The sequence below is a fragment of the Corallococcus sp. bb12-1 genome (assembly GCF_026626765.1).
In the GTDB taxonomy this organism is placed as follows: domain Bacteria; phylum Myxococcota; class Myxococcia; order Myxococcales; family Myxococcaceae; genus Corallococcus; species Corallococcus terminator.
Genome location: NZ_JAPNJZ010000030.1, coordinates 171,259 through 228,929, shown reverse-complemented (window position 1 = coordinate 228,929; position 57,671 = coordinate 171,259). Strand labels below are relative to the sequence as shown.

At 68.5% G+C, this 57,671-nt stretch carries 37 protein-coding genes, 2 tRNA genes and 1 pseudogene (2 of these 40 only partly in view); 12 read left to right on the top strand and 28 right to left on the bottom strand.

The window, feature by feature from the left end:
* From OV208_RS37420 to OV208_RS37410, 3 genes are all read left to right on the top strand, one after another.
* Window positions 1–2,776 carry part of the coding region annotated (locus tag OV208_RS37420) for an amino acid adenylation domain-containing protein (RefSeq protein ID WP_420715084.1) on the top strand (this coding region is incomplete at its 5' end). The annotated region extends 1,955 nt beyond the left edge of the window, so 2,776 of the 4,731 annotated nt are shown.
* 113 nt (window positions 2,777–2,889) lie between these two features.
* Entirely contained in the window at window positions 2,890–5,328 is a 2,439-nt protein-coding gene (locus OV208_RS37415) for a penicillin acylase family protein (RefSeq protein ID WP_267578738.1), read from the top strand.
* 222 nt (window positions 5,329–5,550) lie between these two features.
* Entirely contained in the window at window positions 5,551–6,807 is a 1,257-nt protein-coding gene (locus OV208_RS37410; protein ID WP_267578737.1) for a polysaccharide deacetylase family protein, read from the top strand.
* Between the two features lie 275 nt (window positions 6,808–7,082).
* Here OV208_RS37410 and OV208_RS37405 read toward each other — a convergent pair whose 3' ends face one another.
* The 16 genes and pseudogenes from OV208_RS37405 to OV208_RS37330 all read right to left on the bottom strand — a co-directional run bounded on the left by OV208_RS37405 (window position 7,083) and on the right by OV208_RS37330 (window position 26,060).
* Window positions 7,083–12,215, bottom strand: a complete 5,133-nt coding sequence (locus tag OV208_RS37405; protein WP_267578736.1) for a hypothetical protein — start codon at window positions 12,213–12,215, stop codon at window positions 7,083–7,085.
* Window positions 12,216–12,978: 763 nt separating this feature from the next.
* Window positions 12,979–13,899: a hypothetical protein gene (locus OV208_RS37400; protein ID WP_267578735.1), complete on the bottom strand. Its 921-nt coding sequence runs from the start codon at window positions 13,897–13,899 to the stop codon at window positions 12,979–12,981.
* A gap of 5 nt (window positions 13,900–13,904) precedes the next feature.
* Window positions 13,905–14,426, bottom strand: coding sequence for a hypothetical protein (locus OV208_RS37395; protein WP_267578734.1), 522 nt, complete (start codon window positions 14,424–14,426; stop codon window positions 13,905–13,907).
* A gap of 399 nt (window positions 14,427–14,825) precedes the next feature.
* Window positions 14,826–14,902 (bottom strand) — tRNA-Pro (locus tag OV208_RS37390).
* Window positions 14,903–15,095: 193 nt separating this feature from the next.
* Window positions 15,096–15,374 (bottom strand): annotated as a pseudogene (locus OV208_RS37385) (integration host factor subunit alpha); the annotation flags it as partial.
* A gap of 93 nt (window positions 15,375–15,467) precedes the next feature.
* Window positions 15,468–17,879 carry a phenylalanine--tRNA ligase subunit beta gene (pheT, locus tag OV208_RS37380; RefSeq protein WP_267578733.1) on the bottom strand — a complete coding sequence of 804 codons (2,412 nt, stop codon included), beginning with the start codon at window positions 17,877–17,879 and terminating at the stop codon, window positions 15,468–15,470.
* Window positions 17,880–17,909: 30 nt separating this feature from the next.
* Entirely contained in the window at window positions 17,910–18,959 is a 1,050-nt protein-coding gene (gene pheS, locus OV208_RS37375; protein ID WP_267578732.1) for a phenylalanine--tRNA ligase subunit alpha, read from the bottom strand.
* Between the two features lie 128 nt (window positions 18,960–19,087).
* The gene (rplT, locus tag OV208_RS37370; protein ID WP_120530963.1) at window positions 19,088–19,435 is read right to left on the bottom strand and encodes a 50S ribosomal protein L20; all 348 of its coding nucleotides are present in this window, start codon (window positions 19,433–19,435) and stop codon (window positions 19,088–19,090) included.
* A 92-nt stretch (window positions 19,436–19,527) separates the two neighbouring features.
* Window positions 19,528–19,734 (bottom strand): 50S ribosomal protein L35, encoded by a 207-nt coding sequence (gene rpmI / locus OV208_RS37365; protein WP_267578731.1) that lies wholly within the window; start codon window positions 19,732–19,734, stop codon window positions 19,528–19,530.
* A 199-nt stretch (window positions 19,735–19,933) separates the two neighbouring features.
* A complete protein-coding gene (thrS, locus tag OV208_RS37360; RefSeq protein ID WP_267578730.1) occupies window positions 19,934–21,862 on the bottom strand; it encodes a threonine--tRNA ligase in 1,929 nt (642 codons plus the stop codon).
* Between the two features lie 85 nt (window positions 21,863–21,947).
* Window positions 21,948–22,019: transfer RNA gene (locus OV208_RS37355), tRNA-Val, on the bottom strand.
* Window positions 22,020–22,122: 103 nt separating this feature from the next.
* Window positions 22,123–22,809 (bottom strand): uracil-DNA glycosylase, encoded by a 687-nt coding sequence (locus OV208_RS37350; protein WP_267578729.1) that lies wholly within the window; start codon window positions 22,807–22,809, stop codon window positions 22,123–22,125.
* Window positions 22,806–24,047: an AI-2E family transporter gene (locus tag OV208_RS37345; RefSeq protein ID WP_267578728.1), complete on the bottom strand. Its 1,242-nt coding sequence runs from the start codon at window positions 24,045–24,047 to the stop codon at window positions 22,806–22,808. The genes OV208_RS37350 and OV208_RS37345 overlap by 4 nt, the downstream gene beginning before the upstream one ends.
* A gap of 252 nt (window positions 24,048–24,299) precedes the next feature.
* On the bottom strand, window positions 24,300–24,677 hold the full coding sequence (locus OV208_RS37340; protein ID WP_267578727.1) for a PEGA domain-containing protein: 378 nt from the start codon (window positions 24,675–24,677) through the stop codon (window positions 24,300–24,302).
* A 33-nt stretch (window positions 24,678–24,710) separates the two neighbouring features.
* Window positions 24,711–25,529: an LPP20 family lipoprotein gene (locus OV208_RS37335; protein ID WP_267578726.1), complete on the bottom strand. Its 819-nt coding sequence runs from the start codon at window positions 25,527–25,529 to the stop codon at window positions 24,711–24,713.
* Window positions 25,530–25,727: 198 nt separating this feature from the next.
* Window positions 25,728–26,060, bottom strand: a complete 333-nt coding sequence (locus OV208_RS37330; protein WP_120530970.1) for a PilZ domain-containing protein — start codon at window positions 26,058–26,060, stop codon at window positions 25,728–25,730.
* A 261-nt stretch (window positions 26,061–26,321) separates the two neighbouring features.
* On the opposite strand from OV208_RS37330, the gene OV208_RS37325 reads away from it, so the two are divergent.
* Window positions 26,322–27,056 carry an FKBP-type peptidyl-prolyl cis-trans isomerase gene (locus OV208_RS37325; protein WP_267578725.1) on the top strand — a complete coding sequence of 245 codons (735 nt, stop codon included), beginning with the start codon at window positions 26,322–26,324 and terminating at the stop codon, window positions 27,054–27,056.
* A gap of 54 nt (window positions 27,057–27,110) precedes the next feature.
* Here the strand turns inward: OV208_RS37325 and OV208_RS37320 are convergent, their stop codons facing one another.
* The 6 genes from OV208_RS37320 to OV208_RS37295 all read right to left on the bottom strand — a co-directional run bounded on the left by OV208_RS37320 (window position 27,111) and on the right by OV208_RS37295 (window position 32,799).
* Complete coding sequence (locus OV208_RS37320) at window positions 27,111–27,353, bottom strand: hypothetical protein (protein WP_267578724.1); 243 nt, start codon at window positions 27,351–27,353, stop codon at window positions 27,111–27,113.
* Complete coding sequence (locus OV208_RS37315; RefSeq protein WP_267578723.1) at window positions 27,350–27,994, bottom strand: hypothetical protein; 645 nt, start codon at window positions 27,992–27,994, stop codon at window positions 27,350–27,352. The genes OV208_RS37320 and OV208_RS37315 overlap by 4 nt, the downstream gene beginning before the upstream one ends.
* 42 nt (window positions 27,995–28,036) lie before the next feature.
* The gene (locus tag OV208_RS37310; protein WP_267578722.1) at window positions 28,037–30,142 is read right to left on the bottom strand and encodes a hypothetical protein; all 2,106 of its coding nucleotides are present in this window, start codon (window positions 30,140–30,142) and stop codon (window positions 28,037–28,039) included.
* Window positions 30,143–30,232: 90 nt separating this feature from the next.
* Complete coding sequence (locus tag OV208_RS37305; protein ID WP_120530976.1) at window positions 30,233–30,436, bottom strand: cold-shock protein; 204 nt, start codon at window positions 30,434–30,436, stop codon at window positions 30,233–30,235.
* 190 nt (window positions 30,437–30,626) lie between these two features.
* Complete coding sequence (locus tag OV208_RS37300; protein WP_120530977.1) at window positions 30,627–30,830, bottom strand: cold-shock protein; 204 nt, start codon at window positions 30,828–30,830, stop codon at window positions 30,627–30,629.
* A 124-nt stretch (window positions 30,831–30,954) separates the two neighbouring features.
* Entirely contained in the window at window positions 30,955–32,799 is a 1,845-nt protein-coding gene (locus OV208_RS37295) for a M2 family metallopeptidase (protein ID WP_267578721.1), read from the bottom strand.
* A 196-nt stretch (window positions 32,800–32,995) separates the two neighbouring features.
* Between OV208_RS37295 and OV208_RS37290 the strand changes: the two genes are divergently transcribed.
* The 5 genes from OV208_RS37290 (at window position 32,996) to OV208_RS37270 (ending at window position 47,003) form a co-directional block, all read left to right on the top strand.
* Complete coding sequence (locus OV208_RS37290) at window positions 32,996–34,111, top strand: hypothetical protein (protein ID WP_267578720.1); 1,116 nt, start codon at window positions 32,996–32,998, stop codon at window positions 34,109–34,111.
* A 30-nt stretch (window positions 34,112–34,141) separates the two neighbouring features.
* A complete protein-coding gene (locus OV208_RS37285) occupies window positions 34,142–34,681 on the top strand; it encodes a DUF3105 domain-containing protein (protein ID WP_267578719.1) in 540 nt (179 codons plus the stop codon).
* 195 nt (window positions 34,682–34,876) lie between these two features.
* On the top strand, window positions 34,877–43,846 hold the full coding sequence (locus OV208_RS37280) for a non-ribosomal peptide synthetase (RefSeq protein ID WP_267578718.1): 8,970 nt from the start codon (window positions 34,877–34,879) through the stop codon (window positions 43,844–43,846).
* A 101-nt stretch (window positions 43,847–43,947) separates the two neighbouring features.
* Window positions 43,948–45,813, top strand: a complete 1,866-nt coding sequence (locus OV208_RS37275; protein ID WP_267578717.1) for a hypothetical protein — start codon at window positions 43,948–43,950, stop codon at window positions 45,811–45,813.
* 68 nt (window positions 45,814–45,881) lie between these two features.
* Window positions 45,882–47,003, top strand: coding sequence for a heparan-alpha-glucosaminide N-acetyltransferase domain-containing protein (locus OV208_RS37270; RefSeq protein ID WP_267578716.1), 1,122 nt, complete (start codon window positions 45,882–45,884; stop codon window positions 47,001–47,003).
* Here the strand turns inward: OV208_RS37270 and OV208_RS37265 are convergent.
* Window positions 46,963–47,451: a VOC family protein gene (locus OV208_RS37265; RefSeq protein WP_193430115.1), complete on the bottom strand. Its 489-nt coding sequence runs from the start codon at window positions 47,449–47,451 to the stop codon at window positions 46,963–46,965. The genes OV208_RS37270 and OV208_RS37265 overlap by 41 nt on opposite strands.
* A 141-nt stretch (window positions 47,452–47,592) precedes the next feature.
* Between OV208_RS37265 and OV208_RS37260 the strand changes: the two genes are divergently transcribed.
* Window positions 47,593–49,419: a vWA domain-containing protein gene (locus tag OV208_RS37260; protein ID WP_267578715.1), complete on the top strand. Its 1,827-nt coding sequence runs from the start codon at window positions 47,593–47,595 to the stop codon at window positions 49,417–49,419.
* 93 nt (window positions 49,420–49,512) lie between these two features.
* Here OV208_RS37260 and OV208_RS37255 read toward each other — a convergent pair whose 3' ends face one another.
* Window positions 49,513–50,121 carry a hypothetical protein gene (locus OV208_RS37255; RefSeq protein WP_267578714.1) on the bottom strand — a complete coding sequence of 203 codons (609 nt, stop codon included), beginning with the start codon at window positions 50,119–50,121 and terminating at the stop codon, window positions 49,513–49,515.
* A gap of 118 nt (window positions 50,122–50,239) precedes the next feature.
* Between OV208_RS37255 and OV208_RS37250 the strand changes: the two genes are divergently transcribed.
* Complete coding sequence (locus OV208_RS37250) at window positions 50,240–50,935, top strand: expansin EXLX1 family cellulose-binding protein (RefSeq protein ID WP_267578713.1); 696 nt, start codon at window positions 50,240–50,242, stop codon at window positions 50,933–50,935.
* Window positions 50,936–50,966: 31 nt separating this feature from the next.
* Here OV208_RS37250 and OV208_RS37245 read toward each other — a convergent pair whose 3' ends face one another.
* The 3 genes from OV208_RS37245 to OV208_RS37235 form a co-directional block, all read right to left on the bottom strand.
* Window positions 50,967–51,827: an alpha/beta hydrolase gene (locus OV208_RS37245; protein WP_267578712.1), complete on the bottom strand. Its 861-nt coding sequence runs from the start codon at window positions 51,825–51,827 to the stop codon at window positions 50,967–50,969.
* Window positions 51,828–51,873: 46 nt separating this feature from the next.
* Window positions 51,874–52,695, bottom strand: coding sequence for an alpha/beta fold hydrolase (locus tag OV208_RS37240; protein WP_267578711.1), 822 nt, complete (start codon window positions 52,693–52,695; stop codon window positions 51,874–51,876).
* Window positions 52,696–52,832: 137 nt separating this feature from the next.
* Window positions 52,833–54,284: a sigma-54-dependent transcriptional regulator gene (locus OV208_RS37235; RefSeq protein ID WP_267578710.1), complete on the bottom strand. Its 1,452-nt coding sequence runs from the start codon at window positions 54,282–54,284 to the stop codon at window positions 52,833–52,835.
* Window positions 54,285–54,353: 69 nt separating this feature from the next.
* Here OV208_RS37235 and OV208_RS37230 point away from each other — a divergent pair, with 69 nt between their 5' ends.
* Window positions 54,354–57,158 carry a hybrid sensor histidine kinase/response regulator gene (locus tag OV208_RS37230; protein ID WP_267578709.1) on the top strand — a complete coding sequence of 935 codons (2,805 nt, stop codon included), beginning with the start codon at window positions 54,354–54,356 and terminating at the stop codon, window positions 57,156–57,158.
* 60 nt (window positions 57,159–57,218) lie between these two features.
* Here OV208_RS37230 and OV208_RS37225 read toward each other — a convergent pair whose 3' ends face one another.
* Window positions 57,219–57,671 carry the 3' portion of a DNA repair ATPase gene (locus OV208_RS37225; RefSeq protein WP_267578708.1) on the bottom strand. It continues 5,088 nt past the right edge of the window, so 453 of the gene's 5,541 nt are visible here — the last part of the coding sequence; its start codon lies beyond the right edge, outside the window; it ends in the stop codon at window positions 57,219–57,221.

The window sequence follows — 57,671 nt, the reverse complement described above, 5'->3', positions numbered from 1 at the left end:
CTTCGCCACGTCACCGGAAGGACTGCGGGGCGCCATCACCTACAGCGCCGACCTCTTCCGGGAAGAGACGATCCAGAGGCTCGTGAAGCACCTCCAGGTGCTGCTCGAGTCCGCGGTGGCCACGCCCGACACCCGCGTGTCCGAGCTGCCGATGCTGACGCTGGACGAGCGCCAGCAACTGCTCCACACCTGGAACGAAACCCGCGAGGAGCCGTCCTCCGGCATCACCTTCCCCGTCGCCTTCGAGCAGCAGGTCGCCCGCACCCCGGACGCGCCCGCCCTGCAATTCGAGGACACGGTGCTCTCGTTCGCGCAGCTCAACGTCCGGGCCAACCAGCTCGCCCGTCACCTGCGCACGTTGGGCGTGGGCCCCGAGTCCTGCGTCGCCCTCTGCTTCGAGCGCTCCGTCGAAATGCTCGTCGCACTCATGGCCGTCCTGAAGGCCGGCGGCGCCTACGTCCCACTGGACCCTGCGTGGCCTGAGCAGCGCCGCGCATTCGCGATCCAGGACTGCGCCTCAACGGTGGTCCTCACGCAGCAACACCTCGCCACGTCCTGGCTGCCCGAAGGCGTTTCGGTGGCGCGCGTGGATGCGAAGGACGCCCCCTGGGCCACGCTGCCCGAACACAATCTGGAGCCGAGCGCGACGCCGGAGAACCTCGCGTACGTCATCTACACGTCCGGCTCCACGGGCACGCCCAAGGGCGTGATGATCCGGTACGGCGGGATGCTCAACCTGCAACGGGCCCTGCGGCGCACCGTCTACCAGGGGGTGCCCGCGGGCATGCGGCTGAGCGTCAACGCACCGCTGGCCTTCGACGCCTCCGTGCAGCAGTTGGTCAATCTGCTCGACGGCCACTGCCTGTGCATCGTCCCGGAGGCCACGCGGCAGGACGCGGAGGCCCTGGTGGCCTGGCAGCGGCGGTACCGGGTCGAGGCCATCGACTGCACGCCGTCCCTGCTGCGGCTGCTCCTCCAGGCGGGCCTGCTGGAAGGCCCGGACGCGCCCACCCTGCTGGTCCCCGGAGGCGAGGCGATGGACGAGGCCACCTGGAACCTGCTGGCCGCGTCCGAAACCACGCGCACCTTCAACTGCTACGGCCCCACCGAGTGCACCGTCGAAGCCACGGCCGGAGAAATCCGCCAGGGCACGAAGCCCACGCTGGGAGGCCCGCTGCTCAACACGCGGACCTACGTGCTGGACGCGAACCTGCACCCGGTTCCGGTGGGAGTGCCCGGAGAGCTCTTCATCGCGGGCGAAGGCCTGGCGCGAGGCTACCTGGGCCGGCCTCACCTCACCGCCGAGCGCTTCATCCCGAACCCCTTCGCCACCGAGCCCGGCGAGCACATGTACCGCACGGGCGACAAGGCCCGTTGGACGCAAGACGGCACGCTGGAGTACCTGGGCCGCATCGACTTCCAGGTGAAGCTGCGCGGCTTCCGCATCGAGCTGGGCGAAATCGAGGTCGCGCTCCAGGGTCATCCCGAGATCCAGGACGCCACGGTCCTGGTGCGCGAGGATGTCCCTGGAGATCAGCGCCTCGTCGCGTACATGGTGCCCACCGCCGCGCTGGAGCCGAACGCCCTGCGCGCGTTCCTCAAGCAGCGACTGCCCGACTACATGGTGCCCTTCATCTACGTCCCGCTGGAGGCGCTCCCGCTGACGCCCAGTGGGAAGGTGGACCGCAAGGCCCTCCCCGCACCGGAGGCGGCCCTCTTCGGCGGCACCTACGAGGCGCCACGGAATCACCTGGAGCAGGAGCTGGCGACAATCTGGGAGGAGCTGCTGGGCATCAAGCCCATCGGGGTGAAGAGCCACTTCTTCGAGCTGGGCGGCCATTCGCTCCTCGCGGTGCGACTCATGGCCGTCATCCGTGAGCGCATGAAGCGGCAGTTGCCCCTGGCCGCGCTGTTCCAGGCGCCCACCGTGGAGCAGCTGGCCGCGCTGCTGGACCAGGTTCCCGCGGCCTTCTCATCGCTCGTGCCCATCCGACGCGAGGGCACACGTCGGCCGTTCTTCTGCGTCCACCCCGTGGGCGGCAACGTGTTGAGCTACGCGGAGCTGGCGCAGGCCCTGGGACCGGATCAGCCCTTCTACGCCCTCCAGTCGTCGGGCCTGGATGGGAAGCCGTTCTCACCGAGCACCATCGAGGAGATGGCGGCGACCTACCTCGACGCCATCCGCACCGTCCAACCCCAGGGTCCCTACCGCCTGGGAGGCTGGTCCATGGGCTCGCTGGTGGCCTTCGAGATGGCCCGCCAGCTCCAGGCCCAGGGGGACACCGTGGAGGTGCTGACCCTCATCGACCCGAGCAACGCCACCGAAGCGCGCGTGGACATCGACGTCGACGATCCAGCGCAGGTGCTGGCGCAGTTCGCCAGCGACCAGGGTCAGCTCGCGAACCAGGCAGCATGGGTCCCCGACGCGGAGGTGCTTGAGCGAGGACTGGACGCGGCGCTCGAGGACCTGCTGATCAAGGGCCGGGAATCGGGCCTGCTCATCCCCCAGGTGGAGCTGCCGCAGGTGCGAACCCTCTTCCAGGTCTTCGCCAACAACCTGCGGGCCCTGAAGCACTACGAAGCCCAGCCCCTCGCGGGCCGCATCGTCGTGCTGCGCGCCAGCGAGCGGCATGCGACGGAGCAGAACGACCGGGGCTGGAGTGCGCTCGCCCTCGACGGACTCCTGCTCCTGGACGTGCCCGGCAACCACTACAGCGTGCTGCGCGCACCGAACGTGCAGACGCTGGCGGAGCGGCTCAAGCGATTGCTTACATAGGCGCCCAACCCCAGACGTCGTATGCGCGCACGGCAATGTCCTATCTAGCCACGAATAAGTGGCTAGACTAGGAATCCCCTTGTCTATTCCTCTTCAAGACGTAGGCAAGAGCCATGCGATCCGCCCCTGTTTCCCTGTTCCTGACGCTGACGGTGCTCTGCGGTTGTGAGAGCACTGAGACGCCGTCCCCTTCGCCGTTGCGTGCGACGATCCACCGGACCACGCACGGCATTCCCCACATCCAGGCGGACGGGTACCGCTCCCTGGGGGCCGGAGTCGGCTACGCGCAGGCACAGGACGCGGTCTGCATCCTGGCGGATCAATTCCTGAAGGTCCGGGCCGAGCGCGCGAAGTACTTCGGCCGGGGTCCCCAGGATGCCTACGTGGAGAGCGACTTCACGTACCGGGGGCTCGCGCTCCGCACGCGCGCGGAGGCAACGTTCGCCACGCACTCCCCGGAGCTGCAGGAGCTCGTGAAGGGGTACGTGGCGGGCTACAACCAGTATCTGAAGGACACGCCCGCGGATCAGCGTCCCGCGCCGTGCAAGGGCGCGAACTGGGTGAAGCCCATCAGCGCCTTCGACCTGCTGGCCTACCACCTGGACCTGTCGCTGTTCGACACGCTCATCCCGCTGCTCGGCTACGTGGCGAACGCGCAGCCGCCGCAGGTGGGAGGCCAGGTCCGGGGCCCGCACTCCCAAGCCCTCGCGCTGACTCCGCGCAAGGATGAGCTGGGCAGCAACGGCTGGGCCCTGGGCCGGGAGAAGACGGCGGGAGGCCGGGGCATGCTGGTGGCCAATCCGCACTTCCCCTGGGAGGGAAGCCTGCGGTTCCACGAGAGCCACCAGACCATCCCCGGGAAGCTCGACGTGTACGGCGTGTCGCTGCTGGGCGTGCCGGTGGTCAACATCGGCTTCAACCGCGACATCGCCTGGACGCACACGGTGACGGCCTCCAGCCACCTCACGCTGTACCGGCTCAAGCTCGTGCCGGGAGACCCGACGGCGTACGTCTACGACGGGCAGGTCCGCAGGATGACGGGCGAGGAGCACACCATCGCCGTGCGCCAGGACGACGGCAGCATGGGAACGGAGAAGCGCACGTACTGGCGCAGCCACCACGGCCCGATGCTCGCAGGGCCCGGCGCCGACTGGTCGGATGAGACCGCCTACACGGCGCGCGACGCCACCGAAGGCAACGATCGGTTCGCGGAGCACTGGTTGCGGATGAACACGGCGCACAGCCTGGAGGAGGCCACGAACGTGGAGCGCACGGTCCGAGGCGCGCCCTGGGTCAACACCCTCCTGGTGAGCGCGGACGGCAGCACGCGCTACGCGGACGCCTCCCCCGTCCCCGCGCTGAGCGCGCAGACCGTGGAGGCCTACCGCGCCTCGCTGGAGAACACGCCGGACGCCGCCATCTTCGCGTCGCTGGGGTTGGTGCTGCTGGATGGCAGCACGTCCCGTGACGAATGGGTGGGCCTGGACGGCGACGCGCGAGGCCTGGTGCCGGCGCAGGTCGTGCCGCAGCTCGAGCGGACCGACTACGTGATGAACGCGAATGATCCGGCGACGTTCGCGAACCCCGCCGCGCCGCTGCTCGATCTGCCCTTCGGCTATGAAATCTTCGGGACGCGGGGCCGGCTCAGCACCCGGTCGCACATGAACCTGTCCCTCATCACCGAGCAGGGAGAGGCCGCGGCGTCCGGAAGCGACGGGCGCTTCACGTTGGATGAGTTGGAGCAGGCCATCCTGAGCAACCGCACGTGGGTGGCGGAGCAGTTGCGCGCGTCCGTCGTGCAGCGCTGCCAGGGCGCGGATCCGGTCATCGTGGAGAGCGTCCCGGTCGACATCACGGAGGCATGCCAGTTGTTGGCGACGTGGGATGGCCGGCTGGATCTGGATCGCAAGGGAGCCATCGTGTGGCGTGAGTTCCTGAATGGGTTCGAGCGTTCGGACCTGACGCAGAAGAGCGTGCTCTTCGCGCAGCCGTTCGATCCGCTCCAGGCCGCCACCACGCCGTCAGGCCTGACGCCGGCCCCGACGGAGGGGACGGATCCGGTGCACCAGAAGCTGGCGGAGGCGGTGGCAATCCTGACGAAGGCGGGCATCCCCGTGGGAGCGCGGCTGGGTGAGGTGCAGTTCGCGCGCAAGGAGGACCGGGTCATCCCGATGCACGGTGGCGCCGCGTTCGAGGGCGTCACCAACGTCGTCGGCTACTCCGGAGCGAATTCGACGCTGCTGCCCCACTCCCAGCAACAGGGCGCGCTCGTGTCTCCTGGCACGGGGCTGACCGAGAAGGAAGGCTACCTCGTCGACTTCGGAACGAGCTTCCTGATGGTGATGGAGTTCACGCCGCAGGGCCCGCGAGCGAACGCGGTCCTCTCCTACTCCGAGAACACTGACCCGGCCTCGCCCCGGTTCGCGGATCAGACGGACCTCTTCGCCGCGAAGCACCTGCGTCCCATCCTCTTCAACGAGGCGGACATCCTCGCGGATCCGGAGCTCGTGACGACGCAGTTGAAGATCAGCAACACGTCGAAGCTGGAGTAGCGGCAGGCGCCGTGGGGCCGGACAAGCCTCCGTGCCCCACCGCACCCGCCTCCGGGAGTGGAAGCCCCCGGAGCCCTGCTCGCGCGACGAGGCGAGGCCAGGGGGCGGTTCACGGCCTGCGGACCATGCACACCCTTCAGGTGGAGCCTTCGCGCCGCTGCTTCGTGCGCGCCCGGTGCGGTCGTCCCTCCTGGATTGCGCGTGCACGGGGAAGCGCCCGCCATGGAACCCATGACCCGAGCCATCGTCCTCCTGCCCGGTCAGGTCATCGTCTCGTTGAACTTCGACGATGGCCTGGCCAGTCAGACCCTGGGAGCCGCCAGCCTGGAGGCTCGCGGGATGAAGGGGACCTTCTTCGTCCACAGCGCGAAGATGGGCCAGTCCGGCCGCCTCACGCTCGCCCAGGTGCGAGCACTCCGAGACGCCGGGCATGAGATTGGCGGCCACACGCTGACCCACCCGCACCTCACCGAGTTCTCCGCGGATGAGCAGCGCAAGGAGATCTGCAACGACCGGGTGGCCCTGCTGAACGCCGGCTTCCGCGTCACGTCGTTCGCGTACCCCTTCGGGGACAAGGACGCGACCACGCGGCAGATCGTCATGAATTGCAATTACAACTCAGCCAGGGAGAGTGGGGGGCTGCGCACCGCGACCGGAGGATCCGGCAGCCCCTACGCCGAACCGGTGCCACCCGCGGATCCGTACGCCATCCGGACCCACGGCTCCGTGCAGAGCACCACCACGCTCACGGACCTGAAGAACTACGTCCTGCGCGCGGAGGAGTCAGGAGGAGGCTGGGTGCCCATCGTCTTCCACCACATCTGCGGGCCCTGCAATCCGCCGCAGACGTACTCCATCGCGCCCGCCACGCTGACGGCGTTCGTGGACTGGCTGGCCACGCGCGCATCGAGGGGCACCACCGTCGCGACCATGGACGCGGTCATCGGTGGCGTGCTGAAGCCGCCCGTGAGCTGGCCACCTTCGCAGCTCCTGAAGAACCCTTCGCTGGAGACGGACCTCAACGGGGACGGGACGCCGGACTGCTGGCAGAGAGGCGGCTTCGGCTCCAACACCTTCACGTGGACGCGGACCCCAGACGCCCACGGAGGGAGCTGGGCCCAGCAGGTGCGCATCACGCAGATCTCCAGCGGAGACCGGAAGCTCATCACCCGGCAGGACGACAGCAGTTGCACGCCAACGCCCACGACGGGGCATCACTACCGCATCTCCGCCTGGTACAAGGCCACCACGGCCGTCCGGTTCAAGGCGTACTACCGGAACAGCGCGGGAGCGTGGACCTACTGGTCCCAGGGCCCCCTGCTCCCAGCGCGCACCAGCTACACCTTCGCCGAATGGACAACGCCCGCGGCCCCCTCCGAGGCCCGGGCACTCAGCGTCGGGCTGTCCATCGATCAGGTCGGCACACTGACCATGGATGACTTCGCGCTCGCGGACGTGGAGGCGAGCGCGTCACCCTGAGTTCGTGGCTCTCCCGCGCTTCGGGTAGTTCGTGCTGTGGGAGCAAGCCGAGGCGACAAACCGCCAGCGAGGCGAATAAACTACGGCAAGGCAAATACTGTACTCACTTCCCGGGTGTCGAATGGAGTGAGGGACACGCAGCCGCTGCGTCTTTTCACTCTCTGACTTCGAACACCTTTCCCCTGCATTGTCGGTGTCCACTGAGTCGGAGAGCCTCAACTGCTCACACCCGGAATTCCAGGGCCTTGATCCAGGCCGTGGAAAGGACGACCTTTTCAAGCTGCCTCGGGCTCGACGACCCCCTCCTTGAGCCAACCCTCCGGGAAGACCTCGCTGGCAAGTTGATGCATCAATCCCGCGAGATCCATACGCGCGATTTCCTCACGAACCTCCGTATCGGCCTTCGACGCGGGCCCCCAGCTCCGGACCGCCTGCTCATGCAATCGCTCGCGGAAGGGTCTGCTCTGTAGAGCCGTCGCCTTCACGAGTTCCAGGAAGTCGTAATGGTCCTCGACTTCCCTGTCCTCCATCAGCTTCAAAAGGGCCATTACCCCTGACTCACCCCACCGGAGGACGACCTGCAAGGTCTGTTGGACCACGTGCCCCCCTTCCGGCGTGTCCATCCCTTCTTCGGAGTCGTATGGGATTTGGTTCGCGACCAGACCCAGAAGCGGAGCAAACGCAGGCGACGCCCCCTCCAGCGCCCACATGAGCCGAGCCGGTGGTTCGCGCCAACCCATCGACATCCCCACCCAGAGGGCCGTTCGTCGTTCTGGACCGAGCATGGCCCGCCAGAAGGCGGAGGCAGCCTCAAGATGTGGCTCATCCGCCAGCCGGACGAGACACTCAGCAGCGGAGAGCTGCTCAATGGGAGTTCCCGACAGCAGCGGCAGGACGTCTGCGAACGACAGCAGTCCGTGGGAAGCGCGAAGACGCCGGGCGACCACCCTGACATCGGGCAGCGGGTGCTGGCTCCAGTGCTCCAACATCAGCGCGCTCGCGGGGCCCGGGGGTGCGTCCTTCCAGAGCCGATGACAGAGTTCCTCCACGGGCGTCGGAAATCCCTTGAAGGGTGAGGAACTCGGCCGTGCGTCGTCAGGGCTCCGAGCGCTCCGGTGGGCGGCTTCAGCGAGGAGCACCTCCACGGTGGACACCGTCACGTACTTCAAGGGAGCCACAGGGGTGGACTCGTCGCGCGTCAACCATCGCTCGATCGGTGCGGCGGCCTTCTCCGGGGTCCGCAGTCGTTCGAACACGCCGGTGTCATGGTGCGACGTCCATCCCGAGCGATCCGCTTGGCGAAGGACGTCTTCCAGTTGCTCAGGCGCGATCAGCAGGAGGGCGTCAAACGCCGTGAGGACCACACCGGGCACCGGGTCCGCGAACAACGGAAGGAGGAGTGCCACCCACGACGCATCACCCAATTGCCCGGTCCATTGCGCGGCGAGCAATCGGAACAGGGGGAGCGCATGCCCCGTCAGCGTCTCGATAAGCTGCCGGTGCACGGGCGTGAGGCTATTACGTACCGCTCGAGCAAGCCGGCCCGGGGTATCAGGCGAATCGACATACGAGTTTCCCGCCCCGCCCCCACCTGACAAGCGATAGGCCAGGGTCGCCCCCGTCCAACGGGTCAGGTTCGCGCGAACCTGACCTTCGAGCGCGTCCAGCGCCAGTTGGGCGACCTCGTGCGGGGGCGCGTGCTCCGCGCACAACTCGAAGGCCCGGAGGCGCAGGGTTTCCGAGGGGTGCAGGAAGAGGCGACGGACCTCCGGCCAGGCGAGGGGCTTATGTGCGAGCCACTCCCCCAGTCGCCGCCCCAGGGCTTCTGTCAGCGCAGCGTTTTCCTGATCGGAATACCAGTCGAGGTCGCTCGGCGCATCAAAGTCGGAGCCCAGGGGGCCGGTCATTCCATAGACGTGATGGACATCCCCGCCCGCGACCTGGAACGCGAGGTCCACAAGTCCGGACAGGCCTCCGTGGGTTGGATCAAAAGAAGCGATGAGGGTTTCCGCGATCGCGATTCGTCGCTGCCTCGCGGTTCTTTCTTCCTCTGTCGGCGAGGGCTGCGACCACTCGGCGGTCCGGGCGTGGCGGCCCAGGTGACGCACCGCCTCGGAGGCCTCGCGGTACAGGTTCAGCAGACGCTCCCGAGCGTCTGGCCCCAGGCCGCGGATGGCCTCCGCGAGCGACGGATGTGGAAGCGCTGACTGGCGCCCCTGGACCAACAGGTCCAGGTCCTCAATTGTGAGAAAGCGCGCCAGGAAGTCACCGGCTGGAGCCTGTGCGTCCTTGTCATGGCGAATCACATGGCGCTCCGCCCGACCGTCAGGCCAGCCGTGCAGCAGCGCCTGATGTAGGGCCACCCGCGCCCAGCGCGCGTCGGCCGGAGTGCACAGAAGGGCAATGGCCTTGATGACGGCACGGTCGGGCCATGACTTCCCTTCCAATCGCGCGCCGAGCAGGGGCAGTGCCTCACGCACCCCCTTGCGCGCAGCGAGCGTCGCCAGGGAGGCCATGTCGTTGGCGGGCTCGGCAAGATGCGCGATGAGATCGATCCGCCATCCAGGGACCTCCCGCTCCACGCGCTCTTCCAGGGGCAACTGGACCCGCACCCCGGGTGGAAGCAGTTGCGTTGGAATGTGCTCCGCACCATTCATCCGACCCGAGATGTGCTCGCGGATGCGCTCCAGGAGGTCCCCGTCCGCGGAGGGCATGGCCTGGAGAAGGGTGAGGATTTCGTCGCGCTTCTCCAGCTTTGCGAGCAAGAGGATGGCGACGAACCGGAGCGCGCCCGGTCCGCTCGTCGCGAGCTCCCGCAGTTGAACCAGATGGGAAGGGGCCCAGACGATCTGCTCCAGCGTCCAGAGAGAGTCCTCCCGCGAATCCAACATCAGGCGTACTGGAACCTGCGGTGGCGGGCGCTGGCCTTCCACGATGACCTGGAGCAGTTCCTTGTGCTCCGGCTGCTCCGGGGACAAGAGAACCCAGAGCCCTCCCAGCACCGGCCCCAGGCGCGTTTCGTCCAGGGCCTTCACCATGGCGGCCAATCTCCGCCGGAGGTCCTTCAGCCGGCGGAGGCCATCCTTCAGCGACGGTGAGTCTTCTTCCCTCCAGATATTTCCCGGCAGCTCCAGGCCCACCCTGGCCACGAGTTCCCCAAGCAAGCGCGGCAGGTGGTGATCTTCAGAGTCACTGAGCCATCGACTGAAGGCCGCGACGCGTTCGAGGCCCTCTGGCGTTTCCCGTAACCGGTTCAACTCACGGACGAGCTGCCTCGTGGCCTGGCTCACCTCTCCGAGACTGGCGGCCAAAACGTCGCGTCGGTGCTGGTTCTCCAGGTCCACCGATTCAGAGGTGGGCTCTCCGGAACGCATGCCGAACCAGCGGAGGATGACGCCCTCCAGGTGCCGCGGCCAGCCTTGAAGCCTGACACGCACCCTCGACCAGGGCAGCAACCCCTGGGTCATGCGCAGCCGGGCTTCCCAGACGAGGACTTCCAGGTGTTCCAGCAAGGTGCTGTCTGCGCGCCTCGGAAGCGAGGCATGTGGACCTTCGTGCTGGCGCTCGCGCCACTCTTCCCGGGCTGCGGCCTCGGCCGCCGTGACCTCGGCTGGCAGCCCATCGATCAACGTATCGATGAAGTCGCCATCCACCTCCAGCCCATGCTGGGCGTACCACTCCAGCACGTCTCGTCGCGCCTTGCGGGAGTCGCCTCGCAGCAAGGGATCCAGCGAGGAGGCATGTCCAGGCGGGATGGCGGGCAGGAGCAGCGTCGGCTCGGTGCGCAGCCGCGCTCGCTGCGCCTCGGTCTTCCCCGCGATGGCGAACAGCTCCGGAAGCGCTCTCGGCAGGTGGATGGCTACTGCCTGGGCAAAGGACTTCAACGCGGAAAGGTCCCGCTGTTCCCTGATGAAGGGTTCCTCGCCGTCGTGTTCGAACAAGAGCCAGCGACGAACCGCGATTCCCCAGGCGAGCCGGGCATCTCGGGGGCGCGTCCAGACGGCCTGGGCGAGCAGTTCGAAGGTGAAGTTCCAGGACGCCAGGGCATCGGTCGCCGGGCGGGAGTGCCGACTCGAAGGAACCGGCGAGGTGTGCTCCAGGGGTCGCCGCGCCTGGGTGAGGCGATGGAGAAAGGCCAAGGGTTCTTTGAGGTGCGGGGCGTAGAAGCGCAACAGTTGCGACCAGACCCCACCGCCCGCTTCCAGGAAGGGAGCCAGGACCTCCAGTTCGATGCGAGCCCCCTGTAGGCCCGCGTCGGAGGTGCCGGCGTGCTGCTGCTGCTGGCGCACCACCTTTCGGGACAGCGCTTCGGACGCGGCCCACTCGGCCACGGTCCGGTGGGCGAAATCCCAGGTATCTCCCGCAGGAGCCAACAGGTGCCCGAACTCCAGGGCGCGCAGGAGCTCCGGCCGCTCCAGGGCCGTGAAGCCCGCCGCGTCGAGGAGCTGGTCGATCCTCGAACCCTCCAGGGGCCCGCCCGGGTCCCGAAGCCACGCAAGTGCCAGTTCACCAAGCACGTCGCCCCGCAGCCCCCGGAGCCGGCGCGCATCCTGCTCGGTGAGCCGCTGCTCCTGACAGGCCTGTTCGAGCAGGCCCTCGAAGACGCGCTGATAGAGCTTGTGATCCGCCGGCAGCTCAAGGGATTCCCCCTCGTGGAAGACCTGGGCCAGCAGCGACAGGTGCAATGGCGTCCGGGTGAGCGCGGCCAGGCTGTCGGGAAGCCTGGAAGGGTGTTCCCTCTCACCATAGAGGAGCTGCGCCAAATCCGTCCGCCCGGCGCCTGTCAGCAGCTTGCGCCCGTCTTCGGTGGAAGGCTCCCGGACCCGCAGGCGCCATGCCCTCGGCAATGCCGCCAGGAAGGTGGCGGCAGGCCGCGTGGTCGCCACCCACCACCCGGAGCCTTCACGGAGCCATGAGGCCACCTCCCGAAGCTGGACACCTCCCAACTCATCAAGCCCATCTACGATGGGGACCAGACGCGCCGTCCGCTCCAGTTCCTCGAACAACGTACGCCGTCCGGGCTCGAGCATGGACAGGACCGAGGACCACGTCCGCGACGAAGCCCGCCGGAGCCCCTCCACCAAGTCACGTGCGGAGAGGCGGACACCGAATCCCAAGGTGCCCAACAAGCCGAAGCGGAAGCGCTGCTCCAGGACACGACTGAGGATGCTCTTGCCCGCACCCGGCGCACCTTCGATGAGGAGCCCCCGCCGCCCCCCTTCGCTCCGTCCGTGCTGGCTCGCGGCCCACGCGCTATCGAGCAGGCCATCGGAAAGAAGGCTCTCGGGCGCATTCTTCGGTTCGCTTTCGAGCCCGAGCTCGGCGAGGTCCTCCCTCTCCAGGACCGATCCATTCCAGCTCTTGATGGGAGGAAGAGGCTCGTGCAGCTTCGCCGCCAGCTCGGCCATTGAGCCGCCCGTGAACCAGCGGTCCGCAGTCTCGGGGAGGGAGGTGCTGAAGCGCCTTCCTCCCGCCAGGGCCCGCCAGCCCTCGTCTCCAAGCCCTCCAAGGGGTCCCGTGACGAGCACCCCGCCCGGGAAGGCTTGTCGCCAGGCACTCCTCTTCTCGACAAGGCCTTGCACTGGTCGCACCGTGCGGCCATCCACATCCAGGTCCCCTGTGGCGGCAACGGGCTCCAGCGTTCCTGACAGGAGGCCATCCGCCATGAGCGCGAGCAGGAGCGTGTGAGACCTTCCATGGAAGGTCGGCCCCTCATGCCGCCAGCGGACGGACTGCTCGACGGGTTCACCCGGCGCACGGGGGCCCGCGATGACGAAGACCCTGCAGATGCGAACCTTCCCATCCAGCAGGAGTGCATGGCGGGAGTACGGGCGCCGCATGCGCTCCCACTGCGCTTGCGCGGGTGTCCCTGCGATGACGCTCTGGACCGCGGTGGGAAGTGTTCCCGCGAGCAACTCGATGCCGGTCGCGATGCCCGCCACGAGTGCATCCCAGCCCAGATCCCATCGATGCCCCCGCTCGGCCTGGAGGGTGGGCCAGAGCTCATCGACGAAGCGGGCAACCCACCTGTCCTGGACCGCCGACTCGACGGGGTCCGCCAGCCGGTTGGCGACGAGTTGGGGCACACGCAGTGCGGCCCGCCGCCGGTTTTCCGCTGGATGGAAGAGGTGCTCGACAGGCCCATCCAGGAGGGATGCAAACGAGAAGTCCTCAGGGGTCATTCATCACCACGAGTCGCAGATCGGCCTCCTCGCGGGCCAGACCAGCCTGGGCCAGGAGCGCGTGCAGGCGGTTGCCCTGCCCCACGATGGGACCCAGGTCGGCGTAGGCAGTGTTTCCAGAAGTCTCCAGGGAGACTTCGAAGGAGGCCCGTTCGATGGCATCGCCCCGCCGCGACACCACGAAGCGCGCACTCGTGGGAGGCGCAGCCGCCCCGCGCAGTTCCAGCCAGAGCTGTCCGCTCTCTTCATAGAGCCAGGCCTGCGTCGCTCCATCCTGGGAGAGGAAGGGCACCGTGCTCGAAACCGTCCAGGCCTGGGCACGCAAGGCTTCAGAAGGCAGTCGCATCACCACGGTGGATCGATGTCGGGCTGGGGACAAGCGGTCCTGCCGGGGACCTTCGGATGCAGGAGCACGTGTGGCGGGCGTCGCGGGAACGTGGGCAACCTCCTTCCAGAGCGTGGCCACCTCCGAGTCAGGACGCACGGTCGCCCCACGCAGCGTGGCGAAGTCCTCCAAGGGACGCACGCGCGAGGGAAAGCGCACGAGAAGTTCCGACGCGCTCCGCGACAAGGCCTGTGCCGCATCCGTATCGCCATTCAGCGAGAGAACGCCCAGCGCGTCGTCGACGTCGAGCAGGGAATCCAGCAATGCGCCCTCCGCGTCGTCATCTGCCGCCAACTCCTCGGACAGGCGTGCGACCAGAGATTCCGGATCGGGCCGCCCAGCCTGTTCTCTCAGTGCTGGCAGACGGCGCAGCACCTCGGCAGGGGGCGTGGGACCGGACGGACTTCCCAGCAATCGCGAGATGAGGACCATCCCGCGCCAAGCATCGTCTAGGTCGATTTCGGCCAGGGAGGCCAGCTCGACCAGTTCATCGAAGGCTTTCTGCAACCAGTCTTGAGGTTCCATCCCGGTCACGCCTTCCAGAGCGTCTTGTCGCTGAGCTTGTGAAGAGCTTCCTTGAGGAAGCTCTCCGGCGAGTGCCCCTTCTTGGGAACCACGCGGTAGGCGGTCTTCACCTCGGGACGCCGCAACCGACCCACCTCGCGCACGATGACCATCACGCCTCCTTCCCCCACGAAGGCCCAGCCTGGTCCACTGCCCTCCTTCCTGGGCAATGCTCCCACCTGCCCCAGGTGTTCCGCGCGCGAAACCTCATTCAGGTAGGCCGGAGCCAGCAGCGCATCATGATCCTGGAGCACATGGGCGCGACAGGAAGGCTGGCAGCGATCGCAGTCCGGATGGGGTGCTTCCAGGAGGGCTTCGGCACAACCGGCCTTGCACGCACGGTCGCGAGCGGCTCCCGCGTTTCCCAACGCGGGGATGACCTGCTCCCACTTCTCGTCCGACTGGTAGAGGTGACGCGCCACATGGCCGAAGCGGACCTGATCCAGTTCCATCGGGCGCACATCCGACGCACTCCAGAGCCGCCTCACGAAGCCACCTCCAACACCACATCGTAGGCCAGCAACAGTGGTCGGCGGGAAGTTCATGCACCTCCACGGCACCCCCGGCTAGGAAGCCACAACCGCCATCCGCTCCCGTGTGGGCCTGAGTTTCGCTCGCGCGCGGCAGCGTGACGTGGCCACCGTAATGACCCGGCGTGTATATCCAGAGGGCGAGGAAGTTGCTCTCGACGGCACGGTACAGAGTGTGGAGTTGCTCGGCACCCACTCCCTGAGCCAGCGCTCCGGAGATCCGTCTCGGGCCTGCAGCTCAAGGCTCCACCGAGATCGGTCCGCACGCACTGCTTACTGCTCGGTGCCAAGAGGCTCAGAAAAAACTAAAGGCCCTGGAGTCACCGGCTTGCACCGGAAACTCCAGGGCCTTCATTTTGGTCGGGGCGACAGGATTTGAACCTGCGACCACTTGCACCCCAAGCAAGTGCGCTACCAGGCTGCGCTACGCCCCGAAAACCGCCGTCGTGAAACGGTGCGCCCTTATGCCCTCGCCGAACTCCTGGGTCAAGCGCGAGGTGAAGGGGTCCGTGGGAAAACTTACTCGTCCCCTTCTTCCATTCCCTCGTCGAAGTCCTCGCCCCGGGCTTCCGCCGCGTCCGCCGCCGCTTCTTCCTGGGCGTCGATCTCCGCGTGGTTCTCCGGAGGGGCCTCGCCGTTCAACGCGCTCTTGAGCACCTGGCTCGGCCGGAAGGTCAGCACCCGACGCGCGCTGATTTCAATCTCCTTGCCCGTCTGCGGATTGCGCCCCACGCGCGCCTTCTTCTGGCGCACCTGGAAGTTTCCGAACCCGGAGATCTTGATCTTGTCCCCGCGCTCCAGGGTCTCCTTCACGGTGTCGAACACGAGCTCGACGATCTCCGCCGACTCCTTCTTCGAGAAGCCGACCTTCTCGTAGACCCCCTCGATGATGTCCGCTTTCGTCATGCGAGTCCTCTGGCACCCGTGCTGGCCGGTGAACGCGGGGCATGGTGTCAGCCTTCCCCGAACCGTGTCAACGTCCTGACTTCATTCAGGAATTCAGGCGCGCAGGGCCGCCCCCAGCCGCTGGTTCACCTCGGTGATGATGCGCTGGTGCGCCGTCGTGACCTCCACGTCGGTCAGCGTCCGCTCGGCCGAGCGATACCTCAGGGCGTACGCCAGGTTCTTCTTCCCCTCGGGGATGGGCTTGCCCGTGTACACGTCGAACACCAACGCGTCCTCCACCAGCGGCGCGCCCACCTCCAGGATGACCTGGCGGACCTCCTCGTTGCGCAGCTCCACCGGCACCACCACCGCCAGGTCGCGCAACACCGCCGGGTACTTCGGCAGCCCCGCCGCCTGAGGCACCAGCTTCGCCGCCGCGTACAGCGGCTCCGTGTCCAGTTCGAACACGAACACGCCCTCCGGCAGCCCCAGCGCCTTCGTCACCCGAGGGTGCACCTCGCCCACGTGACCCAGCACCGTCCCGTCCGCCAGCGCCACCTGCGCGCTGCTGCGCGGGTGGTACGCCGGAGGCTCGGCCGGCGCGAACGTCGCGCCCTCCACATGCAACGCGTGCATCAGCGCTTCCACCGCGCCCTTCGCGTCGTAGAAGTCCACGCGCGCGTCCTTTTGCGTCCAGCTCCGGCCGCCCCGGACGCCCCACACGAGCCCCGCCACGCGCGGCACCTCGCGGGACGCGGGCTTCATCCCCTGCCCGCCCTGAGCGTCCCGGAAGTACGCCCGGCCCGTCTCGTAGAGGCCCACCGTCTCCACCTGGTGGCGCACGCTGCGCGACAGGTTCTCCAACAGGCCCGGCAGCAGGCTGGTGCGCATCACCGACTGCTCGACGCTCAGCGGGTTCATCAGCGCGATGGGCGCTTCCTTCCCGCCCAGCACCTCCAGCGACTTCGGCGCCACGAACGAGTAGTTCACCACCTCGTTCAGCCCCACCCCGCCCAGCGAGTGGCGCAGCCGGCGCTCGGCCTCCATCTGCGCAGGCTCCGGCGCCAGGGTGTCCAGGCCGCGCGGCAGCCGGGCCGGGATGTTGTCGTAGCCGAAGACGCGGGCGACCTCCTCCATCAGGTCCTCCTCGCGCTCCACGTCCACGCGCGCCCGGGGCACCTCGAACGTCGTCTGCCCCGCGCCGTCCTCCACGTTCTTGAACCCCAACGCCCCGAGGATCCGCCGACACTCCGCCTCCGGCACCACCACCCCCAGCACCTTCTCTACCCGCCCGTAACGCAGCGTCACCCGACGCGGCGGCTTCGGGGAGGGCTGCACGTCCACCCGGCCCGGCGCCACCGTGCCACCCGACAGCTCCGCGATGAGCTGCGCGGCCCGGTCCAACGCCGGCAGTACCGCGTCCAGGTCCGCTCCGCGCTCGAAGCGGTGCGACGCCTCCGTGTGCAGCGCGTACCGCTTCGCCGACCGGCGCACGCCGGAGCCCACGAAGTGCGCGGACTCGATGACGATGCGCTTCGTGCCCTGCGTCACCTCGCTGTCCCCGCCGCCCATCACGCCCGCCAGCGCCTGTGCGCGGTCCCGGTCCGCGATGACCAAGTCGTCCGCATCCAGCGTGCGCTCCTTGTCATCCAGCGTGCGCAGCTTCTCGCCCGCCTTCGCGGTGCGCACGACGATCTCCTGGCCCGCCACCTTCTCCAGGTCGAACGCGTGCAGCGGCTGTCCGTACTCCAGGAGCACGAAGTTGGTGACGTCCACCACGTTGTTGATGGCGCGCACGCCGCACGCCTTCAGCCGGTCCTGCATCCACTGCGGCGACGGCTGGACGGTGACGTTCTCCACCACGCGCGCAGCGTAGCGAGGACACCGGTCCGCCGCGTCGATGCGCACCTTCACCAACTCCGCCACCGGCCTGCCGGACTCCGCGGGCTTCGGCTCGGGCACCTTGAGCGCCGCGCCCATCACCACGCCCACCTCGCGCGCCACGCCCAGGTGGGAGAGCGCGTCCGGCCGGTTCGGCGTGACGTTCACCTCCAGCACCGAGTCATCCAGCCCCAGCGCCTCCGCGATGGGCACGCCCAGCTTCGTGTCCGCGGGCAGGATGAGCAGGCCCGCCGAGTCCTCGGTGATGCCCAGCTCCTTGGACGAGCAGAGCATGCCGAAGCTGTCCACGCCCCGGAGCGCGGCCTGCTTGATCTCCATGCCGTTGGGCAGCTTCGCGCCCACCGTGGCCAGCGGCACCTTGTCGCCGACCTTGAAGTTCTTCGCGCCGCACACCACCTGGAACAGCGCCGACCCGCCGATGTCCACCTGCGTGACGGACAGCTTGTCCGCGTTGGGGTGCTGCACCGACTCGCGGATCTGCGCCACCACCACGCCGCGCAGGCCCTCGCCGGGGCGCTCCACCCCTTCGATCTCCAGCCCCGCCGCGGTCAGCTTGCGCGCCAGCTCGTCCACCGACGGCGGCAGCGCCACGTAATCACCCAGCCACTTCACCGAAATCTTCACAGGTCCACCCTCTTGCCCATCCGGCTGGAATCAGAACTGCGCGAGGAAGCGTGCGTCGTTCTCGAACATCATCCGCAGGTCGTCGATGCCGTAGCGCAGCATTGCCAGGCGCTCCACGCCCATGCCGAACGCGTAGCCCGTCACCTCCTTCGGGTCGTAGCCCGCCGCGGTGAAGACGTTCGGGTGCACCATGCCGCTGCCCAGCACCTCCAGCCACCCCGTCTGCTTGCAGACGCGGCAGCCCTTGCCACCGCACGAGGCACAGGTGACGTCAACCTCCGCCGACGGCTCGGTGAAGGGGAAGAACGACGGACGGAAGCGCGTGCGCGTATCCGAACCGAAGAAGGCCCGGACGAACGCGTCCAGCGTCCCCTTCAGCTCCGCGAAGCTCACGTCCTTGTCCACCAGCAGGCCCTCCACCTGGTGGAACATGGGCGTGTGCGTGATGTCCGAATCGCGCCGGTACACCCGGCCCGGCATCACCGCGCGGATGGGCGGCTTGCGCGACAGCATGTGCCGCACCTGCACCGGCGACGTGTGCGTGCGCAACAGCGAAGGGCTGTCCGCCTTCTTCGCGTGGCCCAGCGTGGGTTCGTCCACGTAGAACGTGTCCTGCATGTCCCGCGCGGGGTGATCCTTGGGCAGGTTCAGCGCCTCGAAGTTGAAGTAGTCGAGCTCGATCTCCGGCCCGACGGCCACTTCGAACCCCAGCCGCGCGAACGTGCGGACGATGTCCTCCATCGTGCGCGACACCGGGTGCCGTCCACCGGGCAGCACCGCGCGCCCTGGCAGCGTCACGTCCAGCCTGGGGCCCTTGAGCTGGGCCTCCATCGCCGCGTCCTCGGCGCGCCGCACGGCGTCCGCCAGGAGCTGCTCCAGCTCCGCCTTGACGGTGTTGGCCACCTCGCCCAGCGCCTTGCGCTCCTCCGGGGGCAGCTTGCCCATGCCGCCCAGGATGGCGGACAGCTCGCCCTTCTTGCCCAGGTAGCGGATGCGCAGCGCCTCCACCTGAGAAGGCTCCGACACGCCCGCGATCTCCTGGCGCGCCGCGTCCGCCAACGCCTGCAACCGGTCTCGCATGGTCCTCTTCCCGCCTTCCGTTACGCGCCCCGGGCGCCATTCGACGCCGGGCAAAAAAAGAGGGCCGCCCCCGTGTTGGAGGCAGCCCGTTTGTCTTCAGGGGGCCGGCTTCAGGAGCCGGCCGGGTCTCAGGCTGCCTTCGCGATGTTGGCGACGGCGGCAAAGCCCGCGGGATCCGCGATGGCCATGTCGGACAGGACCTTGCGATCCAGGCCGATCTTCGCCTTCGCCAGACCGGCGATCAGCTTCGAGTACGACAGACCCACCGTGCGAGCCGCCGCGTTGATACGGACGATCCACAGTGAGCGGAAGTTGCGCTTGCGCACCGCGCGGTCGCGGGTGGCGTAGTCCAGGGCGCGTTCCACGGCCTGGTTGGCGCGCTTGTAGCAATTCTTGCGGCGGCCGCGGAAACCCTTGGCCAGCTTGAGAATGCGATTACGACGACGACGAGCCTTGAATCCCTTTTTGACGCGCATGACACACTCCTGACTTCTTGAAGGTGACCCTGGGGTGCCGGCCTCACGCCGCTCCGCCAGGACTCACGGATGGTCCAAGCCCGAGGAAAAACTCAGGCCCCGTAGGGGAACAGCTCCTTGATGACCTTCTTCGCGTCCATGTCGCGCAGGTGACCGGTACCCCGGTTGCCGCGCTTCTGCTTGGCCGTCTTGGAGAAGGTGAACAGGTGCTTGCTGAAGGCCTTGCCGAACTTCACCTGGCCGCTCTTCTTCACCTGGAAGCGCTTCTTCGCGCTGCTGCGGGTCTTCAACTTGGGCATGGTCCCAGTCCTTCCTTCTGCTTCCTGTCGGCACGGCAGCCATCGCGGCTGACGGCGGTCCACGACACACGGTTCGCGGACGCTTTGAGCGGAAGCGTCTATCACTCTTTCGGGGCGAGGGGGGTAGCGTTTCCTACAGCGACCGCTGAAACCACCGCCACCCCTCGCACTACCCGTCCCTACAAATCCCTACCCCAAGTCAGGGCAGGGCCGCTTCCTTCGCCAGCAGCGCCTCGAAGTCGGCCATCTTCATCGACTTGAGGTCCTCGCCGCCGTAGCGACGGGGGGACACGGCGCCGGCTTCCACCTCGTTGTCACCCACGACGAGGGTGAACGGGATCTTCTGGATCTGGGCCTCGCGGATCTTCGCGTTGAGCGTGATGCCGCGCTCGTCCAGCTCCACCCGGTAGCCCTTGGCGCGCAGGTCGTCACGCACCTTGCGGGCGTAGTCCAGTTGACGGTCCGCCACGTACACGAGCGTCGCCTGCACCGGGGCGAGCCACGCCGGGAACGCGCCGGCGAAGTGCTCGATGAGGATGGCGGTGAAGCGCTCGAAGGAGCCGAAGATGGCGCGGTGGAGGACGACCGGACGGTGCGGGGCGTTGTCCTCGCCCACGTACGTCAGGTCGAAGCGCTCCGGGGCCAGGTAGTCCAACTGCATGGTGCCCAGCTGCCACCGGCGGCCGATGCTGTCCGACACCGCGAAGTCGATCTTCGGGCCGTAGAAGGCGCCGTCGCCCGGGGCCAGCTCGTACTCCAGGCCCAGCGACTCCAGCGCGGCCTTGAGGCCGTCCTCGGCGCGATCCCAGAGGGAGTCATCCCCCAGGCGCTGCACGGGGCGCGTGGACAGCTTCACCGCGTAGGTGAGGCCCACCGCCTTGTAGACGCGATCCAGCAGCTTCACGAAGCGCCGCACCTCGTCGGTGATCTGGGCCTCCGTGCAGTAGATGTGCGCGTCGTCCTGCGCGAACTGGCGCACGCGGGTGAGGCCGCCCAGGGAACCCGCCGCCTCGTTGCGGTGCAGCACGTCCTGGGTGTGCAGGCGCAGGGGCAGGTCGCGGTAGCTGTGCTTCTTGAAGCCGTAGAACAGGTGGTGCGACGGGCAGTTCATCGGCTTGAGGGAGAAGTCGTGCTCGCCGGACTCGCTGTCGAGCACCAGGAACATGTTCTCCTTGTACTTGCCCCAGTGGCCGCTGGTCTCCCACAGCCCCTTGTTGAACATCAGGGGCGTCTTGATCTCCACGTAGCCGTCACCGGACGTGAGCGAGCGCATCCAGTCCGACAGCGTCTGGTAGAGCGTGGTGCCCTTGGGCGTCCAGAAGGCCGCGCCCGGCGCGTACGGGTGGAAGTGGAAGAGATCCAACTCCTTGCCCAGCTTGCGGTGATCGCGCTTCTTCGCTTCCTCGATGCGCGTCATGTACGCATCCAGCGCCTTCTTGTCGAAGAACGCCGTGCCGTACACGCGCTGGAGCATCGGGTTGCGGTGGTCGCCGCGCCAGTAGGCGCCGCTGGAGGAGAGGATCTTGATGACGCCGATCTTCCCCGTGCTGGGCGCGTGGGGCCCCAGGCAGAAGTCCACCCAGTCACCGTGGGTGTAGAGCGTCAGCGTCTTCGCGCCCTTGGCGGCGATGTCCTTGACGATCTCCACCTTGAAGGTCTCGCCCTTCCCCTCGAAGAGACGCACGGCGTCCTCCATGGAGATCTCCGTGCGGACGAAGGCGGCGTCCTGCTTGAGCTCCGCGTTGGCGGCCGCTTCAATCTTCTCCAGCTCCTCCGGCGTGAAGGGCTTCTCGCGGAAGAAGTCGTAGTAGAAGCCCTCCTCCGTCGACGGACCGATGGTCACCTGCGTGCCGGGGAACAGCCGCTGCACGGCGCTGGCGACCACGTGCGCGGCGTCGTGGCGGATCAGATCCAACCCTTCCGGGCTCTTGGGCGTGAAGATCTGGAGCTTCGCGTCCTCGTCCAGCGGGCGCGACAGGTCCACGTCCTGGCCGTTCACCCGGGCGAACAGGGCCGCCTTCGCGAGCCCCACACCGATGCTGCCCTTCACGAAGTCCGCGATGGTCGTCCCGCGAGGCGTCTGCTTCTGGCTGCCGTCGGGGAGCGTCACCGTGATGGATTCGGACATGGCTTGAAAACCCCTGCGCTGGAAAAACCACGGGCGGCAGGCTCTTTGGAAGCCTGCCGCCCGCGAGATGGAACGCTTACTGTGATGGGTCGTAGTGGGATCGAACCACTGACCCCTACCGTGTCAAGGTAGTGCTCTACCGCTGAGCTAACGACCCGTCGTGCGGATGGCGCGGGGAATAACAGCGGGCTCCCACACCTGTCAAGGAAACACGAACACGGGGGCTTCTTGTTCCCCAGCCCAACGCGCGCGGCCCCGCCCTACTTCCCTTCATCCAACAACACCCGGATCCGCTTCGTCACGGCGTCGAACATGGCGGGCGTGAGCCTCCCCGTCTGGGTGTTCTGCTGGCTGACGTGGTAGCTGCCCACGAGCCACCGGCCGTCTGGCAGCCGGAACTCGGCACCATGGCCGAAGGCAGGCCGGGGCGGAGGGATGACGCCGCCCGTGCGGGTCGCCGACGCCAGCGCGGCGTTCCAACCGATGGCCCCCAGGGCGAGCAGCACCCGGCCGGGCAGCAGCGCCATCTCCCGATCCAGGAACGGAGCGCACCGGGCCAGCTCCTCCGGCAGGGGCTTGTTGTCCGGCGGGGCGCACCGGGCGGCGGCGACGATGAAGGCGTCCGTCAGCTTGAGCCCGTCGTCGATGCGGTCGCTCCGGGACTGGTTGGCGAAGCCCGCGCGGTGCAGGCCCGCCATGAGGAACTCCCCGGAGCGGTCCCCGGTGAAGTACCGACCCGTCCGGTTGGCGCCGTGCGCCGCGGGGGCCAACCCCACGATGATCAGCCGGGCGTTCGGATCCCCGAAACCGGGGACAGCCCTGCCCCAGTACTCCCAGTCCCGGTAGGCCCGACGCTTCACCCGGGCCACCTCTTCGCGCCACTCCACGAGCCTGGGGCAGGCCCGGCACGCGATGATCTCCTGGTGCAGTTGCTCCAGCTTCGTCACGGACCGCCAGCTCCCCCCTTGTAGAGGTCGGTGCGGCGGTAGCGCTGGATGACCACGCTCAGGACGACCTTGAGGATGGCGCTGGCCGGCACCGCCAGCAGGATGCCCACGAAGCCGAACAGCTCCCCGAACGCGAGCACCGCGAGGATGACCGCCACGGCGGACAGGCCCACCTTCTCGCCCACGACGCGCGGGGTGATGACGAAGCCCTCCAGCATCTGCCCCACCACGAAGGTCGCCGCCACCACCGCGAGCTGCCACGGCCCCTGCCACGACAGCAGCACGCCCATCATCGCGAGCACCACGCCGATGCCGGTGCCCAGGTACGGCACCATGTTGCCGAAGCCCGCGATGAGGCCGATGGCGATGGCCAGGTCGATGCGGGCCACGGACAGGCCCACCGCGTAGATGACCGACAGGATGGCGCCCACCGCGAGCTGGCCCTGAACGAAGGCGGACAGCACCTCGTCCACCTCGCGGAAGCGCTGGCTCACCAGCGCCACCGAGCGGCGAGGCAGCAGGTCCTTGATGCTCCCCATGAGGCGCGGGTAGTCCTGGAGGAAGAAGAACGCCAGCACCGGCACCACCGACAGGCCCAGCAGCGTGGCCACGAAGCGCGCGGTGTTGCCGGCGAAGCTCGCGACGAGCCGCGCCGCCGTGGGGCCCGCGCTCTGGAGCAGCTCGGAGGCCTTCTCACCCAGCTCCGCGGTGCGCTGGCTCACCAGCTCCGGCAGCGACATGCCCAGCAGCGACTCCACCTGCGGCACCACCTGGGTGCTGGCCCGCGTGAAGAAGCCGGGCAGCTTCGCCGCCTCGTCACGGAACACCGGGACCAGGTACAGGCCCGCGCCCACCATCAGCAACGTGCCAGCGACGAAGAGCAGCGACGTGCCCAGCGTGCGATCCAGGCCGCGCTTCTCCAGCAGCGTCACCACCGGGTTGAACGCGTACGCGCCCGTCAGCGCCAGCAGCACCGGCACCGCCACCCCGCCGAACACCGACAGGAGCGCGAACACCAGGGCCAGCGAGCCCACCATCGCGCCGGACCACACCAGATCCACCCGACGCGCCGCCGCTTCGTCCAGCGCCGCCGGATCTCCAGCCGGGGGCACCGGCTCCGGGTGCACGACGTGCAGCACGGGGGAGATTTCCGGGGCGGGGGCCTGCTGGAGGACCTTCACCGCGCGCTCACTGCCTCTCTTGCGACGTCCGATGACCGCCTCCCTGTCCCCTCCCATCCTACGGTGTCTTCGGTCCCGGATTGCGATTCACGAACGGTCCAAAGCGGTCGCCCGCCACCTTGCGGACCAGGGCACCGACCTTCGTGGTTGCCCAGCTCCGCGTTCCCCTGTGCCGGTCCGACTGGAGCGGAACGGACTCTTCCGTCCACTGCTCCAGCGACACCTGGGGCCCCGGCACCTGGGTGCGCTCCTTCCTGGCCCCGAACGCCAGCCCCGGCAACGGCACCGCTCACGTCGCGCGCAATCGCTCTACTGAGTCCCGCTCCCTGCCTCGGGCACGACCGGACGCAGCTTGACCTTCAGCGTCACCCGCGCCCCGCTGGGCTCGTAGTAGGTCGTGTAGGGCCAGAAGCCCCGCTTCTTCACTTCCACCTGATGGAAGCCCGCGTCGCTCAACCGCAGGCTGCGGGACACGCTGGAGAAGTCGCTGCACAGGCCCTGCTGCACCCCGTCCAGCAACACCTCGGCGTCCGCGGGTTCGCACCGGAGTACCAGGTCGCCGCGCTTGCCTCCGGCCGAGGCCATCAGCTCCCGCGCCCGGGCCACCGTCGCCGGCTGCTCCTGCTTCGCCGCGCAGCCGACCGTCAGCGCAAGGAACAGGCAGAGCACGGAGCGTTGCAGGAGCATCGGCGTTCCTTGGTCCGCCGCGAAACCGGGCGGCTACTGCGTGACGATGGCGACCCGGCCCTCGGCCAGGAACCGCGTGTTCGCCTCGGTGAGCGTGCGAGCCCCTTCCGCGTCGAGGACCAGATCGGAGCCCTGGAGTTGCGCGGCCTTCACCACGAGCGGCTTGTCGCCCACCAGCGTGGCCTTCTTGGCGGCATCCAGGTTCTCGAACCAGGCCGCCACGCCTGTGGCACCGCGCGCCTCCTCGGTGAGCACCGTCGCGCTGTAGAGCGGCTTGCCGGCCGCGTCCACCAGACGGGGCGCGAGCACCGGCTTCAGGCCCAGGCCGCGCGCGTCCACCACGAGCCCCGTGTACTTCTTCGCGCCTTCGGCATTGAGCACGATGACCGCGTCCTGCGCGGGCGTCAGCGCCGCGGAGAGCGCTGCCAGGGGCACCTCCACGTCCAGCTCCACGCCACTGTCGGAGAAGTACCGCCGGGCCACGACCTTGTAGCCCTTGATGGCGCCTTCAACGCGGCCCTTCACCTCATCGCGTGCCCACTCGTCGGCCACGGTGCGGCCCGCGCTCACCTGGATGCCCTTGGCCTGCTCCAGCAGGTTGCGGAACGCGTCCAACTTCGCGGCACGTTCGGCGCCAAGTCGCGCCTGCGCGGGATTGGCCGCCTTCAGGTCCGGGGCCCCAGCGCCCGTGGCGCGCAGGATCTGGCCTTCCCAGTTGATGCCGGCGCTGGCGAGCGTGCGCGCGGCTTCGCCCGAGGCGGGCGCGGCGGGTGCGGCGACCTGCGTGTCCTTGCCCTGGCCCAGCGCCGTCAGCGGCACGACCAGCAACAAACCCCACAGCGAACGCCTCACGGAGCACTCCTCCCGCTGTCGCCGAAGATGCGGCGAGCGCACAGGAAACCACTCCGGTCATTCAAGGGGGCCACTCCGCGCGAAGTCAAGGCAACCCGGGGCACGGGCGGATCCACTGGACCCGACTTCCGTGCGCACCGCGAACCGCCGGTGGCACCGCGTAAGCGCGGTGGCACACCCGCAGGGTAACGCCGAGCGTCAGTTCTCGTTCGCGTGACGGTCGACGTAGGCGTCGATCATCTTGCGGTGCCGCTCGGTGAGCAGGGTGAAACGCACGCCCGACTGCTCGCGGCGGCCCAACTCCTTCCACTCGCGTACGACTTCACCCTCGGCGTAGATGATCTCCTCGGAGCCGGGGAGCTGGAACTGGAGGCCCACGCGACGCGCTTCGTGCTGGGGCTCGATGAGGCGCGACAGGCTGACGCCTTCCTGGCTGATGTCCGCGGCGCGGGTCATGTACGGCACGCCGCCCATGTACTTGTTGAGGTAGATGTCCAGGGGCGCTCGATTGGCCTTCCGCTTCTCGCTCATTGGCTCATGACCTCCGGCTGGTGCAACAGGTTGCTGCGGGGGTGCAGCGACCTGGAGGCACAGTACGGTCAGTCGTCATGCGCGCAAGAAAACGGCGCGCTCCAGGCACGGTAGGCCGGGCTGCATGCGCCATGTTTTTTCCGCTCGCTGGATTCTTCGCGCGGACCTGTGCCCGCGGTCTGCCCGCGCACGTTCGCCAAGGATGACCGGTGACGCATGAGGGGCCCTATAGTCCCGCCCATTCTCGTGAAAGGCGGAAGCATGCGTACGCAGTGGATGGCGGCCCTGGTGCTGGCGCTTGGCGCTCCGGGCTTCGCCCTGGCACAGACCTCGACGAAGACCTCCAAGCCGGCCGCCTCGGCCGAAGCCAAGGCGCCCGCCGCGGCCCCCCTGGAACTCAAGACGGACGACCAGAAGACGATCTATTCGCTCGGAGTGTCGCTGGGCCAGAACGTGACGGCGCTCGCCCTCACGCCCGAGGAGATCCAGATCCTCCAGCGCGGGCTCCAGGATGCGCTCACCAGCGCCGCGCCCGATGTGGACCCCAAGGAACTCTCGCCCCGGGTCCAGGCGCTCGCCAAGAACCGTCTGGCCCAGGCCAACGTGGCCACGCTGGAGCGCGCCGCGAAGGAGCCCGGCACCACGAAGCTGCCCTCCGGCGTCCTCTACCGTGAGCTGACGGCCGGCACCGGCAAGAGCCCGCGCGCTACCGACACAGTGAAGGTGCACTACCGGGGCACCCTCGTCGACGGCACGGAGTTCGACAGCTCCTTCAAGCGCGGCGTGCCGGTGGAGTTCCCGCTCAACGGCGTCATCGCCTGCTGGACCCAGGGCGTGCAGAAGATGAAGGTCGGCGGCAAGGCGAAGCTCACCTGCCCCGCCAACACCGCCTACGGCGACCGTCCGCCTTCCGGTTCGCGCATCCCCGTGGGCGCCGTGCTCCAGTTCGAGGTGGAGCTGGTGGAAGTGCCCGGCAACACCGCCGTCGGACAGTAGGTCCCACCGCTCGACACCCCGGGGGCCCGCGTCGCGCGGGCCCCCGCATCCACGTCACACCGGCGAGCGCACCGAACGTCCGCCGAAAGGCGGGTCCGCCATGATGGCCTGGGCCAGCCGGTCCGCGAAGGCACGCCCCTCCCGCGCGAAGGACTCGGACTCCTCTTCGTTCAGGAGCACGCGCACTTCGAACTGGACGATGCCGCCCACCACCACCTCGATGGACAGCGCCCCGCTCCTGTCGCGCAGCACGCGGTACAGGAGCGGGCTCTGGAGGAGCACCTCCTCGTCACTCACGGGATTTCCGCCACCTGGGCGTCCGCCACCGGGGCGTTGATGACCATGATCTCCGGCACGCCACCCGACGTGTAGCCGCCGAACTTGAAGCAGTCCTTGTCCTCGGGCGTGGTGCACTTCCACACGCCAGGGTCCGCGTCCACCGGCAGCCGCGCGCAGACCTTCCGGTCCGCCAGGTCCAGCGTCATCATCCGCAGCGGGCCTTCGAAGTTCTTCGCCGGCAGGCCCAGCGCCTGGCCCAGCACCGCCGGATCATGCTTCCCGTCCGCCGTCTTCGACTTCTCCACCGCGCCCTGGATGGTCTCCGACGGCGCCGCGAACAGGTAGCAGGCCACGTCGTTGCAGCGGCCGAAGTTCTTCGCGCCCGTCTGCACCACGAACTTCTGGTACGCGCTGTCCGTCATCAGCCAGGACACCTTGCCGTTCGCGAAGTTCTTCGCCACGTGCTGGTCGATGCCGTAGGGGCTCGCCAGCGCGTCGCCCTCCTTCGCGATCTCCTTCTGCGTGGGATCACAGTTGTCGACCAGCGACGCCACGGGAGTCGGCTCGGTGGGCTCCGGCTTCGTGCCACCCTTCATCGAAGCACAGCCGACCACCGTCGACAGCGAGCCCAGCAGTACCGCACGGAAAATAGGATTCATGGCCATTCCTTCAGTAGGGGTGAATGAAGAAAGGCCCGGATATCACAGGGCCGCGGCAGTGGCGCGCAACAACGACTCCGCGCTGACGGGGGCTCCGGTGGCGTTGCGCATCCATTCGTCGGGCGTGACGGACCCGAAGATGGCCATGCGTTCGAACTCCGCGCCCAGGGGGCCATGCTTCTTCAGGTGCTCTTCGATCTGGAAGGCGATGAGGTGCCCGAGCGGGTAGTCCGGCAGGTACAGCGGGTAGCTGATCATGTGGCTGTAGATGCCCAGCAGCGGGCTGTCCTTCCGCCCCAGCACCGGCGCGTAGTACTGGTTCCACACGTCGCGCGACACCTGCGCCACCGCGTCGCGAAGCTCGGCGGGCGTGGCGTCCGGGTGTTCGTACATCCAGTGCCACGTGGCCATGTCCACCAACGCCACGCCAGCGATCTCCCAGGACTGCCAGAAGTCGTTGAGCACCCGCTCGCGCTCGCTCGCCGCGTCGGGCTTGCCCAGGCCCAGGAGCTCCAGGTCACGCGCCTGGAAGACGAACGCGAGCGCTTCGGTAAAGGCGTTGTTGGGCACCCCGGACAAGAGCGTGTGGTCCACGTTGTACAGGCTGAAGACCTGCTCCACGTTGTGCCCCAGCTCGTGCACCGCGATGTTGTAGCCCTTGTAGTCCATGCCCCCCGGCTCCACGCGCGTGCGCAGGCGCGGGAAGTCCCCCCGGCGCAGCGCCGGCTGCGCATGGCCCGCGCCTCGGGACGCATCCACGCGGATGTACGACGCGAGCACGTCCGCCTTCTCCCGCGTGAAGCCCAGGCCCTGGAGGATGCGGGGGATGTCGCGCGCGAACGCCTCCGCCGTGGGGTAGCGCTTGCGCGTCAGCGCATTCAACTGCGCCTCCGGCATCTTCGCGCCCGGACGGAAGCCGGGGTACCAGAGGTCCTGCGGCTCCAGCGGGCGGCCCAGCCGGGACTCGATGAGCTTCGCCACGCGCGGCACCAGCGGCGATGAGAGCAGCTGTGTGAGCAGCGCGCGCACCCGCGCCTCCGGCAGGCCTCGCTCCAGTTCGAAGCTGCGCGCGATGCGCGTGGGGGCCACCGGCGAATACGGATCCGCGCGCCTCGAGGCCTGGAACGTGGCGAGCAGCCGCGCGTAGCGCGTGTCCGGCTCCGGCGCGACGTCCGCCTTCGCGGGCCGGTCCGGCGCGTTCGGCTCCACCGACTCCGGCGGGGCCACCGTCACCGCGTTGGTGAACGGATCCCAGTCCACGCGCGGGTTGTCGATGACGGCGGCGGGAATGGACTGGGTGACGATGCGCTCCATCACCTGGACGATCATCCGCTGCTTCGCGAGCCCCGCCGCGTCCGTGTAGTCCGCCTTCAGCTCATCGCGCAGGTTCCAGTGGCTGATGAGCCGCAGGCCCTTGGGGAACAGGCGCTGGCCCTTCGCGTCCACCAGGTGGTGCATCCAGACGTTGTACTCAGCGATGTAGAGGTTCGCGGCCGCGATGGCCTTGGACACCTGCTGCTCCACCTCCGCCGGCACGCGCCGGTTGAAGCGCGAGGCCAGCTTCGCCTCCGCCCACTGCCGCCGCGTCCACGTGGGGCCCGCCTTCACCCGCTCCTCCAGCGTGGTGAGCGGGAAGTTGAGCAGCGCGACGAAGCCCGGCTTCGCCTGGAACAGGTCCGACGTGACGTTGGAGGAAGGGTCGTACGCCGCCAGCAGCGGCTCCACCGGCAACAGCGGCCCCAGGTCCAGATCCGTGAACCACTGGAGCTCCCGGCCCAGCTCGTTCATGTGCCCGTCGAACTGTTCGAACAGCCCCTCCATCCGCCGGAACGTCGCGTCCAGTTGGGGGCCCTCCGGCAGGAACTGCTCGCGCACGAAGGCCGGCAGGTCCCCGTCGTCCGCGCGCCACAGCGAAGCCACCTGCTCCACCCCGCGCTCGATGCGGGCCCGCTGCGCCTCGCCGTGCTTCGCGACCAGCTCCGCCTTCAGCGCGCCCAGGGCCTGCTTCGTCACGGGGGCGGCCGGGGCGGTGGCGCTCCGGGCGTCCGCCGGGAAGGGGGCCGTGGGGGTGGTGGACGTGGCGCAGCCGAGGGCGGCCACCAGCGGGAGGAAGCGCAGGCGCGAGACGCGCGAGGTAGGGGCAGGCATGCGGGCTCCGGAAAATACAAAAGGCCCGACCCGGGAGGATCGGACCTTCTGTGGGTGCATCAGGACGTCGTCACGAAGACGACGACGCGCTCAGATCGGGCGAACGTTCTGCGCCTGCAGGCCCTTGGGGCCGCGGGCGACGTCGAACTCCACCTTCTGGCCTTCGGCCAGCGAGCGGAAGCCATCCGCCTGGATCGACGTGTGGTGGCAGAAGAGATCCTCGCCCCCGCCGTCCTGCGTGATGAAACCGAAGCCCTTCGCATCGTTGAACCACTTCACGGAACCGGTAGCCATTGCCTTGCTCTTCTTTCATCACGGAGAGGCAGAGACGCCTTCCGGTCCTTACAGAGAATCAACCCTACAAGACGGGCGCACACTAAACACCGGTCCGGTCGGAAGTCTACCCCCCAAAATACAGAAGGCCCGACCCTGGGGGGACGGACCTTCCGGGATGCTGCAAGAAGTCGTCAGGATGACGACAGGCTCAGATCGCGCGAACGTTCTGCGCCTGCAGGCCCTTGGGGCCCTTGGTCACTTCGAACTCCACCTTCTGGCCTTCGGCCAGCGAGCGGAAGCCGTCCGCGTTGATCGCGGTGTGGTGGCAGAACACGTCCTCGCCGCCGCCGTCCTGGGTGATGAAGCCGAAGCCCTTCGCATCGTTGAACCACTTCACGGTACCGGTCGCCATTGCCTTGTTCTTCTTTCATCTCGGACAGGGAGAGTCGCCGTCCGGTCCCACAGAGAGTCAACCCTACGAAGGACGGGAGGAAGCCTAGACGCCCCTCCCGGAACCTGTCTACTCCCCGTTCAACTCACCAACCGCACTTCTGGCCCTTGTTCTGTTCCTGGAGCCAGCGTCGCAAGGGAGCGAAGTATTCCAGCATGGGCGTGGCGTCCATCTGCCTGCCGCCTGTCATCGCGGCCAGCGCCTCCGGCCAGGGCTTGCTCGCGCCCAGCTCCAGCATCGCCTGGAGCCGCTGCCCCGCCGCCTTGTTGCCGTAGACGGAGCACTCGTTGAGGGGGCCCTGGATGCCGGCCGCCTCGCACAGCGACTTGTGGAACTGGAACTGGAGGATGCGCGCGAGGAAGTAGCGCGTGTACGGCACGTTCGCGGGCACGTGGTACTTGGCGCCCGGGTCGAAGTCCTGCTCCGTGCGGGCTGACGGCGCGCTCACGCCCTGGTACTTCTGACGCAGCGCCCACCAGGTCTTGTTGTAGTCCGCCGGCTTCACCTTCCCGCTGAAAACATCCCAGCGCCACTGGTCCACCAACAGACCGAAGGGCAGGAAGGCCACCTTCTCCAGAGCGTCCTTGAGCTGCAGGTTGATGACGTTCTTGTCGTTCTTTTCCACCGCGCTCAACAGGCCCGCCTGCTGAAGGTAGGCCGGGGTGATGGAGAGCGTGAGCGCGTCGCCAATGGCCTCGTGGAAGCCGTCGTTTGCGCCGGCCTGAAAGAGGACGGGGAGCTTGTAGTAGTACGAGTAGTAGTAGTCGTGCCCCAGCTCGTGGTGGATGGTGACCAGGTCCTCCTCGGTGGGCTTGATGCACATCTTGATGCGCACGTCGTTGTCGTACGTCACGTCCCAGGCGGAGGCGTGGCAGACGACGTCGCGGTCCTTCGGCTTGGTGAACTGCGAGCGCTCCCAGAAGGTCGGCGGCAGCGGCTTGAGGCCCAGCGAGGTGAAGAACTTCTCGCCCAGCCGCACCATCTTCTGCGCGTCATAGCCCTGCTTCACCAGCGCGGCGTCCACGTCCAGGCTGGCCTGCCCGGGGAACGGCTCCACCAGCGGGTAGATGTTGTTCCACTCCTGCGCCCACATGTTGCCCAGCAGATGCGCGGGGATGGGCTTGCCGGCGGGCACCTTCGCCTCGCCGTACTGCTTCGCGAGCCGGCCGCGCACGTAGCAGTGCAGCTCGTCGTACATGGGCTTGACCTGGCCCCAGAGGCGCTGGGCCTCCTTCTCGAAGTCGGCGGGCGGCATGTCGTACCCGGACCGCCACAGCGTGCCCAGGTCGTTGAAGCCGATGTCCTTCGCGCCCGCGTTGGAGAGGCTCACGAGCTGGGTGTAGAGCGGGCGCATGGGGCGGCTGATGGCGTGCCAGCCCTGCCACGCATCGAGCAGCGCGGCTTCGTCGCGGCTCTGGGCCATCACGTCGGACAGCTCGCCCAGGTCGCGGCACTTCGCCTTGCCGTCCTTGCCGCAGTACTTGCCCTTGCCGTACATGCCGTCCAGCTTCGCCGCGGTGGCGGCCAGCTCCGAGCGCTGGGCGGCGTTCGCCGGGGCGGGCAGCGTCTGGGAGACGCGCAGCAGGTGCAGCAGGCGCGCCGTCTCCGGATCCAGCTTCAGCCCGTCGAAGCGGCGCGAGTCCTTGATGGCGCCGTTGACGTAGGCCATCACCTCCTCGTTGACGGAGGCCGCGTTCCGCTCCGTGTCGTCGGTGATGTACGTGGACTTGATCCACTCGGCGGTGGCCTGCCGGGTCCAGAGCTGCTTCAGGTCCGCGTTCAGCTTCTCGGTGAACTGCTTCGCCTCGGCGGCGGTGGCCTTGGTGGCCGGAGCAGGCGGGGCCGGCTGCGCGCCGGAGGTGGTGGCCGCGAGCGACACGGCGGCCAGGGCCGCGCGCATCAGGGGCTGCAGGAGGAAGGTCCGGGTCATGGGCGCGGACACTAGGGGAACTGGCGGGCCCTCGCACCCGTGAAGTCGGTTCGCCGCGCTGCGTCCATCTGGCGTGCCACGTCGTGTCCTCCGTCATGGGAACGGCTTCGGAGCACCCTCGCGGGTCGAACGGGGAGCAGCCAGCCGTGACGAGCCGTCCCTGCCGCGCAGCTACAGGGAGTGACAGCTTTGCTTCATGCTGCTCGGACACACCAGGGATGCCAGTTGGCCGGCGCCGGAGCCCGCGCTGGCGGAGGCCCGGCGGTTCCTGGAGGACTGCCGGGGCAAGCACGTGCTGGTCGTCCCGCACCCGACCGCGGATGGATTGGCCTCCGGGGTGTTGATGCTCCGGGCGCTCCAGTCCCTGGGGGCGCGCCCGACAGCCCGGCTGCCAGGCAAGGGAGAGGACCTGCACAGCGAGACCTTCCTGGAGCGCCTGGGCACGGCGCCGGCGGAGGCGCTGGTGGTGTTGGACATGGGCAGCCGCTGGGGTGGGCCGCTGCTGCCGGGACTGCCCACGCTCGTCGTGGATCGCCATGACCGGCGGGGCGCGAACGGGTTCCCGCCCGGGGTCCAAGTGCTGAGCGCGCACGGCCACGAGCCCGTCGCCAACACCAGCGTGCTCACCTACGTCCTGATGTCGCCCTTCGTCGTGCCCGGGCCCCTGGAGTGGCTGGCCGCGCTGGGCACCGTGGCGGCGTTGGGCCCGGATGCGCCGATGCCCTTCCTCAAGGACGCGCTGCGGCGGGCGAAGCGGACGGCGGTGGTGGAGACCGTCTCGCTGTTGAACGCGGCCACGCGCTCGCACCGCGTCGCCACGCCGCTGGCGATGCAGGTGTTGCTGCGCGCGGGGAGCGCGTCGGACATCCTGGAGAGTCGCGTGCTCGGCGTGGACGCGCTGCGCGATTGCCGGCTGGAGGTCCAGCGCGAGGTGGTCCGCTGCGCGAAGACGCCGCCACGCTTCGCGGGCAAGGTGGCCCTGCTGCTGTTCAGCTCCGAGACCCAGGTGCATCCCCTGGTCGCGGTGCGCTGGGCCCAGCGGATGCCCGACCATGTCGTCATCGCCGCGAACACCGGCTACGTGCCCGGCCGCGTGGACTTCACGCTGAGAAGCCGCGCGCCGGTGAACCTCACGGGACTGATCGGCAGCGGCGAGCGTGCGACGCTGGAAGAGACCTCCGAGGAAGGCGACGTCCGACACGTGGCCAGTGGCAGCCTGCCGCCCCCGGACTTCCTGCGCATGCTGGAGGGCATGGGCTTCCGGGGCCTGAACGACCGCGACGTGGAGCGCCGGGGTGTCGCTCCGGGCTGAGCGGTGGATGATTGCGATATGACGGGGTGGATGCTTCGCGCCCTCCCTGCCCTCCTCCTCGCGTTGTGCCTCGCTTGCGACTCCACCTCCGATGACCCGACTCCGGGCGGCGAGGCCTGCGAGCGCTTCTCCTTCCCACTGTCCGCGGTCACCGCGTCCAACCACGTGAGCTCGTGCGGCAGCACCGCGTGCGGCAACGCAGAGAACCCGCCCAACTCCGGCATGCACTGCCCCACGTGGTTGCAGTGCCAGAGCTACACCACGGAGCAGCCGCGCTGCTCGTGGCTGCACAACCTGGAGCACGGGCACGCGGTGTTCCTCTACAACTGCCCGGAGGGTTGCGCCGACGAGGTCGCGAAGCTGGAGGCCGCGCAGGCTCGCGCCGCGCAGGGCAGCAACGGGGTGCGCCGCGCGCTCGTCGCTCCCGACGCGCAGCTTCCCCAGCGCTTCGCCGCGATGCTGTGGCGCCGCACGTACCTGATGGATTCGGTGGATCCGGACGCCATCGCGTGCCTGCTGGCGTTGCAGGATCAGGACGCGCCCGAGCCCGGCCTGCTCTGCGCGCCATGAAACATCCGTGACATCGGGAGGGAACGCGAACGCGTGAGGTCAGCCTCCCCGCCACGGTGGCGAGCGGCGTCCGACCTTGCGCGCATCTCTTCAACATCCCTTTAATTCAAGTCACGCGTCGCCCCTGTTTCATCCGCCTCCGTGCCTCACGCGGCGGCGCTGGTCCCCCCACCTCCAGGGGCGCGGCGCGACGACATGATCGACACCGTCGACGCCTCCCCGTCCCCCCGGGGTCTGTCTCCTCGAAACATCGCCGAGGCCTTCGAGACACAGGTCGCCCTGCGCCCCCAGGCCGTCGCCGTCCATTGTGACGGGCAGCAGCTCACGTACGCGGAGCTGGACGCGCGGGCGAACCGGCTCGCGAATGCGTTGAAGGCCCGGGGCGTGGGCCGCGAACAGCCGCGGGTGGGCGTGTGTCTGCCACGCTCGGTGGAGCTGCTCGTCGCGCTACTGGGCATCCTCAAGGCGGGCGGCGCGTATGTCCCGCTGGATCCGGAGTACCCGGCGGAGCGGCTTGCCTTCATGGCCGCGGATTCGAGCGTGCGGATCATCCTCACGCACGCGGCGATGGAGTCGCGACTGCCCGTCGGTGACTGGCACACGCTCTGCCTGGATGCGCACGCGGACCTCCTGGCGGGCTTCAGCGACAGGCCCCCCGAGTGCGACGCCGTTCCGGAAGACCTGGCGTACGTCCTCTTCACGTCGGGCTCCACGGGGCGGCCCAAGGGCGTCTGCGTTCCGCACCGGGGCGTGCTGCGGCTGGTGCTCGATACGAACTTCGTGCACCTGGGGCCGGACGAGGTGCTGTTGCAGATGGCGCCCGTGGCGTTCGACGCGTCCACGTTCGAACTCTGGGGGGCGCTGCTCAACGGCGGTCGCCTCGCGGTGTTCTCCCGGGGCGCATCGGCGCTGGACGAACTGGGCGCCTTCCTGCGCACGGAGCGGGTGACGACGGCGTTCCTCACCACCGGCCTCTTCAACACCCTGGTGGACCTGGGCCTGTCGGGCATGGACACGCTGCGGCAGCTCTGCACAGGCGGAGATGTGATTTCGCCGGCCCACGCCCGGCGCGCCCTGGAGGCCCTGCCCCACATCCGCGTCATCAACGGCTACGGGCCCACCGAGAACACCACGTTCACGAGCTGCCAGACCCTGCGCGCGCCGCTCGACGCCGGGCCCGTGCCCATCGGCCACGCCATCTCCGGCACGTCGGTCTACGTGCTGGACGAGGCGGGCCACGAGGTCCCCCCGGGCGTCGTGGGCGAGCTGTACACGGGCGGCAGCGGCCTCGCGTGGGGCTACTGGCAACGCCCCGACCTCACCGCCGAACGGTTCCTGCCGGATGCCTTCAGCACCCAACCGGGCGCACGCATGTACCGCTCGGGAGACCTGGTGCGGCGGCGACAGGACGGCGCGCTGGACTTCGTGGGACGCGGCGACCAGCAGGTGAAGGTGCGCGGCTTCCGCATCGAGTTGGGGGAGATCGAAGCGGCGCTGCTCCTTCACGCCTCCGTGCAGGACGCGGTCGCGCTCGTGCGCGAGGATGTGCCAGGAGACAAGCGGCTGATCACCTATGTGAAGGCCAGCGAGCCCCTGACGGCGTCCCTGCTGCGGACACACCTGAAGGCCCACCTGCCCACGCACATGCTGCCGTCGGCGATCGTCGTGATGGACGCGATGCCGCTCACCGTCAACGGCAAGGTGGACCGCAAGGCACTGCCGGATCCCCGCGACCGCCCCGGCGCCGAGGACGACTTCGTCGCGCCGGAGACCGCGCTGGAGCGGGGCATCGCCAGGGTCTGGGCGGAGGTGCTGCGCGTGGACGCCGTCAGCGCCACCGCGCACTTCTTCGAACTGGGCGGGCAGTCCCTCCTGGCCACGCAGGTCATCGCGCGGTTGGGGGACGTGGTCCAGCGGCCGGTGGCCCTGCGCACCCTCTTCGAGCACCCCACCCTGCGCGATTTCGCGGCCGCACTGGAAGCGGTGCACCCGACCTCCGGACACGTTGAAGCGCGCATCCTTCCGTGCACGGATGCGACGCGGGAGCAGTTGTCCTTCTCACAGCAGCGGCTGTGGTTCCTCGATCGCTGGATGCCGGGCTCGCCGCTGTACTCACTGCCGATGGCGCTCCGGCTGGGCGGGGCGCTGGAGGCTTCCGTGCTGGAGCAGGCCCTCCAGGCCGTGGTGGATCGCCACGAAGCCCTGCGCACCACCTTTCCCGGTGACGGGGTCTCCGTGCAGCGCGTCGCTCGGCGGCTGTCAGTGGCCCTGGAGCGCGTGGAGTCGCATTCAGCGGAGGAGACCGCCACCTGGATGCAGCGCGAGGCGGAGCAGCCGTTCAATCTGGCGGAGGGCCCCCTCTTCCGCGCGCGGCTCATCCGCGAGGCGGAACAGCGGCATGTGCTGGTGCTCAACCTGCATCACATCATCTCCGACGGTTGGTCCTTCGGCGTGCTCTACCGCGAGGTGTCCTCGGAGTACCGGACGCGGAGTCTGGGACGGAACTCCGACCTTGAGCCCCTGCCACTCCAGTACCCCGACTGCGCGGCGTGGCAGCGACAGTGGCTTCAGGGCGACGTGCTTCGACAGCAGCTCGGGTTCTGGGAGCAGCAGCTCGCGGACGTGCCCCACGTGTTGGAGTTGCCGACCGACCACCCGCGCCCCGCCGTGCAGCGGTTCGCGGGGGCCATCCATCGCTTCAAGGTCTCCTCGGAACTCCACCAGGCACTGGAAGGACTGGCGCGCCAGGAAGGGGCCACGCTGTTCATGGCCCTGCTCACCGGCTTCCAGGTGCTGCTGTCCCACTACAGCGGTCAACGGGACTTCGTGGTGGGGACGCCCATCGCGAATCGCACGCGCGCAGAGGTGGAGGGGCTCATCGGCTTCTTCGTCAACACGCTGCCCCTGCGCGCTCGGCTGGAAGGCACTCCCTCCTTCCGCGAAGTCCTGCGTCAGGTGCGCGACCGAGCCCTGGGCGCCTATGCGCATCAGGAACTGCCCTTCGAGAAGCTCGTGGAGGAGCTGCACGTCGAACGCTCCCTGAGCCACGGCCCCCTCGTGCAGGTGATGTTCGCCCTCCAGAACGCGCCCGGCACCCTGCTTCAACTTCCGGGCATCCAGGTGCAGGCCCTGGAGTTTCAAACCCATACGGCCAAGTTCGAGCTCAGCCTCATGCTGGAGCAGACGGACGACGGGCTGTCGGGCGCGTTCGAATACGCGACCGCGCTCTTCGAGCCCCGCACCGTCGAGCGCATTGCCGACCACTTCCGGCGCCTCCTCGAAGGCGCCACCCGTCAACCCGACACCTGCGTTCACGCCCTGCCCTGGCTCTCCGAGGAGGAGCGCCACCGCGTCCTCGTGGAGTGGAACACCACCGCCCGTCCCTATCCGCGCGATGCCTCCCTCGTGCACGCCTTTGCCGCGCAAGTGGCCGCGCGTCCGGACGCCATCGCCGTGCGCCACGGAGGCCAGGCCCTCACGTATGCGGAGCTGGATGCTCAAGCCAATCAGCTCGCATGGGCCCTGAAGTACCGGGGTGTGGGACGCGAGGCTCCCCGAGTCGGCGTGTGCTTGCCCCGTGGCATTGAACTCATCGTGTCGCTCGTCGCCATCCTCAAGGCAGGCGGCGCCTACGTGCCGCTGGATCCGGACTACCCCTCCGAACGCCTCGCCTTCATGGCAGGTGATGCACGGCTCATCACGGTGGTGACCCAGGCGTCATTCGCGGACCGGGTGCCGGCTGGCCCGTGGTCCGTCCTGTGCCTGGATGCGCAGTCGGAGACGTGGACCTCGCACGAGCGGCACGCGCCTCTCAACGATGGCTGCGGTGACGATCTGGCCCACATCCTCTACACGTCGGGCTCCACCGGCCGGCCCAAGGGCGTCTGCATCCCGCACCGAGGGGTCGCGCGACTGGTGCTCGATCCGGATTTCCTCCAGGTCCGCCCCGAGGACCGCGTGGCCCAGACCTCCACCGTCGCCTTCGACGCTTCGACGTTTGAACTGTGGGGCACCCTGCTCAACGGCGCCACGCTCGTCCTGCTGTCGAAGGACGAGGTCATCGAGCCCTCGGTGCTCGCGCAGCGGCTCCGCGAAGAGGGCATCACCATCCTCTTCCTGACGACGGCGCTCCTCAACCATGTCGCTCGCACCGATGCATCTCTGCTGAAGGGCCTCCGTGGATTGCTCTTCGGCGGGGAGGCCGCGGATCCGAGCTGCATCCGCGCGGTGCTGGCCCACAGCGCGCCCGAACGACTCGTGAATGCCTACGGACCCACTGAGAACTCGGCGTACAGCACGTGGTTCTCGCCGACTCGGGTCGAAGCCGATGCGGTGTCCGTGCCCATCGGTCGGCCCGTCTCCAACAGCACGGCCTACGTGCTGGATGCGCACCGCCATCCCGTGGCTCCCGGCGTCGTCGGTGAACTCTTCGTCGGTGGCGACGGCCTCGCCTGGGGCTACTGGGAGCGGCCCGACCTCACCGCCGACGCCTTCATCCCCCACCCGTTCTCCTCCTCCCCCGGCGCCCGCCTCTACCGCACCGGCGACCTCGTCCGGCAACTCCACGATGGCGCCTTCGTCTTCGTGGGCCGTCGCGATCATCAGGTGAAGGTGCGCGGCTTCCGCATCGAGCCGGGTGAAATCGAAGCCGTCCTCCGCCAGCACGCATCCGTGAAGGAAGCCCTTGTCTTGGTGCGGGAAGACGCGCCCGGGGACAAGCGGCTGGTCGCCTACGTCACCTTCCGCGAGGGCCTGACCGCCAGCGACCTGCGCGCCCATGTGCAAGGGCTGCTTCCCAGCCACATGGTCCCCGCGGTGTTCGTGCTGCTCGACGCGCTGCCGATGACGCCCAATGGGAAGGTGGATCGTCGCGCGCTTCCTGCTCCCATTTCGGAGGAGGGCCCCCCCGAAGCGCGGACGCTGACGGCGCTGGAACAGACGCTGACCGACATCTGGTGCGCGGTGCTGCATCTGTCCCACGTCCGTGTCGACGCGAACTTCTTCGACCTGGGCGGGCACTCGCTGCTGGCCACGCAGGTCGTTTCCCGGATCTCTCAGGTGCTGGGCCTTCCCGTTCCGGTCCGCACCCTCTTCGAGTTCCCCACCATCGAAGCCCTGGCGGAAGCGTTGGAAACACGCACGAAGGACACAGTCCTTCCCGGTCCCGCGATTCGCGCCCTGCACCATGAAGGACCGCCGCCGCTGTCCTTCGCCCAGGAACGCCTTTGGTTCCTGCACCAGTTCCACAACGACCGGGTCGCCTACAACATGCCCCTGGCGTTGCGGTTGGAAGGGGCTCTGGACGTGGCCGCGCTGGAGCACGGACTCCAGGCCCTCGTAGACCGGCATGAATCACTGCGCACTTCGTTCCCGGGTGATGGCGTTCCGGAGCAGCGAATCGCACCCCGACCTCCGGTGTCATTCCGCGCGGTGGAGGCCCGGTCCAGGGAAGAGGCCGACACCCTCCTGAAGCAGGAAGCGGAGACGCCCTTCGACCTCGCGGAGGGCCCGCTGTTCCGAACCCTCCTGGTCCGCGAGGACGCGCGGCATCATGTGCTGCTGCTCAACCTGCATCACATCGTGTCCGACGGATGGTCGCTCGGCGTCCTCTACAAGGAGTTGTCCTCCGAATATCAGGCGCGACAGGCGGGGCGGCCTTCGGACCTCGCGCCCCTGCCCGTGCAGTACGCGGACTTCGCGGCGTGGCAGCGGCAGTGGCTTCAGGGAGACGTGCTCCAGCGTCGGCTCGATTACTGGAAGCGGGAACTCGAGGATGCACCAAGGCTGCTGGAGCTGCCCACGGACCATCCACGTCCCTCCGTGCAGCAATTCGCGGGAGCCACCCACGTCTTCACCCTCCCCCGCACCGTGCGCGATCCCCTGGAGGGCCTGGGGCGCCAGGAGGGCGCCACACTGTTCATGACGCTGCTTGCGGGCTTCCAGCTGCTGCTGTCGCGCTACAGCGGCCAGCAGGACTTCATCGTCGGCACACCCATCGCCAACCGCACGCATGAGGAGTTGGAAGGGCTCATCGGATTCTTCGTCAACACGCTGCCCCTGCGCGCCAGGCTGGAAGGCACACCTTCCTTCCGCGAGGTCCTGCGCCAGGTGCTGGACCGGGCCCTGGGCGCCTACGCGCATCAGGAACTGCCCTTCGAGAAGCTCGTGGAGGAGCTGCACGTCGAGCGCGCTCTGGACCACGGTCCATTGGTGCAGGTGATGTTCACCCTCCAGAACGCGCCTGGGACGCCGCCACGGTTCCCCGGCCTCCTGGTCGAGGCGCTGGAGCTCCCGACCCATACCTCGAAGTTCGACCTCACCCTGGCCTTGACGGAAACACCCGAGGGCCTGAGCGGTACGTTCGAATATGCGACCGCGCTCTTCGAGCCGCGCACCGTCGAGCGGATGGCCGACCATTTCCGCCGCCTGCTCGAAGGCGCGCTCCATCAACCCGACGCTTCCATCCACGCCCTGCCCTGGCTCTCCGAGGAGGAGCGCCACCGCGTCCTCGTGGAATGGAATGACACCGCCCGGACCTATCCGCGTGACGTGTCCCTCGCGCAGGCGTTCGAAGCGCAAGTGGCAGCGCGACCTAAGGCCATCGCCGTGCGTCACGGGGCCCAGGCCGTCACGTACGCGGAGCTGGACGTGCGCGCCAACCAGCTCGCGTGGGCCATCAAGGCGCACGGGGTGGGGCGTGTGACGCCCAGGGTCGGTGTGTGCCTGCCCCGTGGCATCGACCTTATCGTGTCGCTCGTCGCCATCCTCAAGGCGGGCGGCGCCTACGTGCCGCTGGATCCGGACTACCCCTCTGAACGCCTCGCCTTCATGGCCTCGGACGCTCGACTGCACCGGATCATCACGGACACGACGCTCGCCACCCGGATTCCTTCCGATGGGGTCGAAGTCCTCCACATCGACGCGTTGAAGCCCACTTCACACGCGGGCTCCCCGTTCGATGCTCGCGGTTTCCATCCCGCCGAACCCGCGTACGTCATCTACACGTCCGGATCCACGGGGCGTCCCAAGGGCGTCTGCGTTCCCCATCAGGCTGTGCTGCGACTGGTGATGGACGCGGACTACATCCCGTTCGGTCCGGGCGACCGCGTGGCCCAGGCCGCGACGGTGTCCTTCGATGCGTCGACGTTCGAGCTGTGGGGCGCGTTGCTCAACGGTGCCACGCTCGTCCTGTTCTCGAAGGAGGAGATCATCGAGCCCGCGACGCTCGCCCGCGTCCTGCGCGACGAGCGCATCACCGCGCTGTTCCTGACCACGGCCCTCTTCAACCACGTCGCACGCATGGAGCCCACGGCCTTCAATGGCCTCTCCACGCTCCTCTTCGGTGGAGAGGCCGTGGATCCGGCCTGCGTCAACCGACTGCTCGCCCACGGTGGGCCTCGTCGGCTGCTGCACGTCTACGGCCCCACGGAGAACACGACCTTCAGCACCTGGCACCCCGTGACCGGGTCCGTCACCGACACCGTTCCCATCGGTCGGCCCGTCTCCAACAGCACGGCCTACGTGCTGGATGCGCACCGTCATCCCGTGGCCTCGGGCGTCGTCGGCGAACTCTTCGTCGGTGGCGACGGCCTCGCCTGGGGCTACTGGGAGCGGCCTGAACTCACCGCCGACGCCTTCATCCCCCACCCGTTCTCCTCCTCCCCCGGCGCCCGCCTCTACCGCACCGGCGACCTCGTCCGGCAGCTCCAAGATGGCGCCCTCGTCTTCGTGGGCCGTCGCGACCATCAGGTGAAGGTGCGTGGCTTCCGCATCGAGCCGGGCGAAATCGAAGCCGTCCTGCGCCAGCACCCTTCCGCGCGTGAAGTCATCGTCCTCGTTCGAGAGGACTCGCCCGGGGACAAGCGGCTGGTCGCCTACGTCACCTTCCGCGAGGGCCTGACCGCCAGCGACCTGCGCACCCATGTGCAAGGGCTGCTCCCCAGCCACATGGTCCCCGCCGCGTTCGTGCTGCTCGACTCGCTGCCGCTCAACGCGAACGGGAAGGTGGACCGACGCGCCCTGCCCCGACCCGAAGAGTCCACGGAGGCGGACGACACCGTCGTGGCACCTCGCACGCCCCTGGAGCAACAGGTGGCGGACCTGTGGACACAGGTCCTCACGCGCACGTCCATCAGCGTCACCGCGAGCTTCTTCGACCTGGGAGGACACTCCCTGCTCGCGGCGCAGCTCGTGTCGAAGCTGTCTGAACACTTCCAGATCAAGGTCCCTCTCCAGGTCCTCTTCCAGAGCCCGACGGTCGCGGCGCTCGCGCAATGGATCCAGTCGCGGCTCACACCTGACGCGCCCGGGACACCGCAGGCCCCCGCCCTTCCCGAGGGCGTCGTGCAGCTCCAGCAGGGCCGTGCGGACCTTCCGCCGCTGTGGTGCATGCACCCGGTGGGCGGCACGGTGTTCTGCTACCAGGACCTCGTGCGGGCGCTCGGACCCGAGCGCACCGTCTACGGTCTCCAGGCGCCGGGCGTGAACGGCGAATGCCCGCCGCTGGGCAGCATCGAAGCGCTCGCGTCGTACCACCTGAACGCGATGCTCCAGTGCCAGCCCCAGGGCCCGTACTACCTCGTGGGCCTCTCCATGGGCGGCACCATCGTCTACGAGATAGCCCAGCGCATGCTACGGCTGGGCATCCCTCCCGCGCTGCTCGTCTTCCTGGACACGCCCGGTCCCGGCCAGATGCCCACGCGCTTCGAGGACGACGCCGCGCTCCTCGCGGCCATGTTCGGAGACGACACGCCGACGCTCGCGCAGCACCTGCGCACGCTGCCGCCGCACGAACAGATGCGCGAAGTCCTGCGGCAGGCCCGCGCGGGGGCGACCGTCCCGGACTCGTATTCACTCCGGGACCTGGAGGTCTTCCTGGACGTCTGGAAGGCCCACATGCGGGCCCTCTTCAGCTACGAGCCGGTGGCCTACGCGGGACGCGCCACCTACCTCCGGGCCCAGGAGCACATCCCGCCCCATCCCCTCCATCCCGAACAACCCTGGCAGGTGCTCGTCCTGCACGGGCTGGAGGTGCTGCCCGTGCCCGGCAATCACCAGACGATGATCGAACCGCCCCACGTCGAAACCATGGCGAGGCACTTGTCCGACTGCATGCGACGCATCGAAGCCGAGCCCGCTTCAGCGCAGCGCACCTCCGCCGCGTAGCAAACCTAGCCCCTGTCGGTGCGTCCGGAGACCTGACGACCAGGGGTGCGAAGTGGGCCGCGCCGGAAGGATGCGGGCGGGCGAAGCGTACTAGCGCTTCCATGACCAACCCCATTCGACGCGCCCTCGCGGCGCTGCTGACGCTGACGTGTCTCGGGGCGCTTCCGGCCCTGGCCGCCACGGGTGTGCAGGGCCCCGTGCCGTCCGCCTTCCAAAACAGACTGATGGTGGGCCTCTTCGAGGAGGCCGGCCAGAACTGGATGCGCGACAGCAACGTCCCCTGGGACACGCGCTACCGCTACTTCACCAAGGGCTGGGCGGACAACTGGGGCTACGGCGCCCGCGACGGCGCCTGGGCCGCCAGCTTCTTCACGGAGACGAAGGCGCAGGGCTACGTCCCCGTCGTCACCTACTACCAGCTCTTCGGTGAGCCGGGCGGCGGCGAGCAGGAGACGCTGGCGAAGCTGAAGAACGCCAGCACCATGCGCAGCTACTTCGAGGACGTGAAGCTGCTCCTCCAGCGCGCGAAGACCTTTGGTGGCCCCGTCGTCGTGCACGTGGAGCCGGACGCCGTCGGCTTCCTCCAGTTCCAGACGAACTCCAACCCCAACACCTACGCGGCCATCGCCGCCTCCGGGATGCCGGAGCTCGCGGGCGTGCCCAACACCGTCGCGGGTTGGAGCCTGGCGTTCCTCCAGTTGCGCAAGGCGGTGGGCGCGAACAACGTCGTGCTCGGCCTGCACATCTCCGCGTGGGCCAGCGGCAAGGACATCGCGTTCAACTCGCTCACGGATCCGCTCCAGCCGGAGGTGGACAAGGTCGTCGCGTTCATCAACCCGGCGGGGCTCGCGTCCAACGTCACGGGCTCCACCTACGACGTGCTCGTGGGGGATCCGCTGGACCGCGACGCGGACTTCTACCGGCTCACGCAGGGCGCGGACCACACCTGGGACATGAGCGACACGGCGTCCCTCACGTCCCGCTCGTACAACCGCTATGCGGAGTGGCTGCGGCTCTTCAACCAGACCACCGGCAAGCGCTGGGTGCTGTGGCAGATTCCGTTGGGCAATTCCAACCACCTCAACGTCAACAACAGCGGCGGCGCGCGCCAGGGCTACAAGGACAACCGCACCGAGTACTTCTTCGGAACGAGCGGTGACGCGCACCGGCGCAAGTTCGCCAACGTGGGCGTCGTCGCCCTGATGTACGGCGCGGGCGCGGGCGGCCAGAGTTCCTACCAGAACGACCTGGCCACCGACGGGCAGCCCTACCTGAAGAAGCGCGCGGGGGCGTTCCTCCAGGCCGGTGGCCTCTCCCTCCCCGCAGCCGGCACCACCCTGCCGCCCCCGGGAGGCGGTTCGACCGACGCGGGCACGCCCCCCACCGATGGCGGCGTGGACGCTGGCACCGATGGCGGCACGCGGCCGGATGGCGGCGGGGACGGGGGCACCGATGGCGGCACCCAGCCGGATGCCGGCACGACGGACGGCGGCACCGGAACGTCCGACGCGGGCTCGCCGGCCGACCCCTCGAAGTATGGCTTCGAGTCCAGCACGCAGGGATGGAGCGCGACCGGCGCGGCGCTGTCCGCCGTCAGCACCAGCACCACGAAGGCCTACGCGGGCACCCGTTCGCTGGCGGTGACCTTCAATGGCACATCTGGCAAGGGCACCGTGGCCGTGGCCAACGCGGCCGTGCCGGCGGGCAGGACGGTGACGTTCCGTTTCTGGCTCCCCACCGGCAGCAAGCTTGTCGGCGTGCAGCCCTACGCCCTGGAAGGCGCCGCCGCGAACTGGCGCTGGACGGGCACCTGGTACGCCGTGGGCAGCCTCAAGGCGGGCGCGTGGAACGCCATCACGGTGAAGCTGCCGTCGGGATCCACCACACCCCTGTACCAGTTGGGCGTGGAGTTCCAGACGAGCGGAAGCTGGACGGGCACGGCGTACGTCGACGCCGTCACCTGGTAGCGCCCTGAGGGATCCGGTCCCGCGGGTGCGTGCAACCGCCCGCGGGACCGACATAGGGTAGCGCCGCCTTGAGCCCCCTGCCCCTTCCGACCCCCGCCTCCCGCGAGCGCGTGCGCGCCATCGACTGGCTGCGCGGAATCTCCGTCCTCTTCATGGTCCAGTGCCACGCGCTCGCGCTGCTCACCCCCGAGCTGCGCAAGAGCGTGTGGACCGGCTGGCTGCTGAAGCTCGACGGGCTGGTGGCCCCCGCGTTCATCTTCTCCGCCGGGTTCGCGCTCTCGCTCCTCATGGTGCGCAGCGCCGCGGGCGGAGTGCTGGGCGACCGCGTGCGCCGCAACCTCCGCCGCATCGCGGAGGTGTTCGCCGTCGCCGCGCTGGTCAACGCCGCGTGGTTCCCCGTGCTGAAGGAACCCGTGTGGCTCTTGCGCCTGGACATCCTCCACTGCGTGGGCCTGTGCCTGCTGCTCACCCTGCCCCTGGCGGCGCTGCTGGCCCCGCGTCCGCGCGTGCTCGCGGCCACGGCGTTCGTGCTGGCGATGATCGCGTTCGCGCTCGCGCCCTTCACCGACAGCGCCGGCGAACCGTGGGCGTCGTTCCTGCGCAAGTCCTCCTGGGCCACCTTCCCCCTGCTGCCGTGGATCGGCTTCGCGTGGCTGGGCGCCTTCTCTGGCACCATCGCGGGTGCGTGGGGCCGCGCGGGACTGGCCCGGGCCCTGGTGTTGCTCGTCGCGCTGGGGCTCGCCGGGACGCTGATGCCGCACCTGCTCAGCAGCCTCTATCCCGCGCACCGCTTCTACGTCACCAACCCGTCCAACTCCGCCACCCGCTTCATGTGGGTCTGCGCGGTGCTGCTCGGGCTCTTGTTGGTGGAGGGCCGGATGGCGCCGGACGCGAAGCCCTCGCGGGCCCGGCGCTTCCTGGAGGTGTTCGGGACCGCGTCGCTGTCCGCGTACTTCTTCCACGAGATGCTGTTGTTCTACCGGACGTTCGGATTTTCGTTCCAACGCGTCTGGGGCGACCGCAGCGGGTGGCTCCAGTACGCGGGACTGGTCGCGCTGCTCATCGCGTGCACCTACGCGCTGTGCCTCGCGGTGGATCCGGCGGAGCGCGCGCTCAAGAAGGGCTTCGCGCGCCTCCACCAACTCGCGCTCAGTGGCCCGTGGATGCGGCCTGTTCGAAGGCGCGGATGACGTCCGGCGGGGCCTGCACCAATTCGATGAGCACGCCCTCGCCGCTCAGCGGGAACTGATCGCTGGCCTTCGGGTGGATGAAGCACACGTCGAAGCCCGCCGCGCCCTTGCGGATGCCGCCGGGCGCGAAGCGCATGCCCTGCCCCTCCAGCCACTTCACGGCCGTGGCCAGGTCGTCCACCCACAGCCCCACGTGGTTGAGCGCCGGGTCGTGCACTTTCGGACGTCCGTCGGGATTGACGGGCTGCATCAGGTCCACCTCGACCTTGAAGGGGCCCGCGCCCGCCACGACGATGTCCTCGTCCACGTTCTCCCGTTCGCTGCGGTAGGTACCATGGGCCTGGAGGCCCAGGGTGTCCACCCACAGCCTGCGCAGGGCGCCCTTGTCGAGCCCCCCGATGGCGATCTGCTGGATGCCCAGAATCCGGAACGGTCGTGTCGTCTCCATGGGCGGGCACCGTCGCAAATGGGATTTCCCCACGCAAGGGCGGCCCACGCCCGGCGCCGGGAAAAATTCACCGGATAAACCCATTCCGGACGTCGGTCGTTTTGAAGGGCACGCCTTCTTCTTCCAGTCCGGGAGCCCTCAATGTCCGCCTTCTTCTCCAAGCGCCGCGTGTCCTTCCTCAGTGGTGCCCTGCTCTCCGCCAGCCTCGTGGCCGCGTGCTCCACCTCGCAGGCCCCCGCGGGGCAGAACGGGCTGACCCAGTACGAACCGCGCCCGTCCCGCGCCAACTCCGCGCCCAGGGATGACGCCCCCGCCCCCACGACGCCCGCCCCCATGGAGCACGAGTCCGACGAAAGCGCCCTGGCGCTCTCCGCCCCGCCGCCCCCTGAGAGCGCCGCGCCGGAACCCATGCGCCGTGCTCAGCCGGCCCAGCAGCAGGCGATGGGCAAGATCATGGCGCCCGCCAAGCCGATGCCGTCCGGAGCGGCCGGGCTGGGCATCTCGGGCGTCGGCGCCGGGGGCGGAGGAGCGATGGCGGTCGCACCCGCCCCCGTGGCGGAGAAGTCCAAGAAGGAGCAGGCCGAGGACAAGTCGCTGGCCGAGCCCGGCAACACCTTCGAGGTCTACAAGCCCAACGCCTTCACCGAGACGACGAAGGACGCGCTGTCCACCTTCGCGGCGGACGTGGACACGGCCTCCTACTCCATGGCGCGGCGCTACCTGCAGAACGGCCAGCTGCCCCCCACCCACGCGGTGCGCGTGGAGGAGTTCGTCAACTACTTCAAGTACCGCTACACCCCGCCGGAAGAAGGCGCCTTCACGGTGCACCTGGAGGGCGCGCCGTCACCCTTCAACGCGCGGCGCCACTTCGTGCGCGTGGGCGTGCAGGGCAAGGTCGTCTCCCGTTCGCAGCGCAAGCCCGCGCACCTGGTGTTCCTGGTGGACACCAGCGGCTCCATGGCGTCGTCGGACAAGCTGCCGCTGGCGCTGGAGTCCATCAAGATCGCGGTGAAGAACCTCAATGAGAACGACACCGTGGCGCTCGTCACCTACGCGGGGTCCACGAAGGACGTGCTGGCGCCCACGCCGGCCACGGACGTGAAGAAGATCCACGCGGCGCTGGACACGCTGGCCGCGGGCGGCGGCACGGCGATGGGCTCCGGCATGGAGACGGCCTACAAGCACGCGGTGAAGAAGGCGTCTGGCAGCGTGGTGTCCCGCGTGGTGGTGCTCACCGACGGTGACGCCAACATCGGCCCCAACCTGAGCGCCAAGGACATGCTCGCCAGCGTGCAGAAGTACGTGTCCGAGGGCGTGACGCTCACCACGGTGGGCTTCGGCATGGGCAACTACCACGACTCGCTGATGGAGCAGCTGGCGGACAAGGGCAACGGCAACAGCTTCTACGTGGACAGCATGAAGGAGGCGCGCAAGGTGTTCGAGACGCAGCTCACCGGCACGCTGGAAGTGATTGCCAAGGACGTGAAGTTCCAGGTGGAGTTCAACCCGAAGGCCGTCAACCGCTACCGCCTGATGGGCTACGAGAACCGCGACATCGCGGACAAGGACTTCCGCGACGACAAGGTGGACGCGGGTGAGATTGGCGCGGGCCACACCGTGACGGCGCTGTACGAGGTGGAGCTGACGGGCGAGTCGCAGGAGCTGGCCACGGTGCGCATCCGCGCCAAGGCGCCCAACGGCACGGAGGCCAAGGAGCAGGCCTTCCCGCTGACGAACGCCAACATGAAGGCGTCCCTGGAGGCCGCGTCGTCCGACTTCCGCTTCGCCGCCGCCGTCGCCGCCACCGCGGACATCCTCCGCGCCGCGCCCGCCGCCGAGGGCTGGAGCCTGGCCACCGCGCAGAAGCTCGCGGAGAGCGCCGTGGGCGGCGATTCCGACCGCACCGAGTTCGTGAAGCTGATTGGCCAGGCCCGCGCGCTCACCAGCGCGTCCGCCCGCGGCCGGTAATCCCCGGGGAGACAACCAGGGTCATGCAGCAAGGGGGTCCCCGCCCGTCACCGGAATGCTCCGGTGACGGGCGGGGTCTTTTTCAACGGTGGCTCAGTTGAAGGCGTAGATGCTGGGCGGCGTGGTGCTGGTGAAGAAGTTCGTGAACGTGGCGCTGTAGTGGATGCCGCTCACGCCGTTGATGGTGCCGGACATGTTGCCGACCACATTCACCGTCGTGCCGTTGGTCTGGATGGACGGGTTGCCGGTGGTGATCTGCCCGTAGGGATAGTCCGCCTGGATGTCGGCGTCGCGCACCACGGCCAGCGTCGCGGGATCCACGTGCTTGAGGCCCAGCCGGATCGGCGACGAACCGCTGAAGGTCCCCTTGAAGACGAACGCCGGCACCAGCCCCAGCGCGTTGCCCCGCATCTCCAGCTTGGGCTCGTAGCCGTTGGAGGTTCCGAGCACCACCGACTGACCGGCGGTGTAGGGGCACCCCGTGCCCCCATTGCGCGTCAGGGTGATGTTCCAACTGGGCGGCGCGGTGGTGACCTGCGTCGCATTGAGCGTGAAGCTGCACCCCTGCGACGTAGCCGTCGAAGGGAAGATGAAGGCCGCCTCCTGCTGCGCCAGGTGCTCCTCCTCCACCAGCTCCGGCCCGCCACAGGCGGACACCACGAGAGCTGAACCCAGACACACCGCGCGCGTGAACTTGTTCATTGGCAAAACACCTCGGTACTTCGGGGAAGGGTTTGCATCCTAGCAAACACAATCACCGTCGCCAGGGGCAGGCGGATGTCTGCCCTTGACGCAGGGCAGCGCGTGTATGCTGGCCGGTATGAACCGACCGTCCTTCTGGAATCCTTCGCTGTTGGTGGCCGTGGCCTCGTTCGCCTGTGGAGGCTGTGGCGATTCCGCCTCCGGTGGCGGCGTGACGCTGGGCGAGGAGCAGAAGGGAATCGCGACCTACTACGACGCCAACGGAAGCGGTAATTGCAGCTACGACAAGGGCGGCGACCTGATGGTGGCGGCGATGAACGCCGACCAGTACGACAACAGCGCCGCCTGCGGCCAGTGCGTGGACATCGTCGGCCCCAAGGGGAACCTGCGCGTGCGCATCGTGGACCAGTGCCCCGACTGCGAGAAGGGCCACCTGGACCTGAGCCGCGAAGCCTTCGAGAAGGTAGCGGAGATGAAGGACGGCCGGGTGGACATCACTTGGACGCCGGTGTCGTGCGACGTCGCCGGCCCCGTGAAGTACCACTTCAAGGAAGGCAGCAACCCGTGGTGGACCGCCATCCAGGTGCGCAACCACCGGCTGCCCATCAAGAAGCTGGAGTGGAAGCGCGGCGGTGACTGGAAGAGCCTGCGGCGCGAGAGCTACAACTACTTCGTCACCGACGAGGGCGTGGGCGAAGGCAGCTTCCAACTGCGCGTCACCGCCAGCGACGGCCAGCAGCTCACCGACACGCTGGAGAAGGTGCTGGACGACGGGTCGGTGGACGGAGCGGAGCAGTTCTCACCCCAGAAGTAGGCACGCCCCACCCGCCCGGTCCGGCTTTCCGCTACCCTCTCCCGGCGGAAGCGATCTGGGCGCTGGCGCCCGGGATTCGCGCCTCGATCCACTCCACGACGTCGGCGAGGACCTGCTCCTTGCCTTCATCGTTCAGCAGATCGTGGAAGTAGCCTTCGTACAGCTTGAGCGTCTTGTCGGACGAGCCCGTATCCCGAAGGAAGCGCTGGCTCCCGCTTGGCTTCGTCACGCGGTCCTCCGTGCCGTGGAGGATGAACACCGGCAGCGTGATGAGCGGGAACTCCTTCTTCAACCGCTCGTCCGCGCGAACCATCTCCGCCACGGAGTTCGCCGCGTAGTTGATGTGGGGGATGAGCGGGTCGTTCAGCATCCGCGCCACGAACGCCGGGTCGCGCGAGAAGTCGGCATCCTTCAGGTTCAGCACGTGCGCGTGCGGCGCGATGTGGCTCAGGCCCTTGAGGATCGTGAGCGCGAAGTCCGGTGCCGGCACCTCGTGGGCGAAGCTCTCGCAGATCAAGCCCGCCAGCTCCTGCTGGTTCTCGAGGGCGTACGTGCACGCGACCACGCCGCCCGCGCTGTGTCCGAGCAGGAACACCGGCAGCCCCGGGTTCTTCGCCCGGGCCCGCGCGATGAAGACCTTCAGGTCCGCCACGTAGTCCGCGAACACGTCGACGTAGTAGCGCTCCCCGTCGGAGCGACCGTGCCCCCGCAGATCCATCGCGTGCACCGCGAGGCCGCGGGCCGCGAGCTGCCGCGCCGGCCCGTCGTAGAGCCCGCTGTGCGCCTTGAAGCCGTGTTGGAGGATCACCACGGCGCGCGGCGGACCCTCGGACTTCCACGACCGGGCGAAAAGCTGGATGCCGCCCGAACCTTCGAACGTTTCTTCAATCATGTGTGAGCCTTCAAGTGGGAGGTGGGTGTTCGCGGCGTGAAGCGGATCAGCCCTGGATGAACGCCAGCAGGTCCGCGTTGAACTGATCGAGCTGGGTGGCCATCAGGCCGTGCGAGCCTCCCGGGTACACCTTGAGGGTCGCGTTCTTCACCAGCTTGCTGCTGAGCTGCGCCGCCGCTCCGATGGGGACGATCTGGTCGTCATCGCCGTGGAGGATGAGCGTGGGGACGTCGAACTTCTTCAGGTCCTCGGTGAAGTCCGTCTCCGAGAACTGCTGGATGCAGTCGAGCGCGGCCTTCAGGCCGACCTGCATGCTCTGCAGCCAGAACTGGTTGCGCAGCCCTTCGCTCACCTTGGAGCCGGGCCGGTTGGCCCCGTAGAACGGAGCACTGAGGTCTTTGTAGAACTGCGACCGATCATGGGCGACGCCCTTGCGGATGCCGTCGAAGACTTCCAGCGGAAGCCCCCCGGGGTTCTGCGCGGTCTTGAGCATCAGCGGAGGCACGGCGCCGATGAGCGCGGCCTTCGCGACGCGGCGGGTGCCATGGCGGCCGATGTAGCGCGTGACCTCGCCACCGCCGGTGGAGTGTCCGACGAGCACGGCGTTCTTGAGGTCGAGCTGGTGGAGCAGCTCCGCGAGATCGTCCGCGTAGGTGTTCATGTCGTTGCCCTGCCAGGGCTGGCTCGAACGACCGTGGCCGCGGCGATCATGGGCGATGGCGCGGAAGCCCTTCGACGCGAAGAAGTTCAGCTGCTCGTCCCAGGCGTCGGCATTGAGGGGCCAGCCATGGCTGAAGACCACCGGCTGCCCCTGGCCCCAGTCCTTGTAGAAGAGGGTCGTCTTGTCCTGGGTGGTGATCGTGCTCATGCGCGGGTCGCTCCTGGAGGGGGTGAGGCTTGTCCACGGAGCCACTTTGCAGTGGACATGCCACACGACCCACGGAGCGATTCCACGCACTTGGGTGCGGAGACCCGCGCACTGCTGGCCAGTTTCCTTCCAGTTGCTCAGTTCGAAGCCAGGTCCGGGTCGGAGCCATCCTCGCCCGAGGGCTCCGTGCCGTTCGGAAACAGGGCCCGAAGCTTCAACCGCAAGGTCTGGCGAGAGACGCCGAGCGTCCGCGCGGCCTGGCTCTGGTTGCCCTGCGAGGACTCGAGCACGGCGGTGAGCAGGAACCGGTCGAGCTCGTCGTGGGCTTCGGCGTAGAGGTGTGTTGTCTTCAGCGCCAGCCGCTTTTGGATGAAGTCCTCGAGCACCATCGGCGCGACGCCCGCGCCGGGGGACCTGACCGGATTGAGCAGCGATGGCAGGAACAACGGCAACAGCACCGTGCCGCTCGCCTTGAGCAGGGCCTGCTTGAGCACGCTCTGAAGCTCACGCACGTTGCCCTGCCAGGGATGGGCGGCCAGCAGCGCCAGGGTCTCCGGCGGAATCTCACGAATGTCGCGGCCCAGCTCCGCGCTGAAGCGGCGGACGTAGTGCCGGGCCAGGGTCGCCACGTCGTCGCCCCGCTCGCGCAGGGGCGGCAGGTGGATGGAGAACACGCCGAGCCGGTAGAAGAGATCCGCCCGGAACCGCTCCTGGGTGGACAGCCGCGCGAGGTCCCGGTGCGTCGAGGCGATCACCCGCACGTCAGTGTGGATCGTCTCGTTGCCGCCCACGCGTTCGAACGTGCGCTCCTGGAGGACCCGCAGGATCTTGGCCTGCAACGCGAGCGGCATGTCTCCCACCTCATCGAGCAGCAGCGTTCCCCCGTTGCACTGCTCGAACTTGCCGATGCGCCGACGGTCCGCGCCGGTGAAGGCGCCCTTCTCGTGGCCGAAGAGCTCGCTTTCGAGCAGGTGTTCGGGAATGGCCGCGCAGTTCAGCGCGAGGAAGGGCGCCTTCGAGCGGGCGCTGTGCTGGTAGAGCGCCCGCGCGACCAGCTCCTTGCCCGTGCCGCTCTCGCCGGTGAGCAAGACCGTCACGTCCTGCGCGGCCACCCGGCCGATGGATTTGTAGACCTCCAGCATCGCCGGACAACCGCCGATCAGCGATCCCTCCGCGCGCTCGTCGGGAGGCTCCTCGTTGAGCAGCACCGGTGACCGCATGCGCCGGGCCACTTCACAGGCTTCGCGGACCGTCTGGCCCAGCTGCGCGAGGTCGAGCGGCTTGTGGAGGTAGTTGAAGGCGCCATGCTTCATCGCCTCGATGGCCGTGTCCGCCGTCTTGGCCATGGTGATGAAGACGACGGGAATGCGGGCGTCGATGGCGCGGATCTGCTGGTACACCTCCAGACCCGACTGATCCGGCAACATCAGGTCGAGCAGGATGACGTCGGGCGTCTCGCGGCGCACGCTCGCCAGGCCATCCCGCCCCGTGCTCGCCCATCGCACGCGGTGTGCAGGGGCTGGGAAGAGCTGTCGGACCTGGGCGGGGATGACCGCCGCGTCGTCGTCGATGAGAAGAACATCCGCCATGCGGTGCACCCTCGGAGTGTGCGACTACGCAGCCTGCTTGATGTCGGGCATCATCGCGAACAGCCTCCCATGCCCCCAAAAAACCTGCCCGTCGAGGACGATCTTCCATCGGCGAAACCCCACCTCCTCGACGCCAGCGACGGGCTGCTCGAGCGGCTGCGCTTCGCGCTCCAGGGGTCGACCATTGGCGTCTGGGAAACCCAGCTGACGGACGAGAACATCGCGAACGGCCGCCTGTCGGCGGTGAACGTCTGGGAACCGCTCGGCTACCCGGCCGAGGGCCCGCGGACGATGGCGGATCGTCTGGCGCTCTGGCACCCCGACGATGTGGAGCGGGTGAAGCAGGTCACCGCCGCGTATCTGCGCGGTGAAGCGCCGGCTCACGAGGTCGAGGTCCGCGTCCGGCAGCACGACGGCACGTACCGGTGGATCCTCAGTCGGGGCACGGCGCTGCGCGACGCTCAGGGGCGTGCGCGCCACTTCCTGGGTGTGAGCATCGACATCACGGATCGCAAGGAGGCCGAGGCCGCGCTCGCGCGCAGCCAGGAGCGCTACCGCGCGACGTTCGAGCATGCTCCCGCGGGCCTGGTCCATGTGGATCCGGGGCACGGGTTGAGGCACTTCAATCGCGCCTACTGCGAGATCACGGGGTACTCCGCCGAAGAGCTCCTGGTCCTCGAACCCACCCGGCTCGCGCACCCGGAGGATCTCGAGCATGCGCTCGGCCATTTCCTTTCGCTGAGCCGGAATGAGATCTCGACCTACAGCATCGAGCACCGGTTCATTCGCAAGGACGGCAGGACGATCTGGCTCAGCGTCACGTCCTCGCGAGTGCCTACCCACGACGGAACCGCCTCGTACATCGTGAGCATCGTGCACGATGTCTCGCGGCGAAAGCAGCTCGAGGAGGAGCTGCGGCAGGCGCGCGCGCTGGCGGAGCAGGCCAACCGCGCCAAGGACGAGTTTCTCGCGAACGTCAGCCATGAAATCCGCACCCCGATGAATGCGATCCTCGGGATGACGGAGCTGGTCCTCGACACCCACCTCACCCAGTCCCAGCGTCAGTCGCTCAAGACAGTGAAGTCGGCCACGGGCAACCTGCTGGGGATCATCAACGACCTGCTCGACTTCTCGAAGATCGAAGCCGGCAAGCTGGCCCTGGATGCGGCGGACTTCGGCCTGCGCTCCGCGATCGGTGACACCCTGCGCGCGCTCGCCGTCCGCGCGCATCGCAAGGGGCTCGAACTCGTCTGCAACGTGCACGCGGACGTCCCCGACGCGCTGGTCGGTGATGCGGGCCGCCTGCGACAGATCGTCATCAACCTCGTGGGCAATGCCATCAAGTTCACCGCCCAGGGGGAGGTGGTGATGCAGGTGGAGGTCGCGAGCGCTTCCCCCGAGCAGGTCTCGCTCCGGTTCTCCGTGCGCGACACCGGCATCGGCATCTCCACCGACAAACAGACCGCCATCTTTCGCGCCTTCGAGCAGGAGGACGCGTCCACCAGCAGGAAGTACGGCGGTACGGGCCTGGGGCTCACCATCGCCGCGCGGTTGATCGGGCTGATGGAGGGCGACATCCAGGTGGAGAGCGAGCCAGGGCGCGGAAGCACCTTCACGTTCACCGCGCGCTTCGGACGGCATTCGGCGCCGACGGACCCGCCCCTGCCCCGACCGCTGCCGCTCCTGCGGGGCCTGCGGGTGCTCGTGGTCGACGACAACGCGGTGAACCGGCGCATCGTCGAAGAGTGGCTGCGTGCCTGGAAGATGGAGCCCACCGGGGTCGGTGACGGCATCGCGGCGATGGATGCGCTCTGGCACGGGGTGGCCACGGGCCGACCGTACGCGCTGGTGCTGCTGGATTTCAGGATGCCGGACATCGACGGCTTGAGCCTCGCGGCGAAGATTCGCGAGCGCTCCGAGCTGGCCGGGAGCCGCATCGTGCTGCTCACCTCGGCGGATCGGCCTGGAGAGGCCGGCCGGATGCGCGAGCTGAAGATCGAAGCGCATCTGCTCAAGCCCGTGCCCCAGGACGAGTTGCTGGAGACCCTCCACCACGTCCTGGGCAGTGCCCCCCAAGCGCCCGTGTTGGACCCAACACCTCCCGTGACAGCGGGCACCACGGAAGTCGTCGCATCGCCCACCCACCCCTTGCGCATCCTCATCGCCGAGGATGACGACTTCGGTGCGCAGCTCCTCCGCCAGTTGCTGACCCGGCGCGGGCACGACGTGCAGTACGCCGCCAGCGGCTTCGACGCGCTGAAGCGGCTCGAAGCGGACACCTATGACCTTCTGCTCCTGGACCTGCACATGCCCGAGCTGGATGGGTTCGAGGTCATCCGGAGCATTCGTCAGCGCGAACAGTCGACGGGCGCGCACCTGCCGGTGGTGGCGGTGACGGCACGCTCACGCCGGCAGGATCGCGAGCGCTGTCTGGCGGCGGGCATGGACGACTTCCTGACCAAGCCCATCATCGCCAACGACCTCTGGGCGGTGCTCGAGCGCCTGGACCGCCGTCGGGCGCTCCGACAGCTCCTGGATGCCCCGGTCCTGCTGTCGGCGTGCGGAGAGGACGCTTCACTGCTCACGAAGCTCTGCGATGCGCTCATCGCGCGCCTGCCCGTCGACCTCGCTTCGCTCGACGAGGCGATCCGCGACAACGACGCGCCCCGGCTGCGGCAATGCGCGCACAAGCTGTCGGGAGTGCTGGCCACCTTTTCAAGCCTCGCCGGCGACCTTGCCTCCCAGATCGAGGACCGCGCCGAGGACGGCCAGCCACAAGAAGCCGCGCCGTTGGCCGCGCGGCTCCAGGCACTCTCCGGAGACCTGCTGATCGCCGTGCGCGGTCTGACCGTCGACGAGCTTCGCGGCGAATGAACCGGGCCTGGCCCGTCGTGCGCCATGGGTGCGGTGCCCCCATGGCGCGCGAGGCCCGCGCTAACGCCGCAGCATGCCGCGCAGCAGCTCCAGCGCTTCCGTGATGCCCTGCCAGACCTGGAGGGCCTTGATGCCCTCCCCTTCGCCCTGCACGTTGCGGCGGGCGGCGCGCTCCAGCGGCAGGAGCGCCCCTTCCACCAGCTCAATCTGTCGGCTCAGCTCCGCCGGAGAAGGACCGCTCGCCGCGCGCTGGAGCGACTCCGCCGGGGACGGCGTCGGCATGGACACGGACACCGGCCGGTCCGCCAGGGCGGTGATGGCGTGGGAGAGCTGCGCCAGGTACGGCCCGAAGTCGGGGGCCGGCGCGGCCAGCGGGACATTCCTCAACGTGGGCGGTTCGGCATCGGCCTGGGCCGCCACGCGTTCCGTGAGGGCCTTGAGCAGCTGGGCCAGGTGCTTGACGTATGGCGTCAGGTCCGTCGCCGGAGCGGACGGGACGACCACCGGGGCCGG

Excerpts from the sequence above, each read along its gene's own strand:
- OV208_RS37295 (WP_267578721.1), bottom strand. The coding sequence starts at position 32,799 with ATGACCCGGACCTTCCTCCTGCAGCCCCTGATGCGCGCGGCCCTGGCC.
- rplT (WP_120530963.1), bottom strand. The coding sequence starts at position 19,435 with ATGCGCGTCAAAAAGGGATTCAAGGCTCGTCGTCGTCGTAATCGCATT.
- OV208_RS37280 (WP_267578718.1), top strand. The coding sequence starts at position 34,877 with ATGATCGACACCGTCGACGCCTCCCCGTCCCCCCGGGGTCTGTCTCCT.
- OV208_RS37250 (WP_267578713.1), top strand. The coding sequence starts at position 50,240 with ATGAACCGACCGTCCTTCTGGAATCCTTCGCTGTTGGTGGCCGTGGCC.
- OV208_RS37340 (WP_267578727.1), bottom strand. The coding sequence starts at position 24,677 with ATGCTCCTGCAACGCTCCGTGCTCTGCCTGTTCCTTGCGCTGACGGTC.
- OV208_RS37275 (WP_267578717.1), top strand. The coding sequence starts at position 43,948 with ATGACCAACCCCATTCGACGCGCCCTCGCGGCGCTGCTGACGCTGACG.
- OV208_RS37410 (WP_267578737.1), top strand. The coding sequence starts at position 5,551 with ATGGAACCCATGACCCGAGCCATCGTCCTCCTGCCCGGTCAGGTCATC.
- OV208_RS37415 (WP_267578738.1), top strand. The coding sequence starts at position 2,890 with ATGCGATCCGCCCCTGTTTCCCTGTTCCTGACGCTGACGGTGCTCTGC.
- rpmI (WP_267578731.1), bottom strand. The coding sequence starts at position 19,734 with ATGCCCAAGTTGAAGACCCGCAGCAGCGCGAAGAAGCGCTTCCAGGTG.
- OV208_RS37310 (WP_267578722.1), bottom strand. The coding sequence starts at position 30,142 with ATGCCTGCCCCTACCTCGCGCGTCTCGCGCCTGCGCTTCCTCCCGCTG.
- OV208_RS37325 (WP_267578725.1), top strand. The coding sequence starts at position 26,322 with ATGCGTACGCAGTGGATGGCGGCCCTGGTGCTGGCGCTTGGCGCTCCG.
- OV208_RS37300 (WP_120530977.1), bottom strand. The coding sequence starts at position 30,830 with ATGGCGACCGGTACCGTGAAGTGGTTCAACGATGCGAAGGGCTTCGGC.
- OV208_RS37240 (WP_267578711.1), bottom strand. The coding sequence starts at position 52,695 with ATGAGCACGATCACCACCCAGGACAAGACGACCCTCTTCTACAAGGAC.
- OV208_RS37285 (WP_267578719.1), top strand. The coding sequence starts at position 34,142 with ATGCTTCGCGCCCTCCCTGCCCTCCTCCTCGCGTTGTGCCTCGCTTGC.
- OV208_RS37235 (WP_267578710.1), bottom strand. The coding sequence starts at position 54,284 with ATGGCGGATGTTCTTCTCATCGACGACGACGCGGCGGTCATCCCCGCC.
- OV208_RS37290 (WP_267578720.1), top strand. The coding sequence starts at position 32,996 with ATGCTGCTCGGACACACCAGGGATGCCAGTTGGCCGGCGCCGGAGCCC.
- OV208_RS37400 (WP_267578735.1), bottom strand. The coding sequence starts at position 13,899 with ATGGAACCTCAAGACTGGTTGCAGAAAGCCTTCGATGAACTGGTCGAG.
- thrS (WP_267578730.1), bottom strand. The coding sequence starts at position 21,862 with ATGTCCGAATCCATCACGGTGACGCTCCCCGACGGCAGCCAGAAGCAG.
- OV208_RS37245 (WP_267578712.1), bottom strand. The coding sequence starts at position 51,827 with ATGATTGAAGAAACGTTCGAAGGTTCGGGCGGCATCCAGCTTTTCGCC.
- OV208_RS37315 (WP_267578723.1), bottom strand. The coding sequence starts at position 27,994 with ATGAATCCTATTTTCCGTGCGGTACTGCTGGGCTCGCTGTCGACGGTG.
- OV208_RS37265 (WP_193430115.1), bottom strand. The coding sequence starts at position 47,451 with ATGGAGACGACACGACCGTTCCGGATTCTGGGCATCCAGCAGATCGCC.
- OV208_RS37255 (WP_267578714.1), bottom strand. The coding sequence starts at position 50,121 with ATGAACAAGTTCACGCGCGCGGTGTGTCTGGGTTCAGCTCTCGTGGTG.
- OV208_RS37260 (WP_267578715.1), top strand. The coding sequence starts at position 47,593 with ATGTCCGCCTTCTTCTCCAAGCGCCGCGTGTCCTTCCTCAGTGGTGCC.
- OV208_RS37345 (WP_267578728.1), bottom strand. The coding sequence starts at position 24,047 with ATGGGAGGGGACAGGGAGGCGGTCATCGGACGTCGCAAGAGAGGCAGT.
- OV208_RS37330 (WP_120530970.1), bottom strand. The coding sequence starts at position 26,060 with ATGAGCGAGAAGCGGAAGGCCAATCGAGCGCCCCTGGACATCTACCTC.
- OV208_RS37230 (WP_267578709.1), top strand. The coding sequence starts at position 54,354 with ATGCCCCCAAAAAACCTGCCCGTCGAGGACGATCTTCCATCGGCGAAA.
- pheS (WP_267578732.1), bottom strand. The coding sequence starts at position 18,959 with ATGCGAGACCGGTTGCAGGCGTTGGCGGACGCGGCGCGCCAGGAGATC.
- OV208_RS37305 (WP_120530976.1), bottom strand. The coding sequence starts at position 30,436 with ATGGCTACCGGTTCCGTGAAGTGGTTCAACGATGCGAAGGGCTTCGGT.
- OV208_RS37405 (WP_267578736.1), bottom strand. The coding sequence starts at position 12,215 with ATGGCCGAGCTGGCGGCGAAGCTGCACGAGCCTCTTCCTCCCATCAAG.